The following is a 57,671-nucleotide window of genomic DNA, read 5'->3' on the forward strand; positions in this document are numbered from 1 at the left end:
CACGCCCTTTGAGCAAAACTGCTTTGAGCTGTTGCGGCAGGCTTATGTGGATTCCCGTTATAACCCCACTTATTACATCACCACCGAGCAATTAGATTGGCTGGCAGAGCGAATTAATCACCTTCAGCAACTGGCTGAAAAGCATTGCCGCGCCAAAATCGACCATTTGGGCTGACAAGGCCGATACAAACGCCTATACACCAGGATGACAGTGAACCTGGCTTAGCCCATAAATATGAGCAAAGGGAGCTTGCACAGGCCTCAAGATGACGGCTTTAATCTGGACAATAGAGCCAAAGGCAATGTTCACGAGACAAGTCAGCTTCAAAGCCTAATCTCTAAATCTCCCAAACTCACGGCCCACGTCAGAAAAATGGCCCAGATTAGCTGAATTAGGCTGTTCTACAGGGAGAAGTCCCCTATCTCTATGTTTGTGGCATTTTTAGACCCGCAACACTCATATCCGGGTTCATTTTTCTATGCACACCGGAGGTCATTTGAATGGAGGCAATTGAGCTGGCCCTTTGTCGGTTTTGTGAGTAGTGGACGTTTTGTGGACGTTAAAACGCCTGGCAATTAAAGTTTTACGAATAGCCTGGCTGCGAGTGATTTTCTAAACAATTGATTTTGAAGGGAAAATTTGGTGCCCGGGGCCGGACTTGAACCGGCACGACCGTTAAGGGTCGGGGGATTTTAAGTCCCCTGTGTCTACCGATTTCACCACCCGGGCTAGGAAGGAGTTTTTATAGTAAGGTCGGTTACCCTACTTAGAAGATGGAGGCTGGAGTCGGAATCGAACCGGCGTACACGGAGTTGCAGTCCGCTGCATGACCACTCTGCCATCCAGCCATTTCTATAAAAAACTAAGGCTAATGCCTTAGTCATTATCACTCCCCGATCACTCGGAGAATAATATTTGGAGCGGGAAACGAGACTCGAACTCGCGACCCCAACCTTGGCAAGGTTGTGCTCTACCAACTGAGCTATTCCCGCACTTAAACTATTGTTACAACTGTTATCTGGATCAGTACTGTTGCTTGATCCTTAAAACGAGCGGGAATTCTAAGGTAATCCCCGCTGTTGTCAAGCAATGATTTAAAAAAAGTCTTTTATTTTTAATGAGTTAGCGTCCGTTTTTGGATATGTTCAAATCTGGCCAGGCTGCCTTAAGGTAAACGAACATTGACCATATTGTTAATACCGCAGCCACTTGTAAAACGATCAACCCTATATTGGTAAGCAAGGTTCCCGGCGGCTGACTCAGCAACACAGCAATGGCAATCATCTGGAATGTGGTTTTATATTTTCCAATCATGTTGACTGCAACGCTGGCGCGTTTACCTAACTCAGCCATCCATTCCCGCAACGCCGAGATCACGATTTCCCTACCAACCATGATGATCGCCGGCAGTGTCATCCAGAGGGTATTATGTTCCTCAACCAACATGACCAAAGCAGCCATCACAATCAATTTGTCAGCAACGGGGTCTATAAATGCACCGAAAGGAGTTGTCTGGTTCAGTTTTCTGGCCAGGTATCCATCCAACCAATCTGTAACAGCCGCGAGAATAAAGACTGCCGATGCCCCCCAATAGCTCCACTGGAAAGGCAGATAGTAGAAAAAGATGCAGATTGGAATCATCAAAATACGACTTAAAGTCAGCCAATTAGGTATTGTCATCGATCATGCTTACCAGTAATTTTTTGAAAGTATATCCGGGTCATTTTTAATTGTGCAGAAATTCATAAATGTTTTGTGCAATGGTCTTACTTATTCCTTTTACTTTTGCGATTTCATCAGCGCTGGCAGCCATGACACCACGGGCGCTTCCAAAATAACGGATAAGTGCCTTACGGCGTTCAGCACCTATTCCTGGAATATCGTCCAGTAATGACCCCGTACGTGCTTTGCCACGTTTGCCTCGATGGCCAGTAATGGCAAATCGATGGGCTTCATCCCGGATATGCTGTAACAGATGAAACGCTGGGGAATGCTTTTCCAGCTCCAGTGTATGTTCGATATCTTGCAGATATAGTGTTTCAAGCCCCGGCTTACGCCCTTCTCCTTTGGCGATGCCCATCAGTAATGTCTGATTCATTTGTAATTCGTCCATAACCCGCCGGGCAACATTGAGCTGCCCTTTACCACCATCAACCATTAAGATGGTGGGCAGTTTATGCTCTTCAACCATGAGCCGTTTATACCTACGCGTCAGTGCTTGTTCCATCGCCGCATAATCGTCACCACCCGTAATACCGGTAATATTGAAACGGCGATAGTCGCTTTTCAGAGGCCCTTCCCGGCCAAATACCACGCAGGAGGCAACGGTCGCCTCACCTTGACTGTGACTGATGTCAAAGCATTCAATACGCTCGATATCTGTTTCCCATTGCAGCTGTTTTTCAAGCTCGGTAAACCGGCCAAGAATGCTCTTACGGTTAGCAATATGGAGCGCCAGTTGTTCGGTCGCGTTGGTTATCGCTAAATTCAACCATTTGCGGCGATCTCCACGGACATTATGGGAAAATTTAACCTTTCGGTTGAATTCCTGCTCAAAAGCAGCGGAGAACAAGTCGTAATTGGCCAGCTCCAGGTTGGTCATGATTTCATTGGGAATCTCGTGATTACGCTGGCCAAAGTAGTATTGCCCGATAAATGCTTCAAAGGCGGTTTCAGGCTCTTCTTCCAGTCCAATGCGGGGGAAGAACTGGCGACTGCCAAGTACTCGGCCATCTCGGATAATGATCATGGCTATACAGCACCCGGACGCCTGTAACTCCATTGCCAGGACATCTACATTACCGGCCTGACCTGCAACAAATTGTTGCTCCTGAATCTTCCGAACAAACAATAACTGGTCTCGAATTTCGGCCGCTTTTTCGAAATTTAATCCAGAAGCAGCATGATCCATTTCGAGTTCAAGCTGTTCAATCAGATCATTGCTTTTGCCTTCCAGAAAAAGCCTGGTATGGCGCACATCTTCTTTATATTCGTCTTCAGATACCAATCCAACACAGGGCGCTTTACAACGTTTTATCTGATATTGAAGGCATGGACGGGTGCGATTGCTGAAAACGGAGTCTTCGCATTGGCGTACTTTGAACGCTTTCTGCAATACCGAGAGTGCTTCTCTGACTGCAGATGCTCCGGGGTAAGGCCCAAAGTATGTGCCTTTCTTTCGCTTTGACCCGCGATGAAAGTGTATGCCAGGAAATGTTTGATCGGACAGAAACAGGTATGGATATCCCTTATCATCCACCAGCATGATGTTATACGGTGGCTTATGGGTTTTGATCAGAGTCTGTTCGAGTAGTAGCGCTTCTGTCTCGCTATGGGTGATCGTAACATTTATATGATGAATATGACTGACCAACGCAACGGTTTTGTTGGTCAACCCACGGGAATGAAAATAGGAGCCAACCCTGGCCTTAAGATTTTTGGCTTTGCCAACGTAGAGTAACTCGTTGTCTTCACCCAGCATCTGATAGACACCGGGTTTATTGGGAAGGCTTTTGACAAACGATTTAGGATCAAACTCACTCACGGTATGAAATACTAAACAGCTTCTTCAGCATCCAGCATACCGTGTTTGATGGCAAGAAGTGTCAGTTCCACGTCTGAGTCTATACTTAATTTTTCAAAGATCCGATAACGGTAGGTATTCACTGTTTTAGGGCTTAAGCACAATTTGTCCGAAATTTCCTGAACTTTTTGGCAGGATACGATCATTAGCGCAATCTGCATTTCTCTGTCAGATAAGTCATCAAATGGTGTTTTACGACCATTGCTGTCTGGCATAAAACTATTCAGCGCCATTCTCTGGGCTATTGCAGGACTCAGATATTTCTGACCAGCGTGCAACGTTTTGATAGCTCTGGCCATCTCTTCAACATCTGCACCTTTGGTTAAAAACCCAGAAGCACCCGCTTGCAATAGTCTTGAAGGGAAAGGATCTTCACCCCACGCAGTAACATTCAGAATTTTCACATCTGGACAGGCTTTGGCGATCTTTCGGGTAGCTTCCAAACCACCGATGCCTGGCATCTTAACATCCATAAGCAATACATCAGGCTCAAGTCTTTTTGCCAGTTCAATTGCCTCTTCACCAGATTTTCCCTCAGCAATAACTTCAATTCCCTTGACATCCTCAAGCAATCGCGTGATGCCAGTTCTTACCAGATCATGATCATCAACCACAACAATTTTAATCATGTCTATATTTTTTTGCCAAGTTTAAGGGAGGGCTTATTGAATCTCATAGAGTCTGAAATGTCTATGAAATTTATGCCCGGATTATCGCCAATGGTGGCTATAAGTACTTTTCAGCATAGGCGGCCAACCTACTTCTTGCAACCCCTTTTAATGTGATGCTACCACCGTGGTCGAATCCCTTGAAACGCTCGCTCATATAGGTCAGACCCGAACTGGTAGCACCCAGATAGGGGGTATCGATCTGGGCCAGATTTCCCATACATAGAACCTTGGTCCCCTCACCGGCACGGGTTATGATCGTTTTGATTTGATGTGGAGTCAGGTTTTGTGCCTCGTCAACAATCAAAAAGCTGTTCTGGAAACTGCGACCACGAACAAAGTTAAGGGACTTAAAGTGAATGGGCATATTTGACCCGACGTAGTGTTCACTGCCTGATGGGTCATAGTCTTCAGCGTGTAGTGCTTCAAGATTATCCGTAAAAGCACCCAGCCATGGGGTCATTTTTTCGGTTTCGGTCCCTGGAAGGAAACCAATATCTTCATCCAGCCCGCGAGTACTACGAGTCGCAATAATTCTCTTGAAGTTTTTCTGTTCAAGAGTCAGTTCCAGTGCACATGCCAGTGCCAGAATAGTTTTACCACTACCGGCAGGACCATTCAGCGAGACCAGATCAATATCCGGATCCATTATCAGATACATGGCCATAGCCTGATAAATATCGCGCGGATTCAATCCCCAGCATTTTTGTCTCATCAACAGTCCGGTGTTGAGAAGCTCCAGAGTGACCCATTCGTCATCCACCGCTTTAATTCGTCCTACGAATTCCTTTTCATCCACAATAAACTGGTTGATAAAAAACTTGCTTCCTAATAACTGATACAACAATGCTTTTGGCAGAGTATGAAATTGCTCACCAGTCAGAGTTTGCGATTGAATGGCATCAAGCTGCTCCCAGAAGGAACCATCAATTCGATGATAGCCAGTAGTTAGCCGATCAATGTCGGTGATCAATTGGTCATTATGATAGTCTTCTGCGCTTAGCCCGCACCCCCTGGCTTTGAGGCGCATGTTGATATCTTTAGTAATCAGAATGACGTCTTTGTCGGGAATTCGTTTCTGAAAATTCAAAACGTCATTGATTATTTGATTGTCGTTGATCTGACTGGTCAGCTTGTGACCATGATGCTCGAACCCCGACATCAAAATGCTCAGTCTTCCCTGAATAATCTCTACACCGTCTTCGTATTTTTTGATCACGACCCCTTCAGCTATTTCACGGGGCGTAGATGCTCCAATGATATTATCAATGGTTCTGACTGCCTGACGGCAATCTGCTGCAACAGCAGACGGCCCCACTTTTAGCTTATCCAACTCCTCCAATACCACCATGGGAATCATGATGTCATGCTCTTTAAAGTTATAGACCGAGTTCGGATCATGGATCAGAACATTTGTATCAAGCACATATATCTTGGGTCTTTCCATTAAGAGTCCTTAACTTTATTGTTTTCTAATGCAATACATCATCAGTCCGTGGAAATACGGGGCCAAAACTGGCAGGCAACAGATCCATCCGGGATATCGTTATCAAATCGTGCAGGCCTACACTCTCATCTTCACTGACCCAACCAACATCTTCCAGACACACGCAGGTGGCCTGCACAGCGTCCAGTTCTACAATGACGACCAGGTGAAACTGGTCTCCCACTCTGAATGTCATCAGATCCCCGACTTCAACTTCGTTGTAATGGGTAAAGATAGGATCTCCAAAATGATGACTGCTCAGGTCCTGACTTTTATTGAATCTGGCGGAGGCCACAATACTGATCACTTCAACGATAGAAGGATCGGTTAGATCAATGGAAACTTCGCCATCCACCACTTCATCAGGGCCGTCAAACATGCGTTCTAACAATGCCAACAATAGTTGAAAATCATTTTCAGACCATTGCAGCTCATCGCTATTAAACTTTTGTGAACGGCTGGTGGCACCGACGTGGATACCGGTTTCGAGGGTAATGTCCCTGAAACCAACATCTCCTTCCGGGATGACAAATGCGACTTTTGCGGGGGTGAAGTCAGAGTCCGACAATAACCGCCAGACAAGAGACTGATTAGATTGAATAGCCATAATTTGCACCTCTTCACAAGGGGTTGCAATTAACTGATCGGATGAAACCGATCACACGGTAGCTTATCGATAAAACAGCTTCCTAAATAAAGCCTTACGCTCTTTCTAAAATGGACCAGGACTCCTGTTTTCTCAAGTTTTGATCAGTTCATCATCACGATAATTCTATGAATTGCAAGCGCTTTTTTTCTTGTTTGACAATAATTCGTCACAATACGCAGCCATTAAAATGACCCTAAAAAGGGCTGTTTTCCCTACTCCTACCTGAGAATATCAGAGACAGCTTCTGCGACTTTTCGCGGTTTCTGGAAGATTAGCGAATGGTCTGATCCAGGCACCGACACCAATTTCCAGCCTCTTTGAGTCGCCAGTACAGAATGAAACTGACGCATCTCCTGATGACTGTTGGCACCGTGAATTAATGTTACTCGCTGATGGCTCGGGTAGAGCTGCTCGCGTTCACAATTTTTCATGTAAGCTGTCAAAGCATCCAGCTCATTGGCCAACCCCATTATCCTGTGAGCAAGCCGCTGATACATCGTCTCTCTGGTTTTAGGGTTTTTGGTAGCAACAGCCATAACCAGTTGGGCAAACTGCTTTACCCCTTCCGCAGATGTATCCTCACAACGCATGATTTGGGTTGCCTCCGAATACTGATTTCGGATAGTCAGGGTCTGATAAAAGTTCGCACGCTCCAATAATGCGGGCTCAACCAGTATTAACCGCTGAACTTCCAACCCGGCAAAAGCATTCAGATCCAGTGCACAGGCACCACCAAAGGAGTAACCAGCGATATCCAGCTCATTGATCTGAAGATGCTTCAACAATGCCAGCAAGTCAGCACGGATATTTTCTATTGAAAACGCTTTTTCATGCTGATGTGGATGAACCGTCTCACCTGCGCCGCGTAAATCCGGCACAATCATCCGCCGATAGCCCTGACTCATCCGACAGACATGGTGCCAGGTCAACTGACCAGCGACACCTGCACCGTGTAGTAACAGCAATGTTCTGTCTGGTTCATCAGGTTTTTGATATAAGTGATAACAGAGGCTGACTTCAGGTAAATGCAAATAATGCTTGGTTATGTTCAAGACTGGGTACAATCCACTTTATGACCATTAAGAGCTACACATTCTAGGGACAGCCACATAAAATCTCCAGCGTTCAGCAAACTCGGCGGATTCACTTCTTTGACACCTATTCAACTACCATATTCAGAAAACTATCTCGGGCTACTTGATCAAATAAGAACCCTGCCATATTTCATTGTGTTTGATAGTTCGAATCAACAACTCACCAATGACTCCCCTATCATTGCAACGGCATTACCAGAGCGGTGGCTATCCATGGAGACCCCAGACCATGGAGAAGAGTTTAAAATTGATAAAACACTGAAATATTCCGTTCAGGGCTCTTTCCAGACTAAAGATCTTTCCAAAATCGTTACAGATACCGCTCTAAAGTCAGTATCGGGTCATTTTCAAACGGGCTGGGCAGGTTACCTTAGTTATGAGTTTGGTTACCAACAAAATCACTTGTCGATTGAGGACATAAACTACCCCTTATTGAAAATTGGTCTCTATCTCTGGAGCCTTCGAATTGATGTAGCACAGCAACAAATTAGTGTGTATTTTCACCCAAAATGCCCTGATACAATTCGCAAAACTGTTCTGCAACGAATAAATAATCATTGCCCAGCGAAGACACACTTTACCTTGGGCACTACTTTTCAAAGAGAGAGTTCTTCTGACCGCTACTTAAAGGATATAGCTCGAATACAAGATTATTTGATTGAGGGGGATTGCTATCAGGTTAACTACACGCATTCGTTATCAGCGCAATATCAAGGTGATCCCTGGGTACCATACCATCGACTTCGAGCTCATTCCCCTGCGCCATTTTCAGGCTTTTTCGACACTGGTTCACTGGTTATTTCCAGCCACTCCCCAGAACAGTTCATTTCCGTAAATGGCCATACGATTATCACCAAACCGATCAAAGGAACCCGGCCCAGAGGCCAATCTCCCGAGGAAGACAAGGCTCTTGCCCAAGAGCTGTTGCACAGTGAAAAAGATCAAGCAGAAAACCTCATGATTGTCGACCTGCTACGCAATGATCTCAGCAAAACGTCAATACCCGGAAGCATGCAGGTCAACACTCTGTTTGGCCTGGAAAGTTATGCCAATGTACATCACTTGGTCAGTACGATTACTGCGGAGTTATCTGAGCAAAAATCAGCCATGTCTTGTTTTCTGGCATCTTATCCGGGCGGTTCCATTACCGGTGCTCCCAAGAGAAGAGCTATGGAAGTCATTGCGGAGCTGGAGCATCAGCAACGCGGCCCCTATTGCGGAAGTCTGTTTTATCTGGATTTGAATGGGCATTTTAACAGTAGCATTATGATCCGGACACTGGCTTATATGAATGGCACCGTTCGTGCCTGGGGCGGCGGCGGAATCGTAATTGACTCAGATCCGGAAATGGAGCAGCTGGAGTCCCTCACGAAGATCAATAATCTCATTCAATTATTGGAAGATGAGTTTTTAGGGACCTCTGAAAAACAGGAATAATGTTGATGCAGGCGAGGAAGCCCCACTCGCAACACCTCAATTTACGGGCGTCAATGAGGATGTGAGACTGGGGCTGACAATGTCCTGCGCGCAAATAGGCCATTTTTCAGAGGTTCCCTTATCCTAGGCAGTAAGTCTGTAATTCTTACTGCCCTGCCAACCCTTAAATGCTCAGATCGCGAAGACTGGCTTTCACAAACTCAGCTTTGAGGTCTTCGTAGGTATGAACTGCCGGAAACTGCGGAAACTCATTGATAACATTTTGAGGGGCATGAAACAGGATGCCGGCATCAGCTTCTGACAACATTGTGGTATCGTTGTAGGAGTCACCAGCCGCAATACAGCGGAAGTTTAATCCGTGAAACCCTTTGATGGACTGACGCTTGGGATCGGGCTGACGTAAGATATAATCAGTCACGCGACCAGATGAGGGCTCAACTTCCAGTTTATGGCAAAGTAGCGTGGGATAACCCAACTGCTTCATTAGAGGCATGGCAAACTCATAAAAAGTATCCGATAAAATCACCACCTGAAAACGTTCACGCAGCCATCCTACAAAGTCTTTGGCACCTTCCAGCGGTTCAAGCCCTGAAATAACCTCCTGGATCTCACGAAGTCCCAGGTTGTGCTGATCCAGAATCTTCAAGCGCTGCTTCATTAGTACGTCATAGTCAGGAATATCGCGGGTTGTTGCTTTTAATGCTTCAATACCCGTTTTCTCGGCAAATTTAATCCATATTTCTGGTACCAGAACACCTTCGAGGTCGAGACAAGCTAGTTCCACAACAATACTCCCATTAAACAACTGATTTGGAGGCGCAAATTTACTGATTCCATCGGGAAAATACCAGATCTGGTTGAAAAGTGTGCTTCACGTGGAACAATGCCAATAATCAACCCCTTCTGAGTTATATTTCTATTCGAGTTTGTTATTTTAAATTTTATTTTTATTACATTAAGCTTATTCCGGTACTTTGAGGAACCCACATTTACTATGAAGACGACCCATGAGCACATTACCGAACAGTCTGAAGCACTAAAGGATGCAGATCCCCGGGAAATTCTGCATTACGCTCTGGCAGAGGTTGATAAGATCGCCATATCTTTTAGTGGCGCAGAGGATGTTGTGCTGATAGATCTGGCACAAAGAGCCGCTAAAAAACTCAATAAACGTCTACAGGTTTTTACATTGGATACGGGTCGCCTGCACTCCGAAACCTATGAGTTCATAGAAAAAGTCAGACAACATTACGATATTGATCTGGAGATATTGTCTCCTGATGCTGAAAAACTTCAGGCTTTTGTCAAACAAAAAGGTCTGTTCAGTTTCTTTGAAGATGGTCATAAAGAGTGTTGTGGTATCCGAAAAATTGAGCCTTTGAGAAAAAAACTGGTTCAGCTTGATGGCTGGATCACCGGACAACGCAGAGACCAAAGTCCAAGTACCCGAAGCCATGCTGATGTCATTGAGCTTGATGAGGCTTTTGGAACAGAAGAAAAGCCATTAGTGAAATTTAATCCACTGGCGAATTGGAGTTCTAAGCAGGTTTGGGAGTACATCAGAATGTTTGATGTGCCTTACAATACGCTCCATGAACGGGGCTTTATCTCTATTGGCTGTCAGCCCTGTACTCGTCCAGTATTACCAAATCAACATGAGCGTGAAGGTCGCTGGTGGTGGGAAGAAGCAACGATCAAAGAGTGTGGACTGCATATAAAACAACTATAACTTAGACTTTTTAGGGCATAAGAGACACCATTTATGCCCTCTCCTGCTCCGCTAAGATGCTATCGGCCATTCAGCATTTGAGCAGCCGAAAATGAAGCGAGACTATAGCGGCAGTGTTATGCTACGGGATATACGGATTTCATTTGATCACCCAATATTTGCGGCTCAATTTCCAGCTCAATCCCATAGTTTTCTTTGACAGCCTGTCGTATTATTTCCACGACGGACATAACCGCAACCAAACTGCGACGCTGAGGGTTGACCAATACCAAAGCCTGCTCGACATGTGTTCCCACACCCCAGACTGGATCGCGATAACCTTTCAGACCAGCATTCTCAATCAACCACCCAGCCGCCAGTTTCTTGCGCTGATCACCTGCATCAAAAGCAACAATATGCGGGTATTTACGCACCAGCTCTTGATAGTGCGACATCGATACAACGGGGTTTTTAAAAAAGCTGCCTGCATTGGGCAAATCTTTAGGATCAGGTAGTTTAGTCAGGCGTATGCGACAAATTTCTTCACTCAACTGCTGAGCCGTGATTGTGCTTGGCTCCAAATGCTGCAATGCTCCATAGGACAACTTTGCATGAAATGTTTTATTCAACCTGAGTCGAATAGCAGTCACAATAAAGCGATTTTTTGAACGTTTAAAGAGGCTGTCACGGTAATCAAACTCACACGCTTTATTGTTCAAATCGCGCCAGACCCGGTCAACACAATCATATGCCCGAACCGATTCAATAAACTCCCTGACCTCCACTCCATAGGCACCTATATTTTGAATTGGCGCCGCTCCGACGGTTCCTGGAATAAGGCTCAGGTTTTCGAGTCCGTACCAACCTTGACTAATACAACACTGGACGGTTTCATGCCAATTCTCACCTGCACCAACTTCAACAATAACATGATCATCATTGTCGGACAGAAGCTGTATTCCTTGAATTTCATTTTTGATCACCAATCCTTCGATTATTTCTTGAGCAAGAACATTACTGCCCCCCCCCAGAACAGACACCTTCCATTGATGCTGATCAGCCACATGAATCGCTTCAAGCAATGATGTTTCGCCATGGATAGCAACAAAGTGTCTTGCGACAGAAGGAATGGCCAGTGTATTCAGTGACTGCAGGGAGTATTTCTCGACAACATCAATCATGAACAATTACTTGGCTGAATTTTGAACATGCTGCAGAAATTTCTCTGAGGCTGCACTACATAAATCAATGACGGTTTCAAAGCCTTCAGACCCACCATAATAGGGGTCCGGAATTTCGTCCACTTGAGACTCCGGGTCATAACTCAAAAACAATCTGACTTCAGCAGAGCCACTTTCGCCAGCCATAGTCTGCACGTCTTTCAGGTTCTGCCTATCTGCAACGAGTATGTAGTCATACTCCTCAAAATCACTGGCTTGCAACTGACGCGCCCGGAGATCTGAAATATCAATTTTCCGCCCTTTCAATGCCCGAACAGCACGTTCATCCGGACCTTCCCCGACATGATATCCAGCAGTACCTGCAGAATCGACAACGAATTGTTCATCAACACCCCGCTCTTGAATCAGCGCTCTGAAAACCCCTTCAGCAATGGGTGACCGACAGATATTTCCCAGACAGATGAAAAGTACTCTAGTTGCCATGATTTGTTTCCAGTATGTAACGGACTTTGTTTAAGTCTTCCAAGGTGTCCACTCCAGGAGCGCCTGGCTTCGAAGCGACTTCGACATGAATGTGACGACCATTTTCCAGAAATCGCAACTGCTCAAGTTTTTCAATATTTTCCAGATTTGACATTGGCCATACTACAAATTCCTTAAGCGCCGACACCCGATAGGCATAAATACCTAAATGTCTCAATGCTTGATTACTCTTCGACAGCGTGTCAGGCCTATCTACAGAAAAATTGTCTCGGTCCCAGGGTATCGGAGCACGACTGAAATAGAGTGCCCGGTTATTGATATCTGGTATCACTTTGACAATATTTGGGCTAAAAAACTCATCAACGAGATTAATGGGTTCACACAACGTCGCGACAGCACAATCAGGATGATCAAAAAGGTTTAAGGCAACCTGATTAATATTTTCCGGTGCAATCAAAGGCTCATCACCTTGTACGTTCACGATTATATCATCCACCGACATACTCATCCTGACTGCGACCTCATTTAAACGGTCTGTACCACTAGGATGATTGCTGGATGTTAACATTACTTCAGCTTCATAGGCCTTTACGACACTGGCGATGCGTTCATCGTCTGTAGCGACAACTATACGGCTGGCCAGGCTTTCGCGAGCCCGGTCAATGACATGGCAGATCATTGCCTTATCACCAATCATTTCCAACGGTTTGCCCGGAAACCGGCTACTGCCATAGCGAGCAGGGATAATAACGGTAAAATTCATGCACTATTCTCAGTTCTGGAAGTCACAATAAGCTGATGTATATCAGTTAATAGGTCTTGTTCTTGTACCCTATCGAGCTTGACCGAAATTCTCACCACCCAGACATGCTTTAGAGCGAGGGTACAGCATTTTACCCAGTCTTTTTCGGTCATTACGATCAAACTATCCCTAAACTTGGCAAAATCCTCAAGTGAGAAATGATGATGATCGGCAAAAACATGGCGAATTATGCGATACCCTAATTGTTCCAGCGCCACAAAAAAAGGTTCCGGATTAGCAATTCCTGCAACAGCATGGATCACTTGTTGAGCATCCGGCCTGGCCTGACTTCCAGTCACCGGCAGTAATTGCGACTCCGCAAAATGAAATGACGGAAAACACTCCAGTTCTTTACGACTGGCAATTGCTGCCTGCTTGATATATACCCGATCGACATGATCAAGACGATTTATACTTTCTCGCAGTGGACCGGATGGAATACGATGACCATTTCCCCAACCTCGCTGAGCATCCAGCAATACGATTTCATAGTCTCGATGCATCTTATAATGCTGAAGACCGTCATCGCTGAGAATAATGTCCAGCTCATGCTGCTGTAGCAGTGCTTCTACAGCTTCATTTCTGTTCGGGCTTACACATACCGGCGCTCCGGTAGCATTGGCAATCAGTTTGGGTTCGTCACCACACTGCCCAACATCGGTTTCAGCAGTCACCACTAAGGGATATCGGGCAGCACGGCCACCATAACCTCTGGAGACAATGCCAACCCGGTATTGATGCTTTAGTAACAAGTGGGTGAGATAGATGATAAATGGGGTTTTGCCAGTTCCACCAACAGTAATATTACCAACCACGACCAGCGGACAACGAAATACATGGGCTTGTTGTTTGTCTTTGCGAGACTTCCGCTGGCTGATCAGTTTATATAAGGCTTCCAGGGGAAGCAGCAGGAAAGACAGCCAGGTTAATCGGTTTTGGTACCAATGTTTAACCAGCATTTGGCCTCATTCCATTTAATAGATCAGTTTTGATCGTTTTTATCTATTTTGGTTGCCATTCGGATTTTCACAAGCCCCAACTGGCCGGCAGCATCCATGGCATAGATGACCGACTGGTGAGGAGTCTGTCCATCAGCCACTATAATGACCGGAGGGTTGTCCAGGCCTTCAACTTCTTTTCCAAGTGCATGCTTGATGGTATCGAAATCCGACTTGACCAGAGCATGACCATTAATCATAAACCCGCCGGTGGCGTTAATAACAATCTCTATTTGGTTCTTATCAACACTCTGTAACGTGGAACTGGAGGTCGGTAAGTCAACATCCAGATGGGTTTCCTTTGTAAACGTCGTGCTAACCATAAAAAAAATCAGCAGTAGAAACACCACGTCAATCAGCGGCGTTAAATTGATATCAACGCTTTCTGTACGTTGGCGGCGAAAATTCACTTTTTCTCACCTTTACTATTCGCAACAGTTCGATCACCGTGCAGCACATCCACCAACTTTATACATTCCTGTTCCATGGTAACTAACAATTCGTCCACCCGACGCAGCAACGCGCGATGAAATATCACCGCCGGAATCGCTACTGAGAGCCCGGCTGCAGTTGTAATCAAAGCCTTGGAAATACCACCTGCCAGAACACCCGCATTACCGGTCCCCTGCACCATAATGGCAGAAAAAACTTCGATCATGCCAAATACCGTACCCAACAATCCCACCAGCGGTGCAATCATAGCAATGGTTCCAAGTGTAGATAGAAACCGTTCCATATCGTGTGCAACGTGGCTGGCAGCCTCTTCAATGCTGTCTTTCATTGCATCTCTGCCCAGCTTGGAGTTCGCCAGTCCGGCTGCGAGTATTTGTCCGAGGTAACTGGATGATCTGAGCTCTTTGAGACGATTCCCATCCATTTTATTCTGTTTGATGATTGCCCAGACTTGGGGCAACTGATCTTTGGGCGAGACTTTACTTTTTCTTAATGCCCAATAACGCTCAACAATTATCGCAAAAGCGATGACCGAGCATAGTAAAATTGGCGCCATCAGAATGCCGCCAGACTTGATGATCTCGAACACGGGTCTACTCCTCTAAAGCGGCGCTTACTTTAACAGTGAGGTAAAAAAAATCCAATGCAGAGTTCATAATTTATAACACCTAACTATTTGATTTCATTGATATAGCCTTGCCATGGAAAGAAAGGCTGTTTCAGAGACCTGTAACTGACCCTATGATCATCCATAGTGACCTGTACAGTGCTCAATTCACGGGTTGACACCCAAGGAATTTGCTGGCTCTCAATATTGTCCAACGTCTGTTGATGTGGATGACCAAAATGATTAAACGCGCCAGCACTGATCAATACCAGTTGTGGTGACACAGCCTCAAGCCATTGCCGTGATGTCGAGGAGCGACTGCCATGATGACCGGCAACCAGCACGTCGCATTTTAGAGCCTCCCTTTGCTGACCCACCAACCTAAACTCAACCTCTTTACTGGCATCACCCGGAATTAGCACACATCCGTCCGGGGTATCTATTTTTACGATACACGAGGCATTGTTACCAACATATTTAAACTGGTCATCAGGATGCAATATGGACACCTTTAATTGTCGACCCACTATTGTCTGACCGCGGTGACAGCCCTGAAACGGAATCGCATCGGGCTCACCAGTCATCCAGTATAAGCTCTGCAGTGTTTCCGTTGCCATACGCAAGCCTGACGTGTGATCCGAGTCATCGTGGGAGAACACCACTAAGACAGGCGCAGTCATATCTATACTTTGAAGAAATGGGTATACAACCCTTCCATAAGCACCAGGCGCCCCAGGTAACCCTGGTCCGGTATCAATCAAAACGCCTTCATGCCCCCTCTGCACCCAAATACTCTGTCCCTGCCCGACATCGAGCATGGTAACTTGCAAATGCTGCGGATAATCGGGTTGACGTGGAAATACAAGCATTCCCACAAGACATAAACACAGTAGCAAACCCCCACCGGGCAATTGCCTCACCCCGGCCAACCATACCGCCATTCCAGACATACAAAACAACTGGGCAATACTGGGAGCAAAGGAAAAAACACCAAAAGACCCCACCCGCATGACCCAGTGCAAGCCGGTATAGCCCCAACTGAACAGCTGGTATAGATAATCCGGCTCCCACGAAGACGCCAACAACATTAAGAAACCAAGAGGCAGCAATATGACACTGACCAGTGGGATTGCCACCAGGTTAACCAACACGGAAAAAGGGTTATAGCTATGACTGATGCTCATTACCAGGGGACTAAGCCCTAAAAACACCAACAACTGGGGCGTAAAAAAACGCATTATCCGAGTATGCCAATACCCGCCCAGAAAATGATTAAATCCCAACCCCCAGAACAATACTGTCACAGCAAGAAAGGAAAGCCAGGTACCCGGCTGAAGAACAGCCAGCGGGTCTATCGCCGTAACAACGATCCACGCACCTCCCAGAGCCAACCCCCAAGACTGGGATCGGTTGCAGATAAAAAAAGCGGCAGGAATTACCATCATAATCAATGCGCGCTGGGTAGGTATCGGAAACCCACAAATTCCTGCGTACACAAATGCAGCACTGAGCGCCAACACCAGGCGAAATTTGAACACAGGAAAGCGGATCACCAGGCCAAAACCATTCAGCACCCATCCTGATATTAAATACATCAAGCCAAATATCATGGACAGGTGTAGTCCGGACACAACCACCAGATGTTGAGTCTGGCTATTTCGAAACAACTCCCGTTGATTCGGGCTGAACATGACTTTATCACCAGTCAGAATGGCCAAAGCAAACGCTCTGACTGGTTCCGCCAGTTTCATAGAGTAAATTCGTTCGTGGACCCGAACTCTCAAACTTTCCCATATGCCGGCAACCGTTGAGATCTGTTGAGCATCTTTGATAGAACACTGACCATCGATATGGTTGATAAACGAAACATGCCTATAATTCAGGGTTCCCGGGCTTAAAGTACTCACAGGCGGCTTCATCGCGCATGTCACGTCCCATTGCTGGCCAGGCAGCAATGGGACGTCGCCATCATTCCAGTAGAAGACCAACGTTTTCGAAGATTTGAGGTTCAGTGTGCGGCCAATGACAGATTGATAGTAATCGTATTTTCGGGGAAATGCTGTCAACTTGATCTGCAGTTGAACTGACTGGCCAAACTGAGATACCGGAATTCTATCCCGCAGACCAGCCTGTACCGTCGTTGAAGAGACGAGTACGGCTAAAGAAAACGTAAAAAAACAAATATAGAACGAAAAAGGTAAATATATATCTTTTTGCCTAAGAAACTGGTCAGAGATCAATATCCCATACAGACTAATCTGAAATGATAGCCACCAGTATGATGAAACAGTAAACAAACCAAGCAGTATGCCACTGGTCCAAAAGAGAAGTATGTATAGCATCAGTAGCAATCCTTGCCAGTATATGGATAATTCCGCGACTCCGTTCACTTCCTCAGGTAACGTATGCCCAGGCGAATACTAAAGCGTTGGTTTCCCAATTCAAAGTCCATTAGGGAAAGCAAGTCGTTTAAGTTTCTCGGAAACATGTTACATGAGCCCGGACTTTGGCACTTGAACAGGCGTTCAGTGGCTAAAGCTTTTTTTATTGGCCTGTTCGTATCAATGTTACCGATACCATCGCAGATGATTGTTGCAGGCCTGTTTGCCATTTGGCTAAACGCCAACCTGCCCATTTCTGTCTCATTGGTGTGGATCACTAATCCACTAACCATGGCGCCAATTTTTTATTTTAACTATCTGGTCGGGAATTGGATCCTGCGCTCTCCTGTCAAACTGGAGAAATTTCACCTTTCAGTAGAATGGGTGGTCAAACAAATGGAAGCAATTTGGTGGCCCTTGCTCACAGGTTCTGTGATTATCGGGATTATTTCCGGAATATTAGGCGCAGCATTTATTAACGCCTTCTGGCACTGGCATGTCAGAAGGAGTTGGGCGAAACGAAAACTGCGCCATAAACGCTAACTTGCTACCTCCAAGCGGCCATCTTTCAATCGATACATAATTTGCGTATGTTGAGCCAGTTCACGACTATGGGTGACGATGATAAAACTGGTTCCAACCTGCAGATTCAGTTCAAAAATTAACCGACGAATCTGACCAGCCGTTTCTTCATCCAGATTTCCAGTAGGTTCATCCATCAACACCAGTCGAGGACTATTGATCAGTGAACGGGCGATGGCTACTCTTTGACGTTCACCACCTGACAACTCCGATGGCTTGTGTTGATAGCGCTGCCCCAACCCAACCTGCTGCAATAATTGCTTGCCCCGACTATAAGTTTCTTCACTTTGCTTTCCACCAAGCCATGCCGGCAGAATGACATTCTCCAGAGCGGTAAATTCGGGTAACAGATGATGGAACTGAAACACAAATCCCATGTCTCGGTTTCTCAACTGGTCTCGCTGACGCGACCCCATCTTGGTAAGACTTTGACCGGCAATGAATATCTCCCCATCTGAAGACTCATCGAGTCCGGCAAGTAAATTCAGCAGGGTCGTCTTCCCACTGCCGGATGCCCCCACAACCGATACCAATTCTCCCTGGCGAATCACTACACTCAATCCATTAAGCACCTTCAAACGCTCAGGACCAACGGAATATTCTTTACTGAGGTTACGGCACTCCAAAACGGCCTGTAATTCTTCACTCATATCTCAGTGCCTCCGCCGGCGATACTCTGGCCGCCCGAAATGACGGATAAATGGTTGCAACAAAACTCAACAGAAAAGACAAACCTGTAATCCATAGAACATCACTTAAATGCAACTCAGAAGGAAAGTAGCTGATAAAGTAGACGGAACCATCAAGCACTTTAATATGGAAGAGCTTTTCAATACCGGCGATGAGCTCAGCAATGGACAGCGCTCCAATAATGCCCAGCACTGCCCCAATGGCAACCCCCATCAAGCCAATTGCAGTTCCCTGAACCATGAACACTCCCATAACCTGGCGCTGACTGGCTCCCATTGTTCGTAAGATTGCGATATCTCCCTGTTTATCCTGAACCAACATGACGAGCGAACTCACGATATTGAATGCAGCCACTGCCACAATCATCACCAATAGCAAGGCAATCATGCGCTTTTCCATTTGAATGGCTTTATATAGATTACCTTGAGTTCTGGTCCAATCGCTGACCAGATAACGGCCTCCTAAAGACATTGCTATGTTCCAGGTAATCTCACGCGCCTTGAACAAGTCGTCTACCTTAAGACGGATACCATCAACGGCATTACCCATTTTAAGCAACTTGGCAGCATCGAATACATTTATCAACGCCAGACTGGAGTCCATTTCTGCCCCAACCTTGAAAATGCCGGAAACAGTAAAACGCTTATAACGTGGAGTTAAACCAGCAATAGAAACTGACACTTCAGGCACCATTAGCGTCACTTTATCACCGACACCAACACCTAGAATCTTGGCCAGAATCTCACCCAGAACAATGTTGAACTCCCCTTCTTTCAGATCATCAAGACTACCTGCTATAAAGTGGTTTCCAACAATAGAGACAGAACGATGGGTCTCAGGCGCAACTCCATAAATGAGCACCCCTCGAGTATTTGATTTGAACGAGAGCAGACCCTGTGTATCAATATATGGAGAAACACCGACTACATCTTTGGCTGTGGCGACTTTATCCATCACGCTTCGCCAGCCTGACATACCACCCGTTTGAGAAATGGTGCCATGAGGCACCATCCCTAGGACACGGGTTTGCATTTCACGATCAAAGCCATTCATGACAGACATAACAATAATCAGAACCATAACCCCAAGAACCAGACCGATCATGGAAACAGCAGAAATAAAAGAAATGAAATGATTGCGACGTTTGGCCCGGATATATCGCAGACCAATCAACAGCGGAATATTTTTTATCATGCGCAGCTTTTGTAATAAACGGGTGGCCTATAAGAATCCAAATACTACTATTTTTCAATGAGATACCAGCATTTGTTACGATTTATTTAGTGTCCCCGTTTATTTTCAGGACAGCCTGGATATTCAGCTGCAGAATAAGTGGCATGAGTCTATCGCTATTACGATTGCGCTCTACGACACTTGTGTCTAGGATCAATCACTTTTCCAGAACAATTATATTAAGGGGCCTCTGAAAAACAGGAATAGTGTTGATGCAGGCGAGGAAGCACCACCCGCAACACCGCAATTTACGGGTGTAAATGAGGATGTGAGATTGGGGCTGACGACGTCCTGCGCGAAAATAGGCCATTTTTCAGAGGTTCCTTAGGGTAACGGCGGCATGCCGGACAGACTGAGACCATTCAGATGGAAGAACGTAGAGAGTTTTTCAGAATAGACGACATGGCATTTGTATGTGGCCGGCGCTGGAATGAACAGCAGTTGAGTATTCCTGAGTATTTCCCGGAATTTAAGTTCCTGCAGTTGCACGGAGAGCTTAGATTACTGGAGCAGGATGCCTCAACAACCTATCAGAAGATAGATGATGAGCATATCAAACACCTGCTGGACATCCAAAACCGAAAAATAGATGTACTTTCTAAGTATTTATTGATTAAAGACCTCGCTCAAACCGGGATCGAACCACAAAAGATAGTTATCAGTGAAGGTGGAATCGGTTTTCGCAGTGATACACAGTTTGTTGTTCAGGACACCATTGCCATTGCTATCATATTTACCCCTAGCTATCTTTCACTATTTACAGAAGCGACGGTTGTCGCCTGCAATCCAAGCCTAGATGGTGGCTTTTACGTTCACGCGGAATTTTTTAAAATTCCTGAATCTGACAGGCAAAGACTGGCCCGTCATCTACTAGCGGAACAAGCCAGGCAGCGAAACAGCCGTTAAACAACCCTACTATATTTTTTTGGATACAACGCGCATGTCCTTATTACCTGAATGGGCTCCTCAGGATGCAATTCAATTATCCTGGCCACACTCCAACAGCGCCTGGACCCCCTGGCTGGCAACTGCCTGGAAACTTTATGCCACACTGTGTCAGCACATCAGCCAATACCAGAAAGTACTCATTGCCTGTGACCCCAGCCTGAATATCGAGGAAATCACAGAACTGCTGCAAGAGCACAATGTGAAGCTGGAAAATATTCTGTTGAAAAGTGTTCCCACTAATGACGTCTGGGCCCGCGATCATGGCCCGATTACCGTTCGGGAAAACGATCAACTCAAAATACTGGATTTCAGCTTTAATGCCTGGGGTGGTAAATATGCTTACGATAAGGACAACCTGATCAACCGTCGCCTGGATGAACAAGATGCCTACGGTGCCTTACTGGAACAGACTACTCTGATTTTGGAAGGCGGCAGTATTGAATATGATGGCCACGGAACACTGATGACCACTTCAAACTGCCTATTGAACCCCAACCGTAATCCGACACTCAGCAAACAGCAAATAGCCAGTCAGCTAACCGAGCACTTTGACCTAAAGCAGATCATTTGGCTGGAAAACGGTCACTTGGAAGGCGACGATACCGATGCCCATATAGATACACTCGCACGTTTCGGCCCTGACAATTCGTTAATCTATGTTCAGTGTCTGGACCGCACAGACGCACATTTTGAACCATTGCACAAAATGGAAACAGAGCTTAAACAGCTCAAAGACGCTAATGATCAGCCTTATCGATTGTTCCCATTACCAATGGCCTCAGCCATTTACGCCGAAAACAGACAGCGACTGCCCGCCACCTATGCTAATTTCCTGATCACCAACCATCAGGTGTTGGTCCCTATATACGAGCAGCCAGAAGACGAACAGGCGCTGGATGTCATACGGCACGCATTTCCCGGCTATGAAATAGTTGGCGTGAATTGTCGAGTACTGATAGAACAATATGGCAGCCTTCATTGCATCACGATGCAACTCCCTGAAGGCACGCTTCACAGTTAAGCTAAAACATTTCTGCTGCCCATCCCGTTAACGATGAGTAGCAGAGTTTATCAAGATCGTATCGGCTGCTAATTCAACTGCAACTTGAATGGAGGTAGTGAGTCCAGCAGCAACTTACCATATCGCTTTGTCAGCACACGGTTATCCAGTAAATAGACATCTCCCTTATCTGCCTCGGTTCGAATCAATCGACCCGAGGCCTGAACCAGCTTCAAACAGGCATCAGGCAAGGTGATCTGCATAAAAGGGTTGCCACCGCGCTTTTCAATCCACTCGGCCAATGCCGCATCAATAGGGTCATCAGGCGTGGCAAAAGGCAATTTGGCAATAATAACGGTTTCCAGATACTTACCTGGAAGATCAACACCCTCGGCGAAACTGGCAAGCCCAATCAAACAGGATGGACGATCTTCGTCGATTCTTTCTTTATGTCGACGAATCAGCTCAGATCTCGATGCTTTATCCTGAACATGACACATCTCCAGCAGGTCAACAGGTAGGCTTTCGACTACCTCATTCATTTGCCTGCGAGATGAGAACAACACCAAAGAACCTGACTGCCGATGAATCAATTCTGGCAATAAGTCCACAATGGCACGGGTATGATTAGCGGGATGACTGGCATCGGGACAGTTTGCCGGTACCACAAATCTTGCTACCTCTGCGTATTGAAAAGGACTGGGTACCTTTTCATAAGCAGCCCAATCCGGCAATCCTGACTGCATTCTCAAACGGTCAAATTTATTCGCTGCTGTCAGTGTGGCCGAAGTCACGATTGCCGCAAATGCTGGCTGCCATAGCTCACGCTCCAGGGTTCTGCTTGCAAGTATCGGTGAAGACTGTAATCGAATGTCTTCCTGATTTCCCACAAAACGCTGCTCAAGCCAGCGTGCATAAGGCACAGCCCCTTGAACATCGTCCATGCTGAACGAACGAAATAACGCAAAATGGGCCTCACAGCGTTGATGATAGTTTCCGACAATCGAAAACCAACGCTCAGCCTCTTCTTTGTTAATTTCATCATTTTCGCCAGCCAGCCCTTCCTTTAACGCTTTGTTGATACGTTCAAAGCCAGCCAACAGCGATGAAAAAATGATCTGTAGAGCTGCCGTCAGATCTTTAATATGATCCGGAATCTTTCCATCTACAAACCGATATATCGGCACATCACCCTGACCTGATTTTAGCTCTGCAAAACTGGCAATCTGCACCACTACCAACCACAAATCCTTTAGCCTGGCTTCAGCTTCAGACATGTACTGTTCAGCCTGACCATACACTTTGCGAAGACTTTCAGCCTGCACCAGCTCTTTTTCGATGCGACGCATGGTTTTGCGCCACTGGTCCAACCACTGCAGGCAACCTTTTATATCCGTTGCAGCGGAAAAATGCCCCAGAGCTTTATCTGCCAAGTGGTGCCCTTCATCAAATACATAAACGGAATCCTGAGGTGCAGGTAAAACCGCTCCTCCTCCCAAAGCCAGATCAGCCAGTACGAGATCGTGGTTTGCGACAACAATATCAACATCTTCAATCGCTTGACGGGCCTTAAAATATGCACAGTTTTTAAACTGTGGACAACGGCGATTGCTACATTCCCGATGAGTAGCAGTCAAGTGATGCCAAAGGTTGTCATCAATCGTTTCCGGCCACTCATCTCGGTCTCCAGACCATTCCATGACGGCATATTGTTGCAACATCTTCTCCATCAGCTGTTGGGCCTTTTGATCTTCCGTCAATCGGTCCTCAAACAGAGGCAAAGTGGCCAGTACACCAGCCTGTGCCTGCATTGCATTTTCCAGCTTGGTTAGACACAAATAACGCCCTCTTCCTTTCGCCAGACCAAAACTGAACTGCAGTCCGGAATGTTTCAGAATATCAGGCAAGTCTTTTTCAATAATCTGATTTTGTAGCGTAATCGTTGCGGTCGATATCACCAGAGTTTTATTGAACGCTCGCGCCATTGGTAACGAGGCCAGAACATAGGCAACCGTTTTACCAGTCCCTGTCCCCGCTTCAACCACAGCTATACCAGCCTCATTGAGGCGTAATTGCTTATCATTGACCTCGATACTGGAGAGAGCACGGGCAACTGTGGCTATCATTAATTTCTGCCCGTATCGAGGCCGGAGGCCCTTGTTTCTCAAAAACTCAGAATAACTAGACTGAATTTCGGCTTTGATTTCGTCCGCCAGCATTTAAAAACCAGAAATTGTTGGAACGGGAGTAACATGAGAGAATTGTGGTTTCACTGGACTTAGGGCACCTTTAATGACACAGAAGACGATAAAAATTCAGAATATTGATGTAAGCAATGATAAACCATTCGTTTTGTTTGGTGGTATTAATGTTCTTGAATCGAGAGATCTGGCTCTGAAAAGCGCAGAAAGCTATGTCGAAGTTACTTCGGAGCTCGGTATCCCCTACGTCTTTAAAGCATCTTTTGATAAAGCCAATCGCTCATCCATTAATTCTTTTCGTGGTCCAGGCCTGGAAGAAGGACTCAAAATACTGCAGGAAGTTAAAGAAACTTTTAACGTTCCTGTGATTACCGATATCCATGAACCTCATCAAGCTGCTCTTGTCGCAGAAGTTGCGGATGTTATTCAATTACCAGCATTTTTATCCAGACAAACCGACCTGGTAAAGGCCATGGCGGCGACCAAAGCCGTTATTAACATTAAAAAGGCACAATTTCTTGCGCCCGAGGAAATGCGTCATATTCTGCATAAATGTGAAGAAGGCGGAAATGATCAGCTGATTCTGTGTGAACGCGGCAGCAGCTTTGGCTATAACAATCTGGTAGTGGATATGCTGGGTTTTGGAATCATGAAACAGTTTCATTACCCTGTTATCTTTGATGTTACTCATTCATTGCAACGGCCAGGAGGACGCAGTGATTCCGCAGGAGGAAGGCGCCAACAGGTAACAGAACTTGCGCGAGCCGGACTTGCCCAAAAAATAGCAGGCCTCTTCCTTGAAGCTCACCCTGACCCGGAGAACGCCAAATGCGATGGGCCATCCGCAATTCCATTAAAACAATTAAAGCCCTTCCTGAACCAGCTCAAACAACTTGATGATCTGGTTAAATCATTCCCGGACCTAGACACTCTGTAGGTTAGAATGGTTACAACATCGTTTTGAAAGAAGGCGCTGACTAGCGTTTTCTTTCAAAGTGCTCTGTCGTTGTTAATTGATAGATCTCGTCAAGGTCGTAGTATAAACTCAGGATTCTGTCAGCAACCTCTCTAGCAACGCCTTCTCCGCCCTTCGCCTCGGTTATCCAATCTACCTGAGACTTGACCCTGATATATGCATCTGCCGGCGCTATCGAAAGCCCACATACACGCATTACATTGAGATCAACCATGTCATCCCCCACCATCGCCACCTGATTCATGGTGATATTCAGTTGTTGTATTATTTCATATACAGTTGCAAGTTTGTCCTTTGATCCAGGATAAAAATACTTAATACCCAAGTCGTTTATACGACGACTTAGCGGTTTGGATTCTTTGGCAGATACAATGGCGACAGTGATACCTTTGTCTTGTAGTAGCTTTAAACCAACACCATCTTTAACATTGAAACGCTTGATGCACTCTCCGTTCTCAGAGTAATACAGACTTCCATCTGTTAGCACACCATCAACATCAAAGACGACCAGTTTAATGTCGAGGTTTGTGCTGTTCATATATCAGCCCAACAAATCAAACTGCATACCGTCATCTGTTGCTCCTGTATCTAACCAGAACACCGGTTTTGAAAATGTCTGCTCAATCTGCCTGGCCAACTTATCGGAAATCTTTCCCTGCTCTCCAGAAAGTTTTTTGGACATCATTGCGACATCAACTCCTAAACAGTTAGCCAGCTCTTCAACTCCAATCGCATTTTCAAGCAACAATGTTTGTATGTTTTCTTTTCGAACCAAGTGTAGATTTATCATGTTACGTCGTTAAAAAAGGCCGCTATAGCGGCCTTAGTTATTTATTTAATTTTCACATCGGCTTCCGCCGTTTTATCTGCCATCCATCCCTGATATGCACTTTCACTGTAAATTGAATCAAGAAAATTTCCGACCGAATCTTCAGAACTATCCTCTTCAGAGCCCTGAACAACTGATTCCAGTCTAACAACAGCGGTATCTCCCGTGCCCAAATCTAGACTGGCGTAGGTATTACCTTCTGCCTCTGGCTTAGCCATTTCAAATGCCTTATCAACGATAGGTTTCGATACTTCTGAATTATCGCGACCAGAGTCAGCCACCTCAGTCCAGCTCATATCCACATTGATACTTGCCAGATCTTTTCCTTCTTTGAGGGCTGTAACGATCTCTTTTGAACGTTTTGAAGCTAACTCTTTGGATTTTTCTGTGACCACACTTTCAACAATCTGTTCTTTAACAGCTTCCAAAGGCTGGTAGTCCCCTGCGACGAATTGCTTAAGAGCCATCACAGCTAAACTGCCATCACTGAGTGAGATTACTTCTGAGTTTTCATTTTGATTTACAACTTGATCAGAAAAAGCGGCATCCTGTGCATTTTGTTGCGTAAATATGCCACTTGAAGTAGCCCTTGAAAACAACCCGCTGTCTTTTACTTCCAGATTGTAAGTCGTGGCTATTTCATCCAAACCGACAGAAGAAAAAGCAATATTAGAGATTTCTTCTTTCAGAGTTAACAGTTGATCCTGGACTTTCTCATTAACAAGATCAGCCCTCAGTTTTTCCTTCTCAGAATCAAACGACTCTACATCAGCCGTCTTAATAGAATCCAATTTAATCAAATGATAACCAAAGTCGGTTTTTACGGGTTCTGTGACCTGGCCCGCAGCTGTTAACTGTTCAGCTGCTTTTTCAAATTCAGGTACAAAAGCTCCCTTCATCATTACCCCTAAAGAACCACCATTCTCAGCACTACCTGGATCTTGAGAATACTCTTTGGCTAACGTAGCGAAATCTTCACCGGCATCAATACGCTTTTTCAGCTCTTCAGCAAACTCCTTGGCTGACTTACCATCAGTATTTGTATCATCAGTGATCAAAATATGTGAAACATTCTTACTGACATTATCCTGCTGAGCCTTTACATACTTTTCGTATGCCTGTTTCAACTCTTCTTCTGAAACAGAAACTTCATCTGCAACTGATTGCTCGGTTAATACGACATAATTCACATCAACCTGGTCTTCTGTGACAAACTCTTCTTTATGTTCCTGATAATAGAACTCAAGATCATCATCCGTATAATTAACTTCTGATTTAAGGTCAGCTGCTTTTAACGTTAGATAGGAAAAAGTTCGTTTCTGATTTTCCAACTCAGATGCAACTTTGACTTCATTACTGAGGCTAAAAGCAGTATCAGAAATGCCGGCTTTAAGCTGATTAGCCATAATTTGCTGTCTAACCTGAGCCAAATATTCTTGCGCACTAAAACCTGCCTGACCGGCAGCACGCTCAAAAGTAGACTTATCAAATTTTCCATCCTTCTGAAAGCCTGGGATGGAATAGATGGTTTTTGAAACTTCTTCATCGGACACAGCCAAGCCAGCGTCAGTCGCCGCCGTCAGCTCGATTTGTTGTTGCACCAACGACTGCACAACACTGTTACGAATAAAACCATTATCAAACAGTGATGTAGCATCTGCGCCGAATTGCTGCTGCAACCTCATCTGCTGCATATTCGTCAATCGCTGTATCTGACTTTCACTGATTTTCACACCATTGACAGTAACAGGAGCTCCACTACTACTACTTATGGATACTATGGACTCTGCTCCCCATAGAACAAAAACTACTACTATTGCACTAACAATGATTTTACCGAGCATGCCTTTGGCATTACTTCGAAAATACTGCAGCATGGATCCTCCAGGCCAAATAAGATTTTGATATTGCAAGAAAAACTCGAGGCGGGCAATTATGCATGAACATTTAGTGCAACACCATTAACCAAATAACAATCTTGGCGAAGCTTGCGACATCGTCAGGTTAAGTTCTTTATGATTATTTATTTAACCAGTGCCTGAAATTGAATTTCAGACAAAAAAAAGCGTGCTTTTGGCACGCTTTTAATCATTTTTCAATCAGTTAACTGCGTCTTTTAGTGCTTTACCAGCCTTAAACCCAGGAACTTTTGCTGCCGCAATGTCAATTGGCGCTCCCGTTTGAGGATTACGTCCAGTACGAGCTGCTCTTTCCTTCACAGCGAAAGTACCAAAACCAACAAGTACCACTTGATCACCTTCTTTCAGTGCATTAGTGACAGATTCGATCATCGCATCCAAAGCACGCCCGGCTGCAGCCTTAGGAATATCAGCACCAGCGGCAACAGCATCAATTAATTCAGTTTTATTCACACGTTTCCCCTTTAATTTTTTTGGTATTTTTTGAAAGCCCTGGGTCCCCAATATCTTGCTATAAGCGAGAATTTTTCCTTCCCATGAATAAGATGAGAAAAAGACTCTTTAAGAAGGAGAAAGTTTACACCATAGCCTTTCTAATAATAATTATATTATTGTTTTGAATTCCAAGCCGATAAGATACGCGATCTTTATACCAAGCTCAGAATTCAAGTGTCAAGATGCGACTCAATGCGTATTTATGCGCTCAGCTTTATCAGAAATTGAGGCTTGCTCGTCCCTCATTTCCTGCTCAACCTGTTCGTCTGTCAAAGCCAAAGGCTTCTCAGCAAGAGCCACTTCCAGAACCTCGTCTATCCACTTAACCGGCTTAATATCGAGATCTTTTTTGATATTTTCAGGAATTTCCTTTAAATCACGCGCATTCTCTTCCGGAATAAGCACTATTTTAATGCCTCCTCTATGAGCAGCCAGCAATTTTTCCTTGAGCCCCCCAATAGGAAGAACCTGGCCTCGCAAAGTGATCTCGCCAGTCATAGCCACTTCTGACCTCACCGGAATTCTGGTAAGCGCAGAAACCAATGCTGTCACCATACCGATCCCAGCACTCGGACCATCTTTTGGAGTTGCACCTTCCGGCACATGCACATGAATATCAAACTTATCAATAAAGTTTGGATACACTCCCAAACTCTGACATCTGCTTTTAACCACGGTCAAAGCAGCCTGAATAGACTCCTGCATGACGTCTCCAAGCTTGCCAGTACGTGTAATTCTTCCCTTACCGGTGGTAGCACTGCATTCCAGTGTCAAGAGTTCACCACCTACAGAGGTCCATGCCAAACCAGTCACCTGACCAATCTGATTTTCATCTTCTGCTTTACCGTATTTAAAACGACGAACACCAGAAAAATCTTCCAGATTATCAGTATCAACAGATACCGTTTTACCTGACTTCTCCATCATGTTCGTCTTGACCACCTTACGGCAAAGCTTGGCGACCTCTCGATCCAACCCCCTAACACCGGCTTCACGAGTATAATGACGAATCAAGTCTAAAATTACGTCATCTGAAACATCAATCTCACTTTCTTTCAATCCGTTCGCTTCTACCTGCTTTGGCAAAAGGTATTTTTTGGCAATATTGAGCTTCTCGTCCTCGGTATAACCTGGAATCCGGATCACTTCCATACGATCCAATAAGGGTCCTGGTATGTTCATCGAGTTGGATGTACAGACAAACATCACATCAGAAAGGTCGTAATCAACCTCAAGATAGTGATCGTTAAAAGTATTATTCTGCTCCGGATCCAACACCTCTAACAGTGCAGATGCTGGATCTCCGCGATGATCCATCCCCATCTTGTCTATTTCGTCCAGCAAAAACAGCGGATTTCGAACACCCACCTTAGACAGTTTCTGGAGAATTTTTCCTGGCATAGAACCGATGTAAGTTCTTCGGTGTCCTCGAATCTCAGATTCATCACGCACACCACCAAGCGCCATTCGTACAAATTTACGATTAGTCGCTCGTGCAATTGATTGACCCAAAGATGTCTTACCAACCCCAGGGGGGCCAACAAGGCATAAAATAGGGCCCTTAACCTTTTTGACTCTATTCTGAACAGCCAAATATTCTAGGATTCTTTCCTTAACCTCTTCCAACCCGTAGTGATCTTGCTCCAGGATTTCAAAAGCACCGCTCAAATTATGTTTTAGCTTACTGCGCTTTTTCCAGGGAAGGTTGCTCAGCCATTCAATATATCCGCGCACAACAGAAGCTTCTGCCGACATTGGAGACATCATTCGCAGTTTATTTAATTCTGCCTGAGCTTTTTCCAAAGCCTCCTTCGACATACCTGCGGATTCTATCTTTTTATTCAGTTCATCAAGTTCATTACCCGCCCCGTCTTCGAGATCCCCTAGCTCTTTCTGAATAGCTTTCATTTGCTCATTCAGATAATACTCACGCTGGCTCTTTTCCATCTGCTTTTTAACACGGCCACGAATTCTCTTCTCAACCTGAAGCAAATCAATCTCAGACTCCATAACGGCCATTAGATGCTCAAGCCGCTCATGAATACTGGCTATTTCCAAAACATCCTGTTTTTCGGTTATTTTCAGAGACATATGGGCAGCAATTGTATCGGCCAATCGCCCTGGATCATCAATACTGGAAAGCGAAGTCAACACTTCTGTCGGCACTTTTTTACTGAGCTGCACATATTTATCAAATTGAGCCATGACAGACCGAATCAAAACATCCTGCTCTGTCTCACTCAACTCTTCCAGAGGCAATAACTCAACAGTTCCAAAAATTGACTCATCAGCTGACCTGAGGCTGGTCAACCGAGCTCTTCTCTCTCCCTCAACTAAAACCTTGACGGTTCCGTCAGGTAATTTCAACAATTGCAAGATAGTCGCAACTGTACCTATTTCATATATATCACCCACTTTGGGGTCATCTTCTGATGCATTTTTCTGAGCCACCAGAAACACTCTCTTATCCTGCTTCATAGCCTGGTTGAGAGCGTTAATTGATTTTTCTCTGCCCACAAACAAAGGAATTACCATATGTGGATACACAACCACATCTCTAAGAGGAAGCAGGGGCAGGCTAATTGGACCCATTGAGTCACTCATCTCCATTCGGAGTACCTCTATAAATTAATGCGTTTCTAAAATATTGAGACAAAAGCTACAGAAACAAGAATATTTTAAGAATCAGAAAGGAAAAAAGATGAATAAAAGAGCGTTAGCTCCTTTATTCACTACCATTCGTACCAGACAAAACATGCTCTTTGCCTTCATATATCAATAAGGGCTCAGCTTCGCCTTTGATGACCGCTTCATCTATCACGACCTTGGAAACATCATCTTCCGAAGGAATTTTATACATACTATCGAGCAAAACATTTTCCATGATGGATCTCAAACCACGCGCACCGGTTTTTCTTTCCATCGCTTTATGAGCTACAGCCTTTAACGCATTATCTCTGAACTCAAGCTCAACATTTTCCATCTCAAACAGTTTTTGATACTGCTTGACCAAAGAGTTTTTCGGCTCTGTTAATATCTGAATAAGCGCAGCTTCATCAAGTTCAGTTAACGTAGCAATTACTGGTAAACGACCTATAAATTCCGGGATCAACCCATATTTGGTTAAATCCTCTGGCTCTACTTCTGCCAGAGCCTGCCCAATAGACTTGGAATCATCTTTGGCCTTAACTGTTGCAGAAAAGCCTATACCGCTTTTTTCCGAACGATCTCGAATAATTTTATCCAGACCAGCAAAAGCGCCACCACATATAAACAAGATATTAGATGTATTAACCTGCAGAAATTCCTGCTGAGGATGTTTGCGCCCTCCTTGCGGAGGAACAGATGCTACCGTACCCTCAATAAGTTTCAACAAAGCCTGCTGCACACCTTCCCCAGAAACATCCCGGGTAATAGAGGGATTATCAGACTTACGAGAAATCTTATCTATCTCATCAATATAAACTATTCCGCGCTGAGCTTTTTCAACATCATAATCACACTTCTGCAGCAGTTTCTGAATGATGTTTTCAACATCCTCACCAACATATCCTGCTTCAGTCAGCGTTGTCGCATCAGCAATAGTAAAGGGAACATTCAACAATCTTGCCAATGTCTCTGCCAACAACGTTTTACCACTTCCTGTTGGGCCAATCAGCAATATATTGCTTTTACTAAGCTCTATATCCACGCCATGACTTTCACCAAAGCGAAGACGTTTGTAATGGTTATAAACCGCAACAGCCAAAACAGTCTTGGCTCGGGCCTGCCCGATAACATACTCGTCCAGGGTTTTTCTAATTTCACCCGGGGTCGGAAGTTTATCAGATTCTGATTGCTGATTTGTTTCCTGCAGCTCTTCGCGAATGATGTCATTACACAAATCAACGCACTCATCACAAATAAATACTGATGGTCCCGCAATCAGCTTTCTGACTTCATGTTGGCTTTTGCCACAAAACGAACAATACAGCAGCTTACTGTCGTCATTCTTACCTTTGGTATCGTCGCCCATCCGACTACTCCATTCTATGTTCTCACGAAAGGCTCGTATAAAGATGAAACCAGATGACTCATATTGCAAGTCATAATTCGCGAGAATTTGTTACCTTTTCAAACAATAAATGTTCTTAAATTACTGTCGTAACCATTTGATTTTAATGGATTAATTTATACAAACGCTATCGGTGATTTAAGACATTGTCAATCAAACCGTAATCAACTGCCGCCTGAGCATTCATAAAATTATCACGATCAGTATCTTTTTCTATTGTCTCAATATTCTGACCAGTATGGTAAGCCAGAATTTCATTCAACTTCTGCTTCATCGACAGAATTTCTCTGGCATGAATTTCAATATCTGTAGCCTGCCCCTGAAACCCGCCCAAAGGCTGATGTATCATCATGCGGGAGTTTGGCAAACAAAACCGCTTCCCTTTCGCGCCACCGGCCAGCAGCAGAGCTCCCATACTTGCAGCCTGACCAATACACATTGTACTAACATCTGGCCGAATGAACTGCATGGTGTCGTAAATTGACATCCCCGCAGTAACCGAACCTCCTGGAGAATTTATGTACAAATGAATATCTTTTTCAGGATTCTCTGACTCCAGAAACAACAACTGTGCCACAAGCACGTTTGCCATATACTCTTCTACGGGGCCAACCAGAAATATCACCCGTTCTTTCAACAGGCGGGAGTATATATCCCACCTTGACTCACCTCTGGCGGTTGTCTCAACAACTTGTGGGATAATGGTGTTTTGTACATAGTTTCCGTATGCGTATTCTTGTCCTTCAAATGACTTGGTCATTTTCTGCCCCTTTTTCGCAGCACCATAAAACAAAAACAGTTGATACCACAGGTATCAACTGTCAGTGTAGCTCATTTACAATAGACTGTAATTAGGGCGCTGGATATTAGTTTCAAGCACCCTGCTTAACAGAATCTTCATAAGTGACCGATACCTCAGTCACCTTTGCTTCTGAAACAATTTTTTCGATCACTGCATCTTCTATCACAACAGCCTCAACCTGAGACAACTGCTCTTTATTATTATAATAATAGTCAATTACAGACTGTGGATCCTGATACACAGACGCCAACTCTTCAATATAGGCACGAACTGCTTCTGGCTCAGCTTTGATCTCAAATTTCTTGATAATCTCGTTCATAATTAGGCCAGTTTTAACGCGGCGCTCCGCCTGATCTTTAAATAATTCGTCTGGCAGAGTATTTGGATCAAAATCCTGACCACCACCAAACTGCTGAACAGCCTGGTATTTTAAGCGCTGAATCTCGTCTTTAGTCAGGGCAGCAGGAACTGGAATATCATGCTTTTCCAACAACTGTGTAACTACTGAATCCTTGAGCTTGCGCCCCAGAGCCTGCTTACTTTCACGCTCCATGTTTTTTTGGATGTCAGCTTTAAACCCATCCAGATCTGTTGCCTTGCTGTTAAAGGATTCAATGAATTCCTGGTTGATTTCCGGAAGCTTAGGCTCTTGTACAGCATGAAGCTTAATATCAAACTCAGCATCCTTCCCTTTAAGGTTTTCGGCCTGATATTCATCCGGGAACTTGACGGTGATTGTCTTCTCTTCACCGACAGCCATCCCCTCAACACCATCTTCAAAACCAGGGATCATTTGACCTGACCCTAATATCAATTCTTGAGCTTCAGCCTTTCCACCCTCAAACTCTTCACCATCTACACGCCCAACAAAGTCAATTTTGACTTTGTCATCTTTTTGGCATGCGCGATCAACATCAGTATATTCAGCCTTCTGTTTTTGCAGACTCTGCAGCATATTGTCAACATCGACATTCAATACCTCAGTGGAGGCTTTTTCCACTTCTAGAGAAGACAAGTCAGCCAGTTCAATTTGAGGATAAACCTCAAATATCGCAGTAAATTCGAAGTCTTCACCTTTCTCATTCTTAACGGGCTCTACTGTGGGCATACCAGCAGGAGTGATTTTTTCCTGACTAATAGCCTCGACCCATGAGTTGCGCATTACTTCTCCCACAACTTCCTGACGAATTCCTGCACCATAACGCTGACGCACAACACTGACAGGCACTTTGCCAGGACGGAAACCATCAATTTTCACGCGGCGCGCTGTGTCTTTTAAGCGCTTTTCTACTTCGGAATCTATTTTCTCGGCGGGCAGACCAATAGTCATGCGACGCTCAAGACTGGAAGTGGTTTCAACGGAGATTTGCATACCTGCCCTCGATAATTAACTTTTGCAATCATAGTAAAAATTTAGGGGCGCAACTCTATATAGGGTTACCCCTTCAATCAAGCATTCCTGCTGACCAAAATCGTATTTTTTGACCGGAGTATATCGAAAAATGAAGAGACAACAGGAATTGGTGCGGATGGAGAGACTCGAACTCTCACGCCTCTCGGCACTGGAACCTAAATCCAGCGTGTATACCAATTTCACCACATCCGCTAAATAAGAAGCTCGGCCGAATTTTCAGCCTGAAAAAATAAATGGGGTGGACGATGGGGATCGAACCCACGACCACCGGAATCACAATCCGGGGCTCTACCAACTGAGCTACGCCCACCATATTATTTCTCACTCTGTCTTGGCGCACCCGGCAGGGCTCGAACCTGCAACCTACGGCTTAGAAGGCCGTTGCTCTATCCAGTTGAGCTACGGGCGCAATGCTCATATGCCTGTCAGGGCTTACTTATATTTCTCATACAGAGTCAGAAATGAAATTGGTCGGAGCAGAGGGATTCGAACCCCCGACCCTCTGGTCCCAAACCAGATGCGCTACCAGACTGCGCTATGCTCCGACTTTTCGAAAGTTTTTGAAGTCACTCTCGAAGTGGGGCGCATAATACGGATTGATATTTTCGCCGTCAATGGTTTTTTTAAATTTTTGTATAAAAAACAATGCCATAGCCGACTTTAGCTATTTGGTGCGGCAGTTCTTTCAGCTTGGCACTGCAGCCAAGGCATGCAAAAATGCCCAGCTTCAAAGTTTCCACCGAAGGAATCCGAATGCCAGCTAAGATTATCGATGGCAAAGCAATTGCCCAGCAGGTGCGCCAAAATGTGGCCCAAGCCGTTTCTGATATGAAAAAGAAAGGCTACCGGGCACCAGGTCTGGCTGTCATCCTGGTTGGCAGTGACCCTGCTTCACGAGTATATGTCGGTAGCAAACGCAAAGCCTGCGAAGAAGTGGGATTCAAATCCATTGCTTATGACCTGCCTGTCGAAACCAGTCACAAAGAACTGGAAAAATTGATCGCACAACTCAACGAAGATGAAACAATCGACGGAATTTTGTTACAGCTACCTTTACCTGACCATATCGATAGTAGCAGCTTGTTGGAACAAATTGTTCCGGACAAAGATGTTGATGGCTTCCATCCGTTTAATTTTGGCCGCCTCGGCTTACGCACACCACAACTAGAAAGCTGTACGCCCAAGGGGATAATGACTCTACTGAATAGTACTGGCGTGTCATACCATGGTATGGAAGCCGTCGTCGTAGGTGCCAGCAACCACGTTGGCAGACCCATGGCCTTAGAACTATTGCTCGCTGGCTGCACAGTGACGGTTACTCATAAATTCACCAGAGACCTGGAAGCTCATGTTCGACGTGCCGAAATACTCGTCGTTGCAGTGGGTCGGGCTGGGATGATTCCTGGGAATTGGGTCAAGGAAGGAGCAGTTGTTATCGATGTTGGCATTACCAGACTTGACGATGGTTCATTGACTGGCGATGTTGAGTTCGATAAAGCTAAAGAAAAAGCAGCCTGGATCACTCCGGTACCCGGTGGTGTGGGGCCAATGACAGTAGCCACTTTGATGCAAAACACCTTAATAGCGGCCAAAAAGCTGCATTTAAAAATTGATTAAAAACCAATAGGACTCGCAAATGATAACGCTAAAAACCAATTTTGGTGAAATAAAGCTGGAACTGTTCGAAGAACAAGCCCCCAAAACATGCGCAAACTTTCTAAAATATATCGACGACGGCTTTTATAACGGAACAATTTTTCACCGCATAATCAATAACTTCATGATTCAGGGTGGCGGTATGGAACCTGGCATGCAACAAAAAGCCACTAACGCCCCTATCGAAAATGAAGCCGATAATGGCCTGAAGAATGAAATTGGTACTATTGCCATGGCCAGAACAATGGACCCTCACTCAGCAACAGCACAATTTTTCATTAATGTTGCCAATAATGACTTTCTCAACCATAGCGGCAAGAACATGCAAGGCTGGGGTTATACTGTATTCGGAAAGGTTGTTGAAGGAATGGATATTGTTAACCAGATCAAAAGTGTTAAGACAACCAGCAAAATGGGCCATCAGGATGTTCCCGTTGATGATGTCATAATAGAATCCTGCACCAGAGACTGAGATGACTGTATTTTTCGTCTCAGATATGCATCTGACGGACAACAAGCCTGACATTGCTCAGGCTTTTTTTGGTTTCATGGACAAGTACCAACAAGATATTCATTCTCTCTATCTTATGGGCGACCTGTTTGAGTTCTGGATAGGTGATCAGTTCAGCTCACCAATCGTCATTCAATTTAAACAACGCCTGGCCAAACTAAGCCAACACAGCACAATTTTTATTCAACACGGTAATAGAGATTTTCTCATTGGCCAGACTTTCTGCCAACAAACCAGGGCGCAACTATTACCTGACCCTTGGGAAATTACTCTTCACAAAACCCGCGCCCTATTAAGTCATGGCGATATATTTTGTACTGATGATATTGCTTATCAGCGACTACGAAGCATCCTTCGTTCAAAAACCGTTTTATTTCTGGCGAACGCCTTACCCTACTCGATACGGCATTTTGTAGCTCAGCGAATCCGTTCTGGCAGTCGTCAACGGCAGCAAAAAGAATACGAACACACACAAATGCGCGCTGACATCAATATTCAGGCCATTGAAAGTACATTAAATCAGTACTGTGCCAAATTAGTTATCCATGGCCATACTCACAAACCAGGACTACATGATCACAGTAACAACTGTCATCGCATGGTCCTGGGGGACTGGTCAGCAGACGGTGGTATATTTGCAAGACTACAAGACAACCAGCTTCTTCAACTTGTTCGATATTGCCACCCCAGTCAAACTGAGGAAATCATTGCCGAAATATTATTGTAAAATCCCGGAGTGAAAACGGAACTCAGTATCACCAGATTCAATCAAGTAATTCTCAACTTCCCGAAAGTACTGGATACGATCAACCAGTGGTTCTTCGGTATAAAGGTCGGCAAGTTTCAGATAATCACGAAAATGACGAGCTTCTGACTTCAACAACGAGCGATAGAATGCTGCCAACTCATCATCAAGCACAGGCAATAAGGCAGCAAAACGTTCGCAGCTTCTAGCCTCTACAAATGCTCCGATTATCAACTTGTCGATCAGCATTCCGGGATCCTGCTTACGTATATGCTGGTGCAATCCACCAGCATATCTAGCTGCTGAAAGGTGGCCATAGTCAATGTTGCGTTGTTTCATAATTTTGAGCACCTGGTCAAAATGCACCAGCTCTTCTCTAGCCAACTTACTCATTTTGGCCAATAGCTCGGGCTTATCTACATAACGGTACATCATGCTCATTGCGGTCGATGCTGCCTTTTTCTCACACTGGGCGTGATCTATCAGTAGAATAGGCAGATTTTCCATAGCGGACTTAATCCAAGCTTCTGGAGTCCGACATCCCAAAAATTGATAAATCGCCTCAAGGTCAGCCTGTACTGCTTCCGTCATATTTTTAACCACCCTTAAATTTGAAAGTCCCGGATTCTACCGCAGCCCCTACCCCATATCAGCAAAATATCCTGCAGGGTAAACGTCACCAAGCATTTTCATGATAACGGTATAAATAATTAGAACTTCAAATTAGGTGCAAGATCATTATGATTGCGGGCCCAATTTCAGTACCAGTTGATTATTATGTCCGTCGGCCAAGTATACCCTGAACTCTACCAACAGCAGTTAGAACAAAAAACCACCGAGATTGCCAAGCAAATCCATTTACATGGCTTGGTGTTTCCATCACCAGAAGTTTTCGAATCAAAACCATCACATTATCGCATGCGAGCTGAGTTCAGGGTCTGGCATGAACAGAACGACAGTTTTTACATCATGTTTGATCCCAATACTAAGGAAAAAGTTCGAATAGACGAGTTCCCTGTTGGTAGTCAACGTATCAACGAACTCATGGTTTCTCTACGCCAACATTTTCTAGCCAATAAACAGTTACGACATAAACTTTATCAGGTGGAATTTCTGACAACGAGCACAAATGAAGCACTTGTCACGATGATTTACCATAAGGTGCTGGATGACGAGTGGGCCGAGCACGCTCGCTCTGTCGCCACTCAACTGAACATCAAACTTATTGGTCGTTCACGCAAGCAGAAAGTATTGCTCTCAGATAACTGGGTTGAGGAATGTTTTCATGTCACTGGGCGCGACTACCGCTATCGTCAGGTGGAAAACACGTTTACCCAACCTAATGCTGGCGTATGTGTCGATATGCTAAACTGGGCTTGCACTCAAGCGGCCGACTGTACTGGGGACCTACTTGAACTGTACTGTGGCAATGGTAATTTTACGCTACCTCTAGCGGCAAAGTTTCCGAACGTTCTAGCTACTGAAATTTCGAAAAACTCAATCAAAACTGCTATTGAAAATGCTCTTCAGAATAACATCAATAATGTCTCTTTCTTTAAAGCCAGCAGCGAGGAGTTCAGTTCAGCCTGGCTAAAAAAAGATGCCCGGCTTCATCAAAAAATGAATCTGGACAATTATAAACTGGAGACACTGTTTGTTGATCCACCACGTGCGGGACTAGACCCAGATACAATAGAACTCGCCAGAAACTTTAAACATATAATATATATTTCGTGCAATCCACAAACGCTAATAGACAACATTGCAAATTTGTCCGACAACTTTGTGGTTAGCTCTTTTGCCCTGTTCGACCAATTTCCATATACCCATCATATGGAATGCGGTGTTTTGTTAACACGTAGATAAAGTCTAATCACTTGTTTTCGTTTTTAAGAACGAAACCACTGTGGAAATGAAATGGAATACCCGTATCGGTCTGGCCAGAAAGGTTCAAATCATATAACTGATTGACTTTTAGCTCAGGGTATTCAAGCCCCCAATGAGTCTGGCGAGTCTCTGCAGCCGTAACCAGTTGACGCTGAGTATCTGTCATTTCATATAACTCAAGCCGATACTGATCAACATCCTGGAGGCTTTGCCAGTTAACATTGAGCATATGTGTTTTTCTATTATGCGACAGTCGAAACCCACTAAATGAAAGAGTCTCTGAAACATTTTCTGATGGTGGATCAGTCGCCAAAATATGATCACGACCAAAAGTAGTAATCACCATATCATCACTCCATACATTTATCTTACCAACCATAAATGTAAGGAGTGCGGTCATGGGAATAACAAACAGCCAGCTTCTATCTGGTTTTAAAAATGTGATGATACTTCGCCAGGAATACCTTTTTTTGGCTCGTAAGTCAGTGGGCCTGAGATACTCGGCCAAAGCCAATGTATGAGCCTGTTGATATACCAAGCGTTTGAGGTTTTCCCGATCAGACTGTTGATTGAAAGAGCTCAAATGTTGCTCTACGATCGCTCTGGCCTGTTGCATACTCTGGGCTTTTTTTCTGCATTCAGAACAGTTCTCCATATGCTGACGCTGGCTTTCCAGGCACTCCTGTGTCGGGTCCTGAGCGTATTCATGTAAATCACTTTCTGTTAAGTGCCGATGCTTTGCTTCACCTGCGGTCATATCTAGATCCACCTAGTTTGCTCATATCTAAAACGGACCAGCGAAAATATATCCCGAAAACCGACTGATAGTATTATTATTCCTTGGCCCAGCCGACTGGTCAGTTCTTTCAGCGCGTAACTCTAAAATAGTACATTTATAGAAGAACGCTTAACTTTTTATATAGATCATCAAACTCGTTCTTGCTAATAATTCCAGTCAGGAAACAAATGTTATTTATGACGAACAACATATATCCTTTAGCGTCTTGCAAACAGCTCGAACTATACATTTGAAATACTTATGTTCTTAGCACATGCTGAGGCTTGTTGCGTATTTACCGTCCAACTTATGACTTTGTACAAACTCATCATGGGCGTATTTTAATTTTTATAATAGCAACCATCACAAATTTGTCATGTCAGAGAATGCCATCACCAAAAAATAATTTCCAGGCACAATCATCGCACCAAGTTGAAGCAGTAGTAAGATTTACCGGAACTGACGACAAACAGAGAACGAAGAGAAGAGCGCGGTCACAACCGACCCACGCTCTTAATTGGTAGCACTATAGCTTTATAACAATACGGTTATCTTCATAAATAATATCAAGTAACCTGCCATCTTGTGTCACCGCGGAATCGAAACGACCATGAATATCATTCGCTTGAATGACTGCAAGCGTATCGCCTTGTTTGAATTGATCAGTATTATCCAAATCAATCAATACATTACCTGCTTTAATATTCATGTCTCCATGAACCAAAAGACCGCCTTGGTTATGCCCACTCAACTCAAAAGACAATGTCCCATTTACCTGGGTGTAGCGCTTACCAACAACAAGAGGTTTTTCTGATCGGACAATAACAGCACCTGCATTTACAAAGACATCACCAGATCCAAACGCGTTACTTGACGCTGCTACCAATGCCCCACCGTTCAACACCGTTCCACCTTGATAATTGTTGCTTCCGGTCAACACCAGCTTCCCACTTCCAGATTTAACCAGCTTGCCTTTACCATGGATATCGTTATCCCAGGAATCAGCTGCGTTGAAATATCCTTTTGTTGCATCCATATTTACATAGACGTCTCCAACAAAAGCACCATACCCATCTGAAGCAGTCACCAGATCAATACGCCCCCACCCATTTGAGTCATCCAAAACCGGATAACCGGAATCAATACCTGTGGTATAGAGAACCACTCGCCGCTGCTGGCCAGTCAAATATGGAAAGCGGGATTTCAATAAAACTTCCGCGCCTTTCGGAACAATCATTTCCTGCCCGACTTTTGCAGGATCCTGTTTAAACGAATAAACCAGTTTCTCGCGATAATAGGCTTTGTTTGCTTTGTCATCAGCAAACGGGTCATCAGCGCCCCCAGATTGAGCGTATTGCATCAGGGATTCTTCATCGCGGATTCGCGCTTCAAAGTATTTGCGGGTGTTAGCTAACGCAGCATCCGCATCACTGGAATATCGATTAATATATGCAGCTGCGAGAGCTGTAGCCATAATGCGTCCGCCGATGACATCCAATGGAGAGTGATAACCAGAGATAATTCTATCCTCACCCAACTTTGCCGCCCTGGTAAGTAATTCAGGATAACGTTCCGGAACTGCGTAAGCGTAAGCGAAGGCTGCCAGATACCCAGCATTCGTATGACCGCTGGGAAATCCACAGTCTTTATGGCGACCGCGATTTTCCAAAGAATAAATTAATGCAGGAACAACCTGGATATGCGAATCATAAACAGGAATCGTCCTTTGACCCATCTTCCGATTACCCGCTTCTCGTGGTTCACCAGAACCGAGCGTTATGGTTCCAGTCTGCCTCACATTACCGTCATTATTCATCGTCCATGGGCGAGGTGAACAGTAGAAATATTTGGCTGGAGAAGTCGTGCCTTCAGGTCCTCTCATGATGTTCAGAAACTTCACAAAAGAACCTAACTCAGAGTCCACTGAAGCAGTACTTGAGTCCATCTCTTCGTATAAAATGACCTCATTAACATTGAAAAATTTTTCATCTGATGTTTTTAAATATTGGTCGGTAATATCATGCTGAATCAATGAGCGAGCACCAGCCCCCTGCTTATACCATTCAGCCAGAGGTCCAAGTCCATCAATAAGACTGTTATTTTTTGAACGTAAGTCATCAAGATATGCATCTAGGGCATCCTGATAACTTCGCTCATACCCCGGTACAGATCCAGTTACCCGCAACGAATAAGACATATTTTCCTGCCACACAGCGGCATCAACAATATGGGTATTCATAAACCGATTTTTAGGACCACTACCATTGGCTTCTCCGTTTGCCCATTCCACATCCCCCAATGACCAGACATCATCAAGTCCTTTAAGCAGTCGAATAACGGGATTAACCGAGCGATCATATTTGTTGATTGAGTTGCCATGAGTATCTTTACCAGTCTGAGCAATAAAGTTTTCTACAATTGGTAATGGATACATGACGTCAGGTTCTACGATGGTCTTTTCATAACCCATCCCTGCAGGTTCTGCAGGAAGGCTTATAATTGCCTTGGCATTATTGTTAGCACAATTTGTAAGGATAGGCATAAATGCCACCGCCATAGCAAGTAACTTATATCTGCTATCAATCTTGTACATGTTGCCACCTGTCATTCTTGTAATTGTCATTTTAAAGCAACTTTTTATATGACACTTTTATGAAAACAGATGCAATCATTAGAACTTTATTTGAAATTTTTTCATCGCCATACAAAAAATTCATCTACCGCTTTAGTGTTGATTGACACGATTCCCTCTTGTTCTTTTCTGTCTCAGCTGTTTGACACGACAAAAATCATATATAGATGAGTTGGTTTTTAATGCCATACCTTTCAGTCATATCGCCCCCCCAATATCTTCATGCTTAACATGCAGGTACGACCAACCGGCCATAACTACCCACTCTTCTTTAAAATATTACAGCAGCTCATAACTTTGATAGAGTGATTCCCTCAATCACCGAACATCAGTCCTATGCCCAAACATTTACGAGTTAAAGCAAACTTCTCAGGACGCGATTTTGTAATCGGTGATTTGCATGGAATGTATCCGCAATTGGAGACCAAACTGGAGGGAGTAAATTTTGACAGCACACGAGATCGCTTATTTTCTGTCGGGGATCTTATTGATCGCGGTGAGGAAAACCTTCGCTGTTTGAACCTATTGAAAGAACATTGGTTTTTTTGCGTGCGCGGTAATCATGAGCAAATGCTGATTAACACGATTTTGGATAATGATCCGATTGCTGAAAAAATCTGGCATTTCAACGGTGGGAACTGGGCAACCAGCGTAGACAAAAAGCAACTTAAAACGATAGCACGTCAGTTGCGCAAATTACCCTGGACCATTGAGATTGAATCACCAGTTCCAGATGATGATCCTGTCGGTATTTGTCATGCAGAATATCCTTTATCTACCTGGAAACAGCGGATCCGAACCCACAGTGATATGTTTTATCATAACCTTTTGTGGTCACGGAAGCAGGCCACCCAGCGATATATTCGAAAAGTGAGCGGCGTGCAGGCAATATATTGTGGTCATACGATTTTCGCGGAACCATTGCAGCTGGGTAATTGCCATTTCATAGATACGGGATGCTTTCAAACTGGGCGGCTGCATATAAAACAGTTATTTTATTAATCAAAGACATCAGGATGACCTGATTGCCGGATTCATAACTACGCAGGGCTTCTAACAGGCAGGTTTTGGTCGTTAACTGGCAAAAGCGCTGGGGCACTGTAACAGCCCATTTTCGTCGACCGTTCCAGCGATAACTTTGGCCAGCTCAGCTAAAGTCTCTTGCATCCCTATTGCAATCGCCTGATATCCACGCCCCAAAGGTTTGTGGAGTTGACTTCGACATATCAACCGAATAGACGATGTGTCTTTAAAACCAACCGTCCAGTCTGCAACCAGAACAATTTTCTCATCAGTCCAGATATCCAACCTTCTGACCTCGATGTTGACTCTTAGCAGTCGCTTCGATGCGGCGTCAGCCAATCCCCGACTACTGGGAACTTGCCAATATGCGGATAGCTGGTCCGAAAGAGACTCAGTCAACTCCTCTCCTAGATTGCTGGACCACTGCTGATTATCCAGCAACAAAACGCCATTTAATCCATTACGAACAACAAACTGAGGTCGGTCAAGAGCCTCGGGAACATACACTGGCAATACGTCGATCACAAATGGCATAACCGCTGGATGCAGTTGAGATTGTGGCTTAGAGCTCATTAGCGTGTAGTAATGAATCGGTGCTGATACACATGATGACATCAATGCGACGACTATCAGCAATACTCCCAAAAAAGATGTTTTTTCCATATTTCTTACTTACTCCACTCGAACATTTTCCGGCCGCCCACGAATCAAGGCTTCGGGATTGCGACTCAGTAAATCCGTAAGATTACGTAAGGACTTAGCGGCACGTTGAAGCTCCAGCATCGTTTGCTCCAGGTTTTGCTGCATGGGAGCATCTTCAACAAGCAAACCATCGACCCGCGAGAATGTTGTTTGCAATTGCTGGGAAGCCTGCTGGAAGGATTCCAATGTCTGAATAGCACTTTGCTGTAAGGGAGATTGCTCGTCCAGAGTTCCGCTTAATTGGGTAACCATTGTATTAATGCTGCTTAATGTATTACTAAGCTCCGGTACTAACCCGGTATTAAACTGCTTAAGGGTTTTATCCAATTCAATCAGGCTTTGATCCAAATGAATGGCAATACTGTCCAAAGGCATTTTTTCAATCTTGCCCATGATGCTTGCCAGCTGAACTTGCAAACGGTCAAAGTCGCCGTCCACAGTGGGCAATACTATTGGCTCAGCCGTGGCATTAAAATCTACTTTTTCTGCATTTGGCATAAAATCAAACGCAACATACAACTGACCAGTCAGTAGATTTCCGGTGCGAACCTGTGCTCTCAAACCGTTATCAACGAGGTTTTTGATAAACGCGACAATCTCTGCATGACTGCTGTTGTCATTGGGTAATTTATTGCGAACCGTCCCCAGTCGACCAGGATAAATCCTGGTCGCCACCTCTGCAGGGAACAGGCCGGTTTGCTCATCGTAGTCCAACTCAATTGAAACCACAGAACCAATATTCACACCCGAAAACTCTACCGGGGCACCAACCGTCAAACCACGAAGCGGCTTGGAAAACCGCAGTAACACCGAAATAGCCACCCCATCAGGTGGTTTCATCGCTTCGTCTTTATCAACGGCGAGAGTAAAAGCGTGGTCAGTAGGGGCAGGCCCTGAGTTATCTCCTTCTGGAGCAGCAAACGCAATACCACCAGCAAGAACAGATGCAGCCGACTGAGTATTCAATTTAAGACCATCAGCACTTAAAGAAATATCAACCCCTCCGGCATTCCAGAAACGGGTATCCTCTGTAACAAACTGATCATAGGGGGCATCTATAAAAACTGTTATATCAACATTGTCTCCGCGATCAGACAACTGATAAGAGGACACTCTACCCACTTGTATACGGCGATAATAAACAGGCGAACCGATATCCAGCGACCCCAAATCGTCTGCCTGAATGGAAAACGCTGTTCCGGGCATCCCATTGATCACAGAGGGAGGTGTTTCGAGCCCGGTAAAATCCTGAGCCATTGAATCTGAAGTCCCTACATCCACACCAATGTATGCACCAGAGATCAAAGTATCTATCCCCGATACACCACTAAGCCCGATTCTGGGCCTAACCACCCAAAAGCGGGTATCACTTCGCGCTAATCCCTCCACGTTCTTTTCCAGCGCAACCGTGGCCACAACATAAGATTGATCCTCATTTAAAGTAACGGATGTAACCCTACCAATATCAACGTCCTTATATTTCACAGGGGTTTTTCCGGCTTCAAGACCACTGGCAGTTAAAAATGTGATGGAGATTTCTGGGCCCTGCGCAAGCCAGTTTTGAACAAACATGGCGATTCCAATCAATATTGCAGCAAATGGCACTAACCAGATAAGGGATACCCGATGCCTGGAATAGGTTATATTCGGCGGGGCCAGTTTCTGCATATCACCGTTTTCCTGACTCATTTTGCTCCTCATAATCCCAGATCAAACGCGGGTCAAAACTCATTGCCGCAAGCATGGTCAGAATAACCACCAAACCAAAGTATAAAATCCCCATTCTCGGCTCGATATCGCTGAGAGCCTTGAACTTAACGAGAGCAGATACCAGGGCCACCACCACCACATCCAGCATCGACCAGTAACCAATAAATTCTGTGATGCGGTAAAGTTTTGCCCGTTCGCGCATGGCCCAGGCACTACGCAGTTCAACACTGACTGACAAAATAATCAGCACAATGAATTTAAAACATGGTACGACCACACTGGCAATAAATATAATGACAGCAATATCCCATGAACCTAGCTGCCAGAATTCCATGATGCCGGCCATAATAGTACTCTCGGTTCTGCTTCCTAACATCTGTGTGTACATTACTGGTTCGATATTTGCCGGAATATACAACACCATTGCCGCAATCAGTAGCGCCCAGGTATGAGCCAGACTGTTATGTTTTCGTCTGTGTAAAGGTGAATGACAACGAGGGCAATATTTCTCGATACTTCCAACTTCAGATACCAGTCCACACACATGGCATCCAATTAAATTCAACTGCTCGGCTTTATAAAGAATCATAACTCCGGAGCCTTCTGATAAAGGCTTTGCTGCACCAGCCATATCGGCTCAAAGCTTTTATTGGTTATCAAAGTGATCATCCAGGTCAGCGCAGCAGTAGCCCATAATCCCAGGCCGGCGACAACATCGAGATAACCGGACAATTTCACCACAGCCACCAAAATACCGAGCATACAGACATCAATCATACTCCAGGGTTTTAAGGCAACGAGAAGCTTAATAAGCATCCGCCAAAAGGGCGCCTGTCGATTTAAAACAGAAAAAGCCAGCACCCATAGCAGCAGAATTATTTGCATCGCAGGAACCACAATAACGACCATTAATATGGGAACTGCAATTAAAGCCACATTAGTCTGCATAAATACAGCGACGGACTGCCACAATGTGATCTCATTATGTAACCCCTGAAAACTGATACGAATCACCGGAAAAAAATTTGCCATCAAAAAGACGAACAAGGTTGCAATCACCAACGCCAACCATTGCATCAGGTCAAGCCGTTCCGATCGATACAGTACCGCATCACATACATAACAGCGGGCAATCTCTCCAGGTTTTAAAGCTCTGCGAGAATAGACTCTGTCGCAATATTCACAAATAGTCAGATGAGGATACGTACGCATTTAAAAAATTCTGAATCAGACTTTTTAGAATGGCTCTTGCCTAGCCTACTAGAGCCAATACCGGGATTAACGATTCTAACCCGTTCAACTGCATAATAGGTGAACAAATATGAGTCATGTCTGGTTCATTTGTCTTATATTCTTATATATGGATACCCATATGTAAGAATGATCTCTTTCTCAACGCGCCATAACTACAGTCACTCAATGCAACTGACCCATTTATCCCAACACCTGATACATGAAACTCGTCAGACTTATTTCGCCATAGACAATGGGCTTGACATAACCGTGGAAAGTAAGAGTGATGCGACTTGAATTAGGGCAAGAAAGCTCTGCTAGGGACAAACAAGATGTGATAGTAAACGGAGAGGGCAGATCACCACCAAAATACGAAACCCACAGATATAAGTGGAACTGACGATCCAGTGGTTATCCATTCCCTGGATATAACCACCGGATTGATCATGTCAGCTGAAGCTATTTTGCAGCAGTCACAGTTAGTTCAACAGACTGATCATGATATGTAGCAGAAACGGTGTAATCTCCTGCTTCAATAGCATTGAATTCACCTTCAACTTTACCAGCAGTCAACAGCGTAAAATGGGTTCCAACCGCCGGTGTCAAGCTCCCCATATTCAATGTCAACGAAGCGTCATCAAGATAAACTGCTTTATTAACGGCAATCTGACTATCATCACCATCCATGCTAACTTTTAAGCTACCCGCCTTCATCGTCAGATAACCGGACAGCTGCAATGTCCCGGCACTGTCAACTTCCAAAACACCATCTTTGACATAAACATCACCTGTACCAAAAGCTGCTGGGGATTCAGCTTCCAAAGTACCACCCTCAAGAACCGATCCACCGCTGTACTGATTATGGCCAGTCAACGTTAACTGTCCACTGCCACCCTTAGTCAGTTTACCGTTACCCGTAATATCGTTACGCCACCAATCATGAGCATTGAACCCTCCATTCGCAGCATCCATAGTGACCGTTACATCACCAATGAATGCGCCATAACCATCAGCAGCGGCCAGAAGATTGATCCTTCCCCAACCATTTGAACTGTCCAATAAAGGATAACCTGAGTCAATTTCGGTCGTATATAGCACGGCCCTACGTTGTTCTGAGTTCAAATATGGCTGACGGGATTTCAGCAAAGCTTCCGCACCCTCCGGCACAATAGGATCCTGATTGGCTGCAGAAGCATCCTGCGGCAAACCATAGGTCATACGCTCTGTATATAACGCCTTAATGGCGTCATGATCGGCATAGAAGTTGTTGTTGAACACTTCAATGTTAACATTGCTTCCATCCGTGAAACTGCCAACCTCATTCTCCGCCAATACCTGGTGAGCATAATCATAAAGACTCATACCCGCGTCATTTGCCTTCTGAGTAAAATACTCCTCCGCCTGATTGACAGCTGCGTCAGCATGGTCCGACCCAGTGGCTTCTGTTAGCACATATGCCGATATCGCCAGAGCCATTGTACGGGCGCCAATCACATCAACGGGAGAATGCATGCCGGCAAGGATACGACTTTCACCAAGATCAGAGCCACGCATTACCAGTTCAGAAAAACGTTGAGGAAATGCGTAAGCCATCGCCATGGAAGCCAGTATTCCAGCATTTGTATGCCCACTGGGATAACCACCATCCTTGCGTAAACTCTGACTATCCACTGTACCGCCTAAGCTGGCTCTACGCTGACAGATCAACCCTGGAACAACACTGATACTACTATCATACATATCAAAATTAATTGAAGTGGTGTTGTTGTTTGCATCAGTACAGTCACGGGATTCATTGCCTTGATAATTGACAATACCGGTATTATTCATACGCCATGGCCTTGGCGTGGAATAAATATACTTGGAACCGCTGGTAGACGATTTACCAATATGTGAACGGAAATCCTTTACCAACTGCACAACCGCAGACAGCGCTTCGCCAGCCGTATTTCCTGCATAGTCTTCACTATCATTATGGCCGATTGCGTAGTGACTGTTTTCCGTTACATCAGTCACCAGTGGTGTCGGCAAATCAACGTATGCCCCACTGGCTTTAATGTATTCTTCCGTCAATGGCCCCATTCCATCAATAACAGAATAGTTCTTACTACGGCGGTCATCCAGGAATGCACGGATAGCCTCATTCTGAGTACGATGAGTCGTCACATCGGCGACATATTGTATGTTTTTGACCCAGGTTTCAGAATCAATGACGGGGTTTGCCAGATAACTATCAGGCCCGGATCCCTTGGCAGCTGCCTGATATGTATCTGACGTCCCCTTCCAGACATCATTGATACCGCGCAACATGTAAGCATAAGGGTTGTCATTTATACTGTACTTTAAGTTTGAGTCTGCGTTATTAGCAGCAAAATTTGTGGAGGGCAATGGGTATTGGACAGCAGGTAGAACAGCAGAAAATGCCTTTCCAACACCACTTGGTTCACCAGGTTTTGAATAGCCAGTGTGGGTTTCGTTATTTTCAGAACTACTATCATCAGCATTATTGCAACCACTTACCAGAATTGACGTGGATACGATAGCGACATATAGAGCGGACAATCCGACGGATCTACGATGTATATTCATGGGAGACTTCTACTTTAAGGCAATGACAAAAAAACATGCAAACCAGCACTATTCTTGTTAAAAGAAATCTACTTTTGCATAAGGACTTTCATCTTATTATTGAAATGTGACACATTTGTTACCTTTATCATTTCAAACAAAACATAAAGACCATGTTTACTATTAAAAAGTTATCTCGGTTATCACTTTGGATTCTCAGATTGAAATGAAAATTTTTCAAAACTTTCGAAGAGCAGGCTTCGTAAAACAACAAGTTTTTTTACAAAGAACTGTATTTTTGAAGAGTTACTTGAAAAAGAAGACTAAGAGAATTTTCTGGAAAGAAATATTGACTCGACCTCAATAGGCAAAAAGGACGAAAAGACAGCAAGGTTTCAAATAGTGTTTATACCGAACCTCAGAACAACTGTCATTCGATACGTACTTAGAACGAACACACCTTGCTTCAGGCTATACACAGAACGGGCATTTAAGCATCCGTAGTCCAAGCAATTCTGAAACAAGGTACATTCAAATTTTCATGCCCAACAATAAACCACTATTAATGCTGGGCAAACAACTGAACCAAACCAACTACTTAAGGTTTATAGCTCCATGCTGTTAGCGAACTTACTCTTCGTGCACTCGGCTAGGAGAACGCATGGTTACAAATTCCTCAGCACTGGTTGGGTGAATGCCAATTGTCTGATCAAAATCTTTTTTCGTAGCACCAGCTTTGATCGCAATGGCAATTCCCTGGATGATTTCACCAGCATCAGGCCCGACCATATGCGCACCCAGAATTTTATCCGTTTGACCACAAACCAGCAGTTTCATAAAGCAACGTTCTTGTTTATCGGACAAAGTATATTTCATGGGACGGAAATTTGAGGTATAAACCAAAACACGTTTATGCATAAGTTTGGCTTGTTCTTCAGTCAAACCAACCGTGCCTATATTTGGTTGGCAAAATACAGCCGTAGGGATATTACTATAATCAACAGCTGCTGCTGTTTTATCATCAAATAAATGACGGGCAACAAACATCCCTTCTGCAAGAGCAACAGGTGTCAATGCCACCCGGTCAATGACATCACCTAGAGCATAAATATTATCAACACTGGTTCTGAAGTGCTCATCGACCTTAACCGCTCCGGATGAATCCACTTCAACTCCCACATTTTCAAGACCAATGCCATCGGTTTTAGCTTTTCTTCCGGTTGCCATCAGTACCTGATCACACTCCCAAACACTTTCTTTATCATCTGAACTAAAAGTCACTTTTAATCGCTTACTATCCGTTTTTTCGACCTTTGTCAGATTGGACTGGCAACGGATATCCACACCATTTCCAGCCATCTGATCTGCCGTAAAGTCTCGGACTTCATCATCAAATCCTCTAAGAATTTGTGACCCACGATAATGAAGCTGAACATTAGCGCCTAAAGCACTAAAAATACCCGCAAACTCCACCGCAATATAGCCACCGCCAATAATGACAATGTCTTTTGGAAATTCATCCAAATAAAACACTTCATTAGAACTGATTAAGTGCTCTCGACCAGGAATATCAGGAAGAAATGGCCACCCACCCACAGCAATAAGAATATTTCTAGCAGAATAAACATTGTCACCTACTTGAATATGGTGCCGATCTTTCAACACCCCACGACCATGAATAATATTGACACCGGCATTGGTCAGCATCGAATTATAGATCTCATTCAATCGATTGATTTCACGGGTTTTATTGTCTCTCAATGTCGGCCAGTCAAAGTCAGGGGCTGAAACATTAAGACCGTAGCTTTCCATGAGTTTAAAAGAAGACCGCAACTCTGAACCATAGACAAATAACTTTTTCGGCACACATCCGACATTGACGCAAGTCCCTCCGAGATAAAGCTCTTCAATAATTCCCACTCTTGCATCCAAGCCAGCTGCAAACCGAGCAGCCCTTACGCCACCAGACCCAGCACCTAAAACCAGTAAATCGTAATCAAACATCGACATTCACTCTCTATATTCAGTAACTGCATACTATTGTACAAGGGATATAATCAGAAAACGAAGCACACGCCTAAGAGACCCTCAAGTCATCAACAGCAGCACCAATACTGCACTAAAAATAAGCTCAAACCAGTCATATATGGCATATACACGTTTGCTTTTCGCAGATTTTGCCTTGCTCGGGCTCCCCCCTACCCGACATTGTTCATAGGAAGTCCTGGTCGTTACATGCATATAAAAAAGCCGGAATAATCCGGCTTATATATTATTAGGGAGGAAACTTGCTTCACGGGCCTTCATACGACAGAACTTTTATGCTTTTCACAAGGCTTATGAAAAACCGCTTCTTCGATTTCTCCAACTTTGACAGTTTTGAAAACCTTGTAGCCCATGGATTTATAAAAATCTGAATATCGCCGGTTACCTGTATCCAAAAATATACCAATTGAGTTTTCATCTTTAGCGCAATATTCATGGATGTTGTCCATCAGCATACGTCCAAGCCCCATCCCCTGATAGTCTGGATGTACTCCAATCAAATTAACCATGCGATGCTGCTTAGAGGGAATCGCCTGCTGAACTTCGGTGAGATACTGAATAAACCCTTTCGTACATTCATAACCAGTCGTCAAAAACATTTTCAGGCGCCACATAAACTGATCAGAAAGATCCATTTTCAATTCAATGTCAGACACAAACGCAATCCCTGCCAAATGATCATGAACCTCATCCACTACCCCGAATACAGTTTCATTGCGATCAAAATGTAGTTTGATTAACTCACGTATTGTGGCTCTGATACGCTGTTTATAACCGTGACTTTGATGCTGTAATAACAACTGAAAAGTAGGTTCATGACGGTAACAATGATAGAGCAAGGACCGGGCCTGCCTGGATATGGAACGGTCCAAAGTTACGACTTTGTAGCTGCTGAGATCACTCGACACTGCTGACGACATATGCAAATCTCCCCCAAATATTCGACTTTGTTATTATTATTGAATACGAAAATTGCGTGAAAATCGCTTTCTGAAGAAAGTCATCACACCTGATAACTCTAGGTCTGGCCTAAAAACCATTAACCTTATCGACTGTGTCAATTACCTTAGCATTGAAGGTATTAACTTACCAGCACGGCTTTTATTGCCTGACCAGAACACCTCTGACATTAACAATACCGGACTTCTTACCACTCTCCACATTCAGCTGATCTGCGACAATCCCCTGTTTATTAAGTTCCAGCATCATTTTGGAAAACACATCAAACTCAACATCATCAAACCAGATCCGCAAACCATTGCGACCATCATTTTCAAAACGCTGCAACTTTAACTTCTGGTCACGGGCAGCTTTATTAACCACTGACGACAAGGCCCCGCTGTCATCACTCGCATTACTTGCAGCGACACCACTCGTTTGCGCAATCGTTTTGGCTTGTGGCCCAACCTTCAATAACCAATCATATAATTCTGTACGGGATTCAAGTATGGAAACCTGATTGGATTTATATCCAAGCACGGGACTGATTAGTGCAGACCAGAGCAACAGTAATGAAAAAAAGACTGCCGTAGCTATTATAATCTGACGTTCGCGCTCGGCCAGTTGCTGCCATTTGAGTTTTAAATTATTCATCAACTTGATACTTTCCCGGTAATTCTGAAGTTTCCACGAGTCATATTTTTATCCTGACTGGCAGAGAGCTCGACATTGTACCCTTTTCCTTCTAACTTGGATTTTAGCTGTTCGAGTTTTTGAAAATCCTGATCCAGAATAACCATCAGCAGCTCCTGCTTATCCTGAGTATATCTCAAGGAAATAAGCGTTTCCTGGCCTTTAATAGACGCAAAATCTTCCAACAATGATAGGAACGAAGCGGAATTGGTCGTTGTTACGGGTTGACTAATAAGGTTCTGGACTTCCCGTTTAATCAGGTTCTCCCGACACCGTTTCTGGGGCCCGAAAATATCCTTGCACAGCTTCTCGTTTGCCTGCAGATAAGCTTCTGATAGTCTCGCCGCCTGCCACCCTTGAACAACCTGGAAGCTGAGACCTGCAACCAACAATACAGTTGCCGCAACAGCGGCGGGCTTTAATGCATTTAGCCACTGGGATTGTTCTTTCTTACCACCAAACTCACCTATTAACAAAGAGTGTGCGGGATGACTACTCAACAGCTTATCGACCAGGAACCCTAAATATGTGCCGGGATAGTGATCAGTACTTAACTCCTGTTCCGCCGACAACATCACCTGAGCCTTAATAATATTTTCCTGCTCACTGTTTTCAGGCATTGTCAACTTGAGGGGCTTATCTCCATGCTGTTCCATAGCCTTGGGCAGCAAAGCCCCAAGCCAGTTGACATCTGCACTCAGGCAGTGGCTGGGAGAAGATACGACCATGGAACGATCAGTTTGAATGACATGAACAGATCCTGCTTCAACCAGTATCTCTGCGTCAATAAAACACTGAACAACTTCCAGACCTTCCTCTTTGAGGATTTGAAGCTGAGTAGCAAACCACTCTTTATCAATGGCAATAACGGACAGGCTCCCTTGTTTGGGCTTTCCTCTGGGTACCAGATGATAAAGAGACGGATCCTGAGAGAGCTTTTCCTCTACTGCAAAGTCAATTGCCTTTGCGGCATACTTTGCTTGCCCCGGTGGCAGAACCATTTCCAGAAAAACCGATTTTTCTATAGGAATAATCAGGGCAACCTTTGGTTCAATGCTCCCCTCATTTTCCAGATAGGATTTCAGGTCTTCCCAAGAACCTGATTGATCGGGCTGACGATTGCCCTGGTTAATCAACAACCAGTTTATGGTGTCTTGCTGCTCAGTCAGCTGTATCGTGAGTAAGTCTTGCATCAGTTTGTTTGTACTTGTGTTTGAGAATCAGTTTCAGAGATCGCAGTATTATCTAAAGGAGTCACGCTAAGATTCCTTGATAGCAGTTCGACTGCATTATTTTGATCACGGTAAATCACACTCTGTATATAAAATGGAACATTCAACCGTCCCAGTCTATCTTGCAGATCAACTTCGGCATGTATTAAAAAATAATCCGAGTTAATGGTCAGCATGTCTTCATCCAGCCCTTTCAATTCGTCTTCAGTAAATCCGACCGTATTGATCATTTCATCAATGGACATAAACGGAGCATCTTTCCGAAAGGTAACGATGTCCTGGATTTTATCGTTTGTCCAGGAACTGGATACGGTTTGCAACACTTCAGCGCTCGCAGTATTGACATTCAAACGCATATCAACGGGTAACGCACACACATAATCTTTTAACTTGTTATAAAAATCGTCTGTCATGCCATCCACGAGCCGTAACTCCGAAATATCTGACATGGGCATCACCGGTGGAAAATACGCTGGCTCCTTGGTGGAATACAGGTATTCTGCACCGCTATCCTGATGAAACCAGTTACGTACCGAATCTGCCAGCGCAGTGTTGATTCCCAGCACATCAAGTAACCTCGAAAATGCACTCTTCATCATATCTGCATTAGGGCTCTGATCACTCAGCCAATTTATATTAAAACGACGATTTAAATCGGTAATCTGAACCAAGACCGCTCCTTGTTCCAGCTCTGCCTCCCGTCCTTGACCTAATAAAACAGGCCCTACAAGACCCGTATCTTTATCACCATTCCATGGTTGATGAGCCAAATCATCAAATTTTGAATTGTCAAATTTGCTATCATTATTGATATTCAAAGTACCATCAACATATAACAGCTGAGCTCCCATCTTCTCAGCCCCTAATAGATACTCTCTGGCCTGCCCCCGCATCAATACAGAAACAGAACGATCCAAACTCTGCCGTTGCGCCAGCTGTATGTTGGCGGCAACCAGACTCAATAAAGTCAGGATCAATAATACCTGCACCAGTGCAACGCCGCGGTGGCAAAAATATAAACTATGTCGTACCGGCATTATTGTCTGTTCCTTGCTTTGGCCACCCTTGAGGTACCAGCCATTCACGAGTTATCTCACCATACTTCTGATGCTCAAGCGTCATCTTAATCAATACTGGACGTTCTTCACCAGTTGCGCCAGCCGGTGGCCATTCCTTAGTCGTCACTAGATTGTTGTCTGAATTTTTATAAACGAACTCAAAATCAAGCGATTTGACATAACCAAGTATTGCCACTTCTTTAGGATCATCGTAACTGGAATGCTCCAAATGAAAATAGTAGGCACGAATCAGGCAATATCCTTCCAGGTTCTTTTGATCCAGACGCTGATTAGGAATAATTGCCCGGCTACAACGCTCGTCACTCATAGTCACAAGCTCATAACTCACCCTCTGCAACTGGCTTCTTGGGTTCTCCTGAAGCTGCAAGAGAGATTGTGACCAGCCTCTACGAGTAAACGTCAAAAAAGTTTCAAAGTTAGCGACAATGGCATTTTGAGTTTGACCGTAATCGTCTTTTACCGGGCGCTCAGGATCCAGCTCAAGAATATCGGTTTCTATCCGGCTCTCAGCTCTTTGCAATTGATCCAGGTAAAAATTCGCCTCTTCAAGACGCTTGCGACCATCGGTAACACTACTCACCAGCGACAATGTATAAAGAGCAAGCACTGCAGAAATTGTAATCGCAATAAGCAATTCAACCAGGGTAAGTCCAGTTTGTCGCGTCATACCTTACCCACATACGTCACGAGCAGATCTATGCGCTGATCAGGAAACTGTTTTAAATAAACCTCAACTTCCACCTGCCGAATATAGTCTACCTTGTCTTCCAGCATCGGTACTGGTGCAGCTTTCACTTTGAGTATCCATTCCCGACCGACATACTTGACAGTCTTTTTGGTCTCATCCAATGCAGGAAAGGCATTAGCCAAACGCATCTCAGCAATTTCATTTTTAGCCACCCAGCGTGCAAACGTACGTTCTTCTAGACGGCGTGCGCTTTCAGCAGCGGAACTGCTTGCCAGTGACAAACTGATTGCCCCCAGAGCAAAAATAGCCAGCGCTACCATAACTTCAATCAGCGTAAAACCTTGACTACGGATTCTGTGCATAGGCCTCCAGCTCCAATGGGTTATAGCCATCAGAATCAAGCAACCATACTGGGTTTTCCTGATACTTGATCACGATACTGAACGGGGGATCAGACTCACCATCGCTGCGGATAACCACCAGAGGAGTAATTGGAGTGATATACTGATCCGGCTGATCATCCGGGTCAGAAAAATCAGGAAGATCATCAAGAAGAGGCAACTCCTGATCATCAACCCAAAATTCATAAGCAACATCTTCAGGAATATCATGTACTTCAAACAGTTGACTCTCTACTAAGCTGGCAGTTGGAGACCAGTTAACGTATCGCTCACCAGAAGTTCTCTCCGTCAACATCTCTCCTGCCAGCCATAAATACTGATCTCCGCTCATTACCAGACCAATATCCTGACCAGTCAAAATTGCCAGCTGCTGAGCATTATCAAATTGCGTCTGCATACTCAACGCCAGTTTTTTATTCTGCTTAACCGGATCATAAACTGACACAGATGTGGCAATCGCTCCAACAACTACAC

At 44.6% G+C, this 57,671-nt stretch carries 52 protein-coding genes and 7 tRNA genes (1 of these 59 running past the window's edge); 11 read left to right on the forward strand and 48 right to left on the reverse strand.

Features of this window, described 5'->3' with window-relative positions; all coding sequences use genetic code 11:
* Positions 1 to 641: 641 nt before the first annotated feature.
* From ACQY6I_RS04845 to ACQY6I_RS04885, 9 genes are all read right to left on the reverse strand, one after another.
* Positions 642 to 730: transfer RNA gene (locus ACQY6I_RS04845), tRNA-Leu, on the reverse strand.
* Positions 731 to 775: 45 nt separating this feature from the next.
* Positions 776 to 849: transfer RNA gene (locus ACQY6I_RS04850), tRNA-Cys, on the reverse strand.
* 68 nt (positions 850 to 917) lie between these two features.
* Positions 918 to 993: transfer RNA gene (locus ACQY6I_RS04855), tRNA-Gly, on the reverse strand.
* Between the two features lie 130 nt (positions 994 to 1,123).
* Positions 1,124 to 1,681 (reverse strand): CDP-diacylglycerol--glycerol-3-phosphate 3-phosphatidyltransferase, encoded by a 558-nt coding sequence (pgsA, locus tag ACQY6I_RS04860; RefSeq protein WP_428240347.1) that lies wholly within the window; start codon positions 1,679 to 1,681, stop codon positions 1,124 to 1,126.
* A gap of 46 nt (positions 1,682 to 1,727) precedes the next feature.
* A complete protein-coding gene (gene uvrC / locus ACQY6I_RS04865; protein WP_428240348.1) occupies positions 1,728 to 3,545 on the reverse strand; it encodes an excinuclease ABC subunit UvrC in 1,818 nt (605 codons plus the stop codon).
* Between the two features lie 11 nt (positions 3,546 to 3,556).
* Positions 3,557 to 4,213 carry a UvrY/SirA/GacA family response regulator transcription factor gene (gene uvrY, locus ACQY6I_RS04870; RefSeq protein ID WP_044617989.1) on the reverse strand — a complete coding sequence of 219 codons (657 nt, stop codon included), beginning with the start codon at positions 4,211 to 4,213 and terminating at the stop codon, positions 3,557 to 3,559.
* 97 nt (positions 4,214 to 4,310) lie between these two features.
* Positions 4,311 to 5,699 (reverse strand): PhoH family protein, encoded by a 1,389-nt coding sequence (locus ACQY6I_RS04875; protein ID WP_428240349.1) that lies wholly within the window; start codon positions 5,697 to 5,699, stop codon positions 4,311 to 4,313.
* Between the two features lie 25 nt (positions 5,700 to 5,724).
* On the reverse strand, positions 5,725 to 6,345 hold the full coding sequence (locus ACQY6I_RS04880) for a hypothetical protein (RefSeq protein WP_428240350.1): 621 nt from the start codon (positions 6,343 to 6,345) through the stop codon (positions 5,725 to 5,727).
* 260 nt (positions 6,346 to 6,605) lie between these two features.
* Positions 6,606 to 7,439: an alpha/beta fold hydrolase gene (locus ACQY6I_RS04885; RefSeq protein ID WP_428240351.1), complete on the reverse strand. Its 834-nt coding sequence runs from the start codon at positions 7,437 to 7,439 to the stop codon at positions 6,606 to 6,608.
* A 99-nt stretch (positions 7,440 to 7,538) separates the two neighbouring features.
* On the opposite strand from ACQY6I_RS04885, the gene pabB reads away from it, so the two are divergent.
* A complete protein-coding gene (gene pabB / locus ACQY6I_RS04890) occupies positions 7,539 to 8,918 on the forward strand; it encodes an aminodeoxychorismate synthase component I (RefSeq protein WP_428240352.1) in 1,380 nt (459 codons plus the stop codon).
* Between the two features lie 163 nt (positions 8,919 to 9,081).
* Here pabB and thrH read toward each other — a convergent pair whose 3' ends face one another.
* Positions 9,082 to 9,702 (reverse strand): bifunctional phosphoserine phosphatase/homoserine phosphotransferase ThrH, encoded by a 621-nt coding sequence (gene thrH, locus ACQY6I_RS04895; RefSeq protein ID WP_428240353.1) that lies wholly within the window; start codon positions 9,700 to 9,702, stop codon positions 9,082 to 9,084.
* A gap of 210 nt (positions 9,703 to 9,912) precedes the next feature.
* Between thrH and ACQY6I_RS04900 the strand changes: the two genes are divergently transcribed.
* Positions 9,913 to 10,647, forward strand: a complete 735-nt coding sequence (locus tag ACQY6I_RS04900; RefSeq protein ID WP_428240354.1) for a phosphoadenylyl-sulfate reductase — start codon at positions 9,913 to 9,915, stop codon at positions 10,645 to 10,647.
* Positions 10,648 to 10,763: 116 nt separating this feature from the next.
* Here the strand turns inward: ACQY6I_RS04900 and murB are convergent, their stop codons facing one another.
* The 7 genes from murB to ACQY6I_RS04935 form a co-directional block, all read right to left on the reverse strand.
* Positions 10,764 to 11,807, reverse strand: coding sequence for a UDP-N-acetylmuramate dehydrogenase (gene murB / locus ACQY6I_RS04905; RefSeq protein WP_428240355.1), 1,044 nt, complete (start codon positions 11,805 to 11,807; stop codon positions 10,764 to 10,766).
* 6 nt (positions 11,808 to 11,813) lie between these two features.
* Positions 11,814 to 12,290 carry a low molecular weight protein-tyrosine-phosphatase gene (locus tag ACQY6I_RS04910; protein WP_428240356.1) on the reverse strand — a complete coding sequence of 159 codons (477 nt, stop codon included), beginning with the start codon at positions 12,288 to 12,290 and terminating at the stop codon, positions 11,814 to 11,816.
* Positions 12,280 to 13,053: a 3-deoxy-manno-octulosonate cytidylyltransferase gene (gene kdsB, locus ACQY6I_RS04915; protein WP_428240357.1), complete on the reverse strand. Its 774-nt coding sequence runs from the start codon at positions 13,051 to 13,053 to the stop codon at positions 12,280 to 12,282. The genes ACQY6I_RS04910 and kdsB overlap by 11 nt, the downstream gene beginning before the upstream one ends.
* Positions 13,050 to 14,051 (reverse strand): tetraacyldisaccharide 4'-kinase, encoded by a 1,002-nt coding sequence (lpxK, locus tag ACQY6I_RS04920; protein WP_428240358.1) that lies wholly within the window; start codon positions 14,049 to 14,051, stop codon positions 13,050 to 13,052. The genes kdsB and lpxK overlap by 4 nt, the downstream gene beginning before the upstream one ends.
* A 23-nt stretch (positions 14,052 to 14,074) precedes the next feature.
* Positions 14,075 to 14,500, reverse strand: coding sequence for an ExbD/TolR family protein (locus tag ACQY6I_RS04925; protein WP_428240359.1), 426 nt, complete (start codon positions 14,498 to 14,500; stop codon positions 14,075 to 14,077).
* Complete coding sequence (locus ACQY6I_RS04930) at positions 14,497 to 15,132, reverse strand: MotA/TolQ/ExbB proton channel family protein (RefSeq protein ID WP_428240360.1); 636 nt, start codon at positions 15,130 to 15,132, stop codon at positions 14,497 to 14,499. The genes ACQY6I_RS04925 and ACQY6I_RS04930 overlap by 4 nt, the downstream gene beginning before the upstream one ends.
* A gap of 83 nt (positions 15,133 to 15,215) precedes the next feature.
* Entirely contained in the window at positions 15,216 to 17,492 is a 2,277-nt protein-coding gene (locus ACQY6I_RS04935) for a DNA internalization-related competence protein ComEC/Rec2 (RefSeq protein WP_428240361.1), read from the reverse strand.
* Between the two features lie 63 nt (positions 17,493 to 17,555).
* Between ACQY6I_RS04935 and ACQY6I_RS04940 the strand changes: the two genes are divergently transcribed.
* The gene (locus ACQY6I_RS04940; RefSeq protein ID WP_428240362.1) at positions 17,556 to 18,074 is read left to right on the forward strand and encodes a DUF2062 domain-containing protein; all 519 of its coding nucleotides are present in this window, start codon (positions 17,556 to 17,558) and stop codon (positions 18,072 to 18,074) included.
* Here ACQY6I_RS04940 and ACQY6I_RS04945 read toward each other — a convergent pair.
* Both ACQY6I_RS04945 and ACQY6I_RS04950 read right to left on the reverse strand, forming a co-directional pair.
* The gene (locus ACQY6I_RS04945; protein ID WP_428240363.1) at positions 18,071 to 18,763 is read right to left on the reverse strand and encodes an ABC transporter ATP-binding protein; all 693 of its coding nucleotides are present in this window, start codon (positions 18,761 to 18,763) and stop codon (positions 18,071 to 18,073) included. The genes ACQY6I_RS04940 and ACQY6I_RS04945 overlap by 4 nt on opposite strands.
* The gene (locus ACQY6I_RS04950; RefSeq protein WP_428240364.1) at positions 18,756 to 19,997 is read right to left on the reverse strand and encodes a lipoprotein-releasing ABC transporter permease subunit; all 1,242 of its coding nucleotides are present in this window, start codon (positions 19,995 to 19,997) and stop codon (positions 18,756 to 18,758) included. The genes ACQY6I_RS04945 and ACQY6I_RS04950 overlap by 8 nt, the downstream gene beginning before the upstream one ends.
* Positions 19,998 to 20,402: 405 nt before the next feature.
* Between ACQY6I_RS04950 and ACQY6I_RS04955 the strand changes: the two genes are divergently transcribed.
* Positions 20,403 to 20,942, forward strand: coding sequence for a PilZ domain-containing protein (locus tag ACQY6I_RS04955; protein ID WP_428240365.1), 540 nt, complete (start codon positions 20,403 to 20,405; stop codon positions 20,940 to 20,942).
* A 34-nt stretch (positions 20,943 to 20,976) separates the two neighbouring features.
* The gene (locus tag ACQY6I_RS04960) at positions 20,977 to 22,005 is read left to right on the forward strand and encodes an agmatine deiminase family protein (RefSeq protein ID WP_428240366.1); all 1,029 of its coding nucleotides are present in this window, start codon (positions 20,977 to 20,979) and stop codon (positions 22,003 to 22,005) included.
* A 68-nt stretch (positions 22,006 to 22,073) separates the two neighbouring features.
* On the opposite strand, the gene dinG is transcribed toward ACQY6I_RS04960, so the two are convergent.
* On the reverse strand, positions 22,074 to 24,203 hold the full coding sequence (gene dinG / locus ACQY6I_RS04965) for an ATP-dependent DNA helicase DinG (RefSeq protein ID WP_428240367.1): 2,130 nt from the start codon (positions 24,201 to 24,203) through the stop codon (positions 22,074 to 22,076).
* Between the two features lie 73 nt (positions 24,204 to 24,276).
* On the opposite strand from dinG, the gene kdsA reads away from it, so the two are divergent.
* Positions 24,277 to 25,122 carry a 3-deoxy-8-phosphooctulonate synthase gene (kdsA, locus tag ACQY6I_RS04970; protein WP_428240368.1) on the forward strand — a complete coding sequence of 282 codons (846 nt, stop codon included), beginning with the start codon at positions 24,277 to 24,279 and terminating at the stop codon, positions 25,120 to 25,122.
* A gap of 40 nt (positions 25,123 to 25,162) precedes the next feature.
* Here the strand turns inward: kdsA and ACQY6I_RS04975 are convergent, their stop codons facing one another.
* The 12 genes from ACQY6I_RS04975 to ACQY6I_RS05030 form a co-directional block, all read right to left on the reverse strand.
* Positions 25,163 to 25,699: a KdsC family phosphatase gene (locus ACQY6I_RS04975; RefSeq protein WP_428240369.1), complete on the reverse strand. Its 537-nt coding sequence runs from the start codon at positions 25,697 to 25,699 to the stop codon at positions 25,163 to 25,165.
* A 3-nt stretch (positions 25,700 to 25,702) separates the two neighbouring features.
* Entirely contained in the window at positions 25,703 to 25,936 is a 234-nt protein-coding gene (locus ACQY6I_RS04980) for a hypothetical protein (RefSeq protein WP_428240370.1), read from the reverse strand.
* Between the two features lie 56 nt (positions 25,937 to 25,992).
* Complete coding sequence (locus tag ACQY6I_RS04985; RefSeq protein WP_428240371.1) at positions 25,993 to 27,867, reverse strand: SurA N-terminal domain-containing protein; 1,875 nt, start codon at positions 27,865 to 27,867, stop codon at positions 25,993 to 25,995.
* A gap of 222 nt (positions 27,868 to 28,089) precedes the next feature.
* Positions 28,090 to 28,389, reverse strand: coding sequence for a nucleoid-associated protein HU-beta (gene hupB / locus ACQY6I_RS04990; protein ID WP_428240504.1), 300 nt, complete (start codon positions 28,387 to 28,389; stop codon positions 28,090 to 28,092).
* Positions 28,390 to 28,593: 204 nt separating this feature from the next.
* On the reverse strand, positions 28,594 to 30,996 hold the full coding sequence (gene lon, locus ACQY6I_RS04995) for an endopeptidase La (RefSeq protein WP_428240372.1): 2,403 nt from the start codon (positions 30,994 to 30,996) through the stop codon (positions 28,594 to 28,596).
* A 133-nt stretch (positions 30,997 to 31,129) separates the two neighbouring features.
* Complete coding sequence (gene clpX / locus ACQY6I_RS05000; protein ID WP_428240373.1) at positions 31,130 to 32,419, reverse strand: ATP-dependent Clp protease ATP-binding subunit ClpX; 1,290 nt, start codon at positions 32,417 to 32,419, stop codon at positions 31,130 to 31,132.
* A gap of 166 nt (positions 32,420 to 32,585) precedes the next feature.
* Positions 32,586 to 33,218, reverse strand: coding sequence for an ATP-dependent Clp endopeptidase proteolytic subunit ClpP (gene clpP, locus ACQY6I_RS05005; RefSeq protein ID WP_428240374.1), 633 nt, complete (start codon positions 33,216 to 33,218; stop codon positions 32,586 to 32,588).
* 112 nt (positions 33,219 to 33,330) lie between these two features.
* Entirely contained in the window at positions 33,331 to 34,632 is a 1,302-nt protein-coding gene (gene tig / locus ACQY6I_RS05010) for a trigger factor (protein ID WP_428240375.1), read from the reverse strand.
* A 149-nt stretch (positions 34,633 to 34,781) separates the two neighbouring features.
* Positions 34,782 to 34,866: transfer RNA gene (locus tag ACQY6I_RS05015), tRNA-Leu, on the reverse strand.
* Positions 34,867 to 34,908: 42 nt separating this feature from the next.
* Positions 34,909 to 34,984, reverse strand: a tRNA-His gene (locus ACQY6I_RS05020).
* Between the two features lie 22 nt (positions 34,985 to 35,006).
* A tRNA-Arg gene (locus ACQY6I_RS05025) sits at positions 35,007 to 35,083 on the reverse strand.
* A 59-nt stretch (positions 35,084 to 35,142) separates the two neighbouring features.
* Positions 35,143 to 35,219: transfer RNA gene (locus tag ACQY6I_RS05030), tRNA-Pro, on the reverse strand.
* Positions 35,220 to 35,427: 208 nt separating this feature from the next.
* On the opposite strand from ACQY6I_RS05030, the gene folD reads away from it, so the two are divergent.
* From folD to ACQY6I_RS05045, 3 genes are read left to right on the forward strand one after another with little or no spacing between them, the layout of a single operon-like run.
* A complete protein-coding gene (gene folD, locus ACQY6I_RS05035) occupies positions 35,428 to 36,291 on the forward strand; it encodes a bifunctional methylenetetrahydrofolate dehydrogenase/methenyltetrahydrofolate cyclohydrolase FolD (RefSeq protein WP_428240376.1) in 864 nt (287 codons plus the stop codon).
* A gap of 19 nt (positions 36,292 to 36,310) precedes the next feature.
* Complete coding sequence (locus ACQY6I_RS05040) at positions 36,311 to 36,802, forward strand: peptidylprolyl isomerase (RefSeq protein WP_428240377.1); 492 nt, start codon at positions 36,311 to 36,313, stop codon at positions 36,800 to 36,802.
* Between the two features lies 1 nt (position 36,803).
* Positions 36,804 to 37,568: a UDP-2,3-diacylglucosamine diphosphatase gene (locus ACQY6I_RS05045; protein ID WP_428240378.1), complete on the forward strand. Its 765-nt coding sequence runs from the start codon at positions 36,804 to 36,806 to the stop codon at positions 37,566 to 37,568.
* Here ACQY6I_RS05045 and ACQY6I_RS05050 read toward each other — a convergent pair.
* Positions 37,560 to 38,177, reverse strand: coding sequence for a tRNA-(ms[2]io[6]A)-hydroxylase (locus tag ACQY6I_RS05050; RefSeq protein ID WP_428240379.1), 618 nt, complete (start codon positions 38,175 to 38,177; stop codon positions 37,560 to 37,562). The two genes, ACQY6I_RS05045 and ACQY6I_RS05050, sit on opposite strands and share 9 nt — an antisense overlap.
* Positions 38,178 to 38,363: 186 nt before the next feature.
* Here ACQY6I_RS05050 and trmA point away from each other — a divergent pair, with 186 nt between their 5' ends.
* Positions 38,364 to 39,452, forward strand: a complete 1,089-nt coding sequence (gene trmA, locus ACQY6I_RS05055) for a tRNA (uridine(54)-C5)-methyltransferase TrmA (RefSeq protein ID WP_428240380.1) — start codon at positions 38,364 to 38,366, stop codon at positions 39,450 to 39,452.
* Between the two features lie 7 nt (positions 39,453 to 39,459).
* Here the strand turns inward: trmA and ACQY6I_RS05060 are convergent, their stop codons facing one another.
* Entirely contained in the window at positions 39,460 to 40,230 is a 771-nt protein-coding gene (locus tag ACQY6I_RS05060) for a hypothetical protein (protein ID WP_428240381.1), read from the reverse strand.
* Positions 40,231 to 40,777: 547 nt separating this feature from the next.
* On the reverse strand, positions 40,778 to 42,844 hold the full coding sequence (locus ACQY6I_RS05065; protein ID WP_428240382.1) for a phosphatase PAP2 family protein: 2,067 nt from the start codon (positions 42,842 to 42,844) through the stop codon (positions 40,778 to 40,780).
* Positions 42,845 to 43,219: 375 nt separating this feature from the next.
* Between ACQY6I_RS05065 and ACQY6I_RS05070 the strand changes: the two genes are divergently transcribed.
* Positions 43,220 to 43,885, forward strand: a complete 666-nt coding sequence (locus ACQY6I_RS05070) for a metallophosphoesterase (protein ID WP_428240383.1) — start codon at positions 43,220 to 43,222, stop codon at positions 43,883 to 43,885.
* A gap of 72 nt (positions 43,886 to 43,957) precedes the next feature.
* On the opposite strand, the gene ACQY6I_RS05075 is transcribed toward ACQY6I_RS05070, so the two are convergent.
* The 13 genes from ACQY6I_RS05075 to ACQY6I_RS05135 form a co-directional block, all read right to left on the reverse strand.
* On the reverse strand, positions 43,958 to 44,569 hold the full coding sequence (locus tag ACQY6I_RS05075) for a PqiC family protein (protein ID WP_428240384.1): 612 nt from the start codon (positions 44,567 to 44,569) through the stop codon (positions 43,958 to 43,960).
* A gap of 9 nt (positions 44,570 to 44,578) precedes the next feature.
* Positions 44,579 to 46,297 (reverse strand): intermembrane transport protein PqiB, encoded by a 1,719-nt coding sequence (locus tag ACQY6I_RS05080; protein ID WP_428240385.1) that lies wholly within the window; start codon positions 46,295 to 46,297, stop codon positions 44,579 to 44,581.
* Entirely contained in the window at positions 46,278 to 46,907 is a 630-nt protein-coding gene (locus ACQY6I_RS05085) for a paraquat-inducible protein A (RefSeq protein ID WP_428240386.1), read from the reverse strand. The genes ACQY6I_RS05080 and ACQY6I_RS05085 overlap by 20 nt, the downstream gene beginning before the upstream one ends.
* A complete protein-coding gene (locus ACQY6I_RS05090; protein WP_428240387.1) occupies positions 46,904 to 47,530 on the reverse strand; it encodes a paraquat-inducible protein A in 627 nt (208 codons plus the stop codon). The genes ACQY6I_RS05085 and ACQY6I_RS05090 overlap by 4 nt, the downstream gene beginning before the upstream one ends.
* A 480-nt stretch (positions 47,531 to 48,010) precedes the next feature.
* Complete coding sequence (locus ACQY6I_RS05095; RefSeq protein ID WP_428240388.1) at positions 48,011 to 50,140, reverse strand: phosphatase PAP2 family protein; 2,130 nt, start codon at positions 50,138 to 50,140, stop codon at positions 48,011 to 48,013.
* A gap of 609 nt (positions 50,141 to 50,749) precedes the next feature.
* The gene (gene gorA, locus ACQY6I_RS05100; RefSeq protein ID WP_428240389.1) at positions 50,750 to 52,129 is read right to left on the reverse strand and encodes a glutathione-disulfide reductase; all 1,380 of its coding nucleotides are present in this window, start codon (positions 52,127 to 52,129) and stop codon (positions 50,750 to 50,752) included.
* 293 nt (positions 52,130 to 52,422) lie between these two features.
* Entirely contained in the window at positions 52,423 to 53,085 is a 663-nt protein-coding gene (locus ACQY6I_RS05105) for a GNAT family N-acetyltransferase (RefSeq protein WP_428240390.1), read from the reverse strand.
* Between the two features lie 181 nt (positions 53,086 to 53,266).
* On the reverse strand, positions 53,267 to 53,758 hold the full coding sequence (gene gspM / locus ACQY6I_RS05110; RefSeq protein ID WP_428240391.1) for a type II secretion system protein GspM: 492 nt from the start codon (positions 53,756 to 53,758) through the stop codon (positions 53,267 to 53,269).
* The gene (gene gspL / locus ACQY6I_RS05115) at positions 53,758 to 54,990 is read right to left on the reverse strand and encodes a type II secretion system protein GspL (protein WP_428240392.1); all 1,233 of its coding nucleotides are present in this window, start codon (positions 54,988 to 54,990) and stop codon (positions 53,758 to 53,760) included. Before gspL ends, gspM begins: the two co-directional genes overlap by 1 nt.
* On the reverse strand, positions 54,990 to 56,066 hold the full coding sequence (gspK, locus tag ACQY6I_RS05120) for a type II secretion system minor pseudopilin GspK (RefSeq protein ID WP_428240393.1): 1,077 nt from the start codon (positions 56,064 to 56,066) through the stop codon (positions 54,990 to 54,992). The genes gspL and gspK overlap by 1 nt, the downstream gene beginning before the upstream one ends.
* A complete protein-coding gene (locus ACQY6I_RS05125) occupies positions 56,050 to 56,775 on the reverse strand; it encodes a type II secretion system protein GspJ (protein ID WP_428240394.1) in 726 nt (241 codons plus the stop codon). Before ACQY6I_RS05125 ends, gspK begins: the two co-directional genes overlap by 17 nt.
* A complete protein-coding gene (gene gspI / locus ACQY6I_RS05130) occupies positions 56,772 to 57,158 on the reverse strand; it encodes a type II secretion system minor pseudopilin GspI (protein WP_428240395.1) in 387 nt (128 codons plus the stop codon). Before gspI ends, ACQY6I_RS05125 begins: the two co-directional genes overlap by 4 nt.
* Positions 57,142 to 57,671, reverse strand: the 3' portion of a protein-coding gene (locus tag ACQY6I_RS05135; protein WP_428240396.1) for a prepilin-type N-terminal cleavage/methylation domain-containing protein. 61 nt of this gene lie beyond the right edge of the window; the window shows 530 of its 591 coding nt (coding positions 62-591); the start codon falls outside the window, past its right edge; its stop codon occupies positions 57,142 to 57,144. Before ACQY6I_RS05135 ends, gspI begins: the two co-directional genes overlap by 17 nt.

The sequence above is a fragment of the Gynuella sp. genome (assembly GCF_050297175.1).
GTDB lineage: Bacteria > Pseudomonadota > Gammaproteobacteria > Pseudomonadales > Natronospirillaceae > Gynuella.

Bases quoted from the DNA above. Each gene is read 5' to 3' on its own strand.
- kdsA (WP_428240368.1), top strand. From the start codon at position 24,277: ATGACACAGAAGACGATAAAAATTCAGAATATTGATGTAAGCAATGAT.
- ACQY6I_RS05080 (WP_428240385.1), bottom strand. From the start codon at position 46,297: ATGAGTCAGGAAAACGGTGATATGCAGAAACTGGCCCCGCCGAATATA.
- ACQY6I_RS04945 (WP_428240363.1), bottom strand. From the start codon at position 18,763: ATGAGTGAAGAATTACAGGCCGTTTTGGAGTGCCGTAACCTCAGTAAA.
- ACQY6I_RS04975 (WP_428240369.1), bottom strand. From the start codon at position 25,699: ATGAACAGCACAAACCTCGACATTAAACTGGTCGTCTTTGATGTTGAT.
- ACQY6I_RS04950 (WP_428240364.1), bottom strand. From the start codon at position 19,997: ATGATAAAAAATATTCCGCTGTTGATTGGTCTGCGATATATCCGGGCC.
- gspI (WP_428240395.1), bottom strand. From the start codon at position 57,158: ATGCACAGAATCCGTAGTCAAGGTTTTACGCTGATTGAAGTTATGGTA.
- ACQY6I_RS05095 (WP_428240388.1), bottom strand. From the start codon at position 50,140: ATGAATATACATCGTAGATCCGTCGGATTGTCCGCTCTATATGTCGCT.
- ACQY6I_RS04940 (WP_428240362.1), top strand. From the start codon at position 17,556: ATGCCCAGGCGAATACTAAAGCGTTGGTTTCCCAATTCAAAGTCCATT.
- ACQY6I_RS05050 (WP_428240379.1), bottom strand. From the start codon at position 38,177: ATGACGGAAGCAGTACAGGCTGACCTTGAGGCGATTTATCAATTTTTG.
- ACQY6I_RS05070 (WP_428240383.1), top strand. From the start codon at position 43,220: ATGCCCAAACATTTACGAGTTAAAGCAAACTTCTCAGGACGCGATTTT.
- gorA (WP_428240389.1), bottom strand. From the start codon at position 52,129: ATGTCGATGTTTGATTACGATTTACTGGTTTTAGGTGCTGGGTCTGGT.
- ACQY6I_RS04910 (WP_428240356.1), bottom strand. From the start codon at position 12,290: ATGGCAACTAGAGTACTTTTCATCTGTCTGGGAAATATCTGTCGGTCA.
- kdsB (WP_428240357.1), bottom strand. From the start codon at position 13,053: ATGAATTTTACCGTTATTATCCCTGCTCGCTATGGCAGTAGCCGGTTT.
- clpX (WP_428240373.1), bottom strand. From the start codon at position 32,419: ATGGGCGACGATACCAAAGGTAAGAATGACGACAGTAAGCTGCTGTAT.
- clpP (WP_428240374.1), bottom strand. From the start codon at position 33,218: ATGACCAAGTCATTTGAAGGACAAGAATACGCATACGGAAACTATGTA.
- folD (WP_428240376.1), top strand. From the start codon at position 35,428: ATGCCAGCTAAGATTATCGATGGCAAAGCAATTGCCCAGCAGGTGCGC.
- ACQY6I_RS05075 (WP_428240384.1), bottom strand. From the start codon at position 44,569: ATGGAAAAAACATCTTTTTTGGGAGTATTGCTGATAGTCGTCGCATTG.
- ACQY6I_RS04935 (WP_428240361.1), bottom strand. From the start codon at position 17,492: ATGCTATACATACTTCTCTTTTGGACCAGTGGCATACTGCTTGGTTTG.
- murB (WP_428240355.1), bottom strand. From the start codon at position 11,807: ATGATTGATGTTGTCGAGAAATACTCCCTGCAGTCACTGAATACACTG.
- tig (WP_428240375.1), bottom strand. From the start codon at position 34,632: ATGCAAATCTCCGTTGAAACCACTTCCAGTCTTGAGCGTCGCATGACT.
- ACQY6I_RS05045 (WP_428240378.1), top strand. From the start codon at position 36,804: ATGACTGTATTTTTCGTCTCAGATATGCATCTGACGGACAACAAGCCT.
- dinG (WP_428240367.1), bottom strand. From the start codon at position 24,203: ATGCTGGCGGACGAAATCAAAGCCGAAATTCAGTCTAGTTATTCTGAG.
- gspK (WP_428240393.1), bottom strand. From the start codon at position 56,066: ATGCCGGTACGACATAGTTTATATTTTTGCCACCGCGGCGTTGCACTG.
- gspL (WP_428240392.1), bottom strand. From the start codon at position 54,990: ATGCAAGACTTACTCACGATACAGCTGACTGAGCAGCAAGACACCATA.
- ACQY6I_RS04985 (WP_428240371.1), bottom strand. From the start codon at position 27,867: ATGCTGCAGTATTTTCGAAGTAATGCCAAAGGCATGCTCGGTAAAATC.
- ACQY6I_RS05090 (WP_428240387.1), bottom strand. From the start codon at position 47,530: ATGCGTACGTATCCTCATCTGACTATTTGTGAATATTGCGACAGAGTC.
- lpxK (WP_428240358.1), bottom strand. From the start codon at position 14,051: ATGCTGGTTAAACATTGGTACCAAAACCGATTAACCTGGCTGTCTTTC.
- ACQY6I_RS05060 (WP_428240381.1), bottom strand. From the start codon at position 40,230: ATGACCGCAGGTGAAGCAAAGCATCGGCACTTAACAGAAAGTGATTTA.
- ACQY6I_RS05085 (WP_428240386.1), bottom strand. From the start codon at position 46,907: ATGATTCTTTATAAAGCCGAGCAGTTGAATTTAATTGGATGCCATGTG.
- ACQY6I_RS04955 (WP_428240365.1), top strand. From the start codon at position 20,403: ATGGAAGAACGTAGAGAGTTTTTCAGAATAGACGACATGGCATTTGTA.
- gspM (WP_428240391.1), bottom strand. From the start codon at position 53,758: ATGAATAATTTAAAACTCAAATGGCAGCAACTGGCCGAGCGCGAACGT.
- lon (WP_428240372.1), bottom strand. From the start codon at position 30,996: ATGGGTCCAATTAGCCTGCCCCTGCTTCCTCTTAGAGATGTGGTTGTG.
- ACQY6I_RS04875 (WP_428240349.1), bottom strand. From the start codon at position 5,699: ATGGAAAGACCCAAGATATATGTGCTTGATACAAATGTTCTGATCCAT.
- ACQY6I_RS05125 (WP_428240394.1), bottom strand. From the start codon at position 56,775: ATGACGCGACAAACTGGACTTACCCTGGTTGAATTGCTTATTGCGATT.
- ACQY6I_RS05105 (WP_428240390.1), bottom strand. From the start codon at position 53,085: ATGTCGTCAGCAGTGTCGAGTGATCTCAGCAGCTACAAAGTCGTAACT.
- ACQY6I_RS05040 (WP_428240377.1), top strand. From the start codon at position 36,311: ATGATAACGCTAAAAACCAATTTTGGTGAAATAAAGCTGGAACTGTTC.
- ACQY6I_RS04900 (WP_428240354.1), top strand. From the start codon at position 9,913: ATGAAGACGACCCATGAGCACATTACCGAACAGTCTGAAGCACTAAAG.
- pgsA (WP_428240347.1), bottom strand. From the start codon at position 1,681: ATGACAATACCTAATTGGCTGACTTTAAGTCGTATTTTGATGATTCCA.
- uvrY (WP_044617989.1), bottom strand. From the start codon at position 4,213: ATGATTAAAATTGTTGTGGTTGATGATCATGATCTGGTAAGAACTGGC.
- ACQY6I_RS04960 (WP_428240366.1), top strand. From the start codon at position 20,977: ATGTCCTTATTACCTGAATGGGCTCCTCAGGATGCAATTCAATTATCC.
- trmA (WP_428240380.1), top strand. From the start codon at position 38,364: ATGTCCGTCGGCCAAGTATACCCTGAACTCTACCAACAGCAGTTAGAA.
- ACQY6I_RS04880 (WP_428240350.1), bottom strand. From the start codon at position 6,345: ATGGCTATTCAATCTAATCAGTCTCTTGTCTGGCGGTTATTGTCGGAC.
- ACQY6I_RS05065 (WP_428240382.1), bottom strand. From the start codon at position 42,844: ATGTACAAGATTGATAGCAGATATAAGTTACTTGCTATGGCGGTGGCA.